This is a genomic window from Serratia rubidaea, assembly GCF_016026735.1.
Taxonomy (GTDB): Bacteria; Pseudomonadota; Gammaproteobacteria; order Enterobacterales; family Enterobacteriaceae; genus Serratia_B; species Serratia_B rubidaea.
The window spans coordinates 4,233,770-4,290,181 of record NZ_CP065640.1 but is presented as its reverse complement, the minus strand read 5'-3'; the positions used below and the strand labels follow the sequence as shown (position 1 = coordinate 4,290,181).

Annotated in this window: 56 protein-coding genes (2 of these 56 only partly in view); 39 read left to right on the top strand and 17 right to left on the bottom strand. The window is 59.2% G+C overall.

Going from position 1 to position 56,412, the window contains the following annotated elements:
• The 3 genes from ghrA to I6G83_RS20190 form a co-directional block, all read left to right on the top strand.
• Positions 1-303, top strand: the 3' portion of a protein-coding gene (gene ghrA, locus I6G83_RS20200) for a glyoxylate/hydroxypyruvate reductase GhrA (protein ID WP_054304812.1). 639 nt of this gene lie to the left of the window's left edge; only the last 303 of its 942 coding nucleotides appear in the window; its start codon lies beyond the left edge, outside the window; it ends in the stop codon at positions 301-303.
• 81 nt (positions 304-384) lie between these two features.
• On the top strand, positions 385-1,122 hold the full coding sequence (locus I6G83_RS20195; RefSeq protein ID WP_015672643.1) for a phosphatase: 738 nt from the start codon (positions 385-387) through the stop codon (positions 1,120-1,122).
• 41 nt (positions 1,123-1,163) lie between these two features.
• A complete protein-coding gene (locus I6G83_RS20190; protein ID WP_054304811.1) occupies positions 1,164-1,742 on the top strand; it encodes a TorD/DmsD family molecular chaperone in 579 nt (192 codons plus the stop codon).
• Positions 1,743-1,784: 42 nt separating this feature from the next.
• On the opposite strand, the gene I6G83_RS20185 is transcribed toward I6G83_RS20190, so the two are convergent.
• From I6G83_RS20185 to I6G83_RS20170, 4 genes are all read right to left on the bottom strand, one after another.
• On the bottom strand, positions 1,785-2,348 hold the full coding sequence (locus tag I6G83_RS20185; RefSeq protein ID WP_015672641.1) for a lipoprotein: 564 nt from the start codon (positions 2,346-2,348) through the stop codon (positions 1,785-1,787).
• 159 nt (positions 2,349-2,507) lie between these two features.
• Positions 2,508-4,151 carry an ABC1 kinase family protein gene (locus I6G83_RS20180; RefSeq protein ID WP_054304810.1) on the bottom strand — a complete coding sequence of 548 codons (1,644 nt, stop codon included), beginning with the start codon at positions 4,149-4,151 and terminating at the stop codon, positions 2,508-2,510.
• A 34-nt stretch (positions 4,152-4,185) separates the two neighbouring features.
• A complete protein-coding gene (gene grxB, locus I6G83_RS20175; RefSeq protein WP_054304809.1) occupies positions 4,186-4,833 on the bottom strand; it encodes a glutaredoxin 2 in 648 nt (215 codons plus the stop codon).
• A 133-nt stretch (positions 4,834-4,966) separates the two neighbouring features.
• A complete protein-coding gene (locus I6G83_RS20170) occupies positions 4,967-5,221 on the bottom strand; it encodes a hypothetical protein (protein ID WP_054304808.1) in 255 nt (84 codons plus the stop codon).
• A gap of 329 nt (positions 5,222-5,550) precedes the next feature.
• Here I6G83_RS20170 and rimJ point away from each other — a divergent pair, with 329 nt between their 5' ends.
• From rimJ to murJ, 4 genes are all read left to right on the top strand, one after another.
• Positions 5,551-6,135 carry a ribosomal protein S5-alanine N-acetyltransferase gene (rimJ, locus tag I6G83_RS20165; RefSeq protein ID WP_054304817.1) on the top strand — a complete coding sequence of 195 codons (585 nt, stop codon included), beginning with the start codon at positions 5,551-5,553 and terminating at the stop codon, positions 6,133-6,135.
• A 9-nt stretch (positions 6,136-6,144) separates the two neighbouring features.
• On the top strand, positions 6,145-6,792 hold the full coding sequence (locus tag I6G83_RS20160) for a DUF480 domain-containing protein (RefSeq protein WP_054304807.1): 648 nt from the start codon (positions 6,145-6,147) through the stop codon (positions 6,790-6,792).
• Positions 6,785-7,720, top strand: a complete 936-nt coding sequence (locus I6G83_RS20155; protein ID WP_054304806.1) for a Gfo/Idh/MocA family protein — start codon at positions 6,785-6,787, stop codon at positions 7,718-7,720. The genes I6G83_RS20160 and I6G83_RS20155 overlap by 8 nt, the downstream gene beginning before the upstream one ends.
• Before the next feature lie 111 nt (positions 7,721-7,831).
• The gene (gene murJ, locus I6G83_RS20150; RefSeq protein ID WP_054304805.1) at positions 7,832-9,367 is read left to right on the top strand and encodes a murein biosynthesis integral membrane protein MurJ; all 1,536 of its coding nucleotides are present in this window, start codon (positions 7,832-7,834) and stop codon (positions 9,365-9,367) included.
• Positions 9,368-9,437: 70 nt separating this feature from the next.
• Here murJ and argS read toward each other — a convergent pair whose 3' ends face one another.
• Entirely contained in the window at positions 9,438-11,168 is a 1,731-nt protein-coding gene (argS, locus tag I6G83_RS20145; RefSeq protein ID WP_054304804.1) for an arginine--tRNA ligase, read from the bottom strand.
• Between the two features lie 887 nt (positions 11,169-12,055).
• Here argS and I6G83_RS20140 point away from each other — a divergent pair.
• The gene (locus I6G83_RS20140) at positions 12,056-12,619 is read left to right on the top strand and encodes a VOC family protein (protein WP_054304803.1); all 564 of its coding nucleotides are present in this window, start codon (positions 12,056-12,058) and stop codon (positions 12,617-12,619) included.
• On the opposite strand, the gene I6G83_RS20135 is transcribed toward I6G83_RS20140, so the two are convergent.
• Positions 12,616-13,764: a MalY/PatB family protein gene (locus I6G83_RS20135; protein ID WP_054304802.1), complete on the bottom strand. Its 1,149-nt coding sequence runs from the start codon at positions 13,762-13,764 to the stop codon at positions 12,616-12,618. The genes I6G83_RS20140 and I6G83_RS20135 overlap by 4 nt on opposite strands.
• 101 nt (positions 13,765-13,865) lie before the next feature.
• On the opposite strand from I6G83_RS20135, the gene cutC reads away from it, so the two are divergent.
• The 12 genes from cutC to I6G83_RS20075 all read left to right on the top strand — a co-directional run bounded on the left by cutC (position 13,866) and on the right by I6G83_RS20075 (position 27,837).
• Entirely contained in the window at positions 13,866-14,624 is a 759-nt protein-coding gene (gene cutC, locus I6G83_RS20130) for a copper homeostasis protein CutC (protein WP_054304801.1), read from the top strand.
• A gap of 217 nt (positions 14,625-14,841) precedes the next feature.
• On the top strand, positions 14,842-16,065 hold the full coding sequence (locus tag I6G83_RS20125) for an SDR family oxidoreductase (RefSeq protein ID WP_232238928.1): 1,224 nt from the start codon (positions 14,842-14,844) through the stop codon (positions 16,063-16,065).
• Positions 16,066-16,115: 50 nt separating this feature from the next.
• Entirely contained in the window at positions 16,116-17,633 is a 1,518-nt protein-coding gene (locus I6G83_RS20120; protein WP_054304799.1) for a class I adenylate-forming enzyme family protein, read from the top strand.
• On the top strand, positions 17,623-18,237 hold the full coding sequence (locus I6G83_RS20115; RefSeq protein ID WP_054304798.1) for an HAD-IB family hydrolase: 615 nt from the start codon (positions 17,623-17,625) through the stop codon (positions 18,235-18,237). The genes I6G83_RS20120 and I6G83_RS20115 overlap by 11 nt, the downstream gene beginning before the upstream one ends.
• A gap of 2 nt (positions 18,238-18,239) precedes the next feature.
• Entirely contained in the window at positions 18,240-19,976 is a 1,737-nt protein-coding gene (locus I6G83_RS20110) for an FAD-dependent monooxygenase (protein ID WP_054304797.1), read from the top strand.
• 49 nt (positions 19,977-20,025) lie between these two features.
• Positions 20,026-21,060 carry an acyl carrier protein gene (locus tag I6G83_RS20105; protein WP_054304796.1) on the top strand — a complete coding sequence of 345 codons (1,035 nt, stop codon included), beginning with the start codon at positions 20,026-20,028 and terminating at the stop codon, positions 21,058-21,060.
• Between the two features lie 7 nt (positions 21,061-21,067).
• Entirely contained in the window at positions 21,068-24,391 is a 3,324-nt protein-coding gene (locus tag I6G83_RS20100) for a polyketide synthase family protein (protein ID WP_072186052.1), read from the top strand.
• 11 nt (positions 24,392-24,402) lie between these two features.
• Positions 24,403-24,870 (top strand): SRPBCC family protein, encoded by a 468-nt coding sequence (locus I6G83_RS20095; RefSeq protein ID WP_054304794.1) that lies wholly within the window; start codon positions 24,403-24,405, stop codon positions 24,868-24,870.
• A gap of 27 nt (positions 24,871-24,897) precedes the next feature.
• Positions 24,898-25,581: an outer membrane protein gene (locus I6G83_RS20090; protein ID WP_054304793.1), complete on the top strand. Its 684-nt coding sequence runs from the start codon at positions 24,898-24,900 to the stop codon at positions 25,579-25,581.
• Between the two features lie 201 nt (positions 25,582-25,782).
• Complete coding sequence (locus I6G83_RS20085; protein ID WP_071889315.1) at positions 25,783-26,385, top strand: TetR/AcrR family transcriptional regulator; 603 nt, start codon at positions 25,783-25,785, stop codon at positions 26,383-26,385.
• A gap of 134 nt (positions 26,386-26,519) precedes the next feature.
• A complete protein-coding gene (locus I6G83_RS20080) occupies positions 26,520-27,233 on the top strand; it encodes an HPP family protein (protein WP_054304791.1) in 714 nt (237 codons plus the stop codon).
• Positions 27,234-27,477: 244 nt separating this feature from the next.
• The gene (locus I6G83_RS20075) at positions 27,478-27,837 is read left to right on the top strand and encodes a hypothetical protein (RefSeq protein ID WP_054304789.1); all 360 of its coding nucleotides are present in this window, start codon (positions 27,478-27,480) and stop codon (positions 27,835-27,837) included.
• A 55-nt stretch (positions 27,838-27,892) separates the two neighbouring features.
• Here the strand turns inward: I6G83_RS20075 and cmoB are convergent, their stop codons facing one another.
• The 5 genes from cmoB to I6G83_RS20050 form a co-directional block, all read right to left on the bottom strand.
• Positions 27,893-28,864, bottom strand: a complete 972-nt coding sequence (cmoB, locus tag I6G83_RS20070; RefSeq protein ID WP_015672628.1) for a tRNA 5-methoxyuridine(34)/uridine 5-oxyacetic acid(34) synthase CmoB — start codon at positions 28,862-28,864, stop codon at positions 27,893-27,895.
• Positions 28,861-29,604 (bottom strand): carboxy-S-adenosyl-L-methionine synthase CmoA, encoded by a 744-nt coding sequence (gene cmoA, locus I6G83_RS20065; protein ID WP_054304788.1) that lies wholly within the window; start codon positions 29,602-29,604, stop codon positions 28,861-28,863. Before cmoA ends, cmoB begins: the two co-directional genes overlap by 4 nt.
• Positions 29,605-29,715: 111 nt before the next feature.
• Positions 29,716-30,111: an MAPEG family protein gene (locus I6G83_RS20060; RefSeq protein ID WP_015672626.1), complete on the bottom strand. Its 396-nt coding sequence runs from the start codon at positions 30,109-30,111 to the stop codon at positions 29,716-29,718.
• A 102-nt stretch (positions 30,112-30,213) separates the two neighbouring features.
• Positions 30,214-31,026, bottom strand: coding sequence for a DUF72 domain-containing protein (locus tag I6G83_RS20055; protein WP_054304787.1), 813 nt, complete (start codon positions 31,024-31,026; stop codon positions 30,214-30,216).
• 72 nt (positions 31,027-31,098) lie between these two features.
• Positions 31,099-31,671, bottom strand: a complete 573-nt coding sequence (locus I6G83_RS20050) for a hydrolase (RefSeq protein ID WP_054304786.1) — start codon at positions 31,669-31,671, stop codon at positions 31,099-31,101.
• A gap of 191 nt (positions 31,672-31,862) precedes the next feature.
• On the opposite strand from I6G83_RS20050, the gene I6G83_RS20045 reads away from it, so the two are divergent.
• The 7 genes from I6G83_RS20045 (at position 31,863) to ruvB (ending at position 37,535) form a co-directional block, all read left to right on the top strand.
• Positions 31,863-32,150, top strand: coding sequence for an FmdB family zinc ribbon protein (locus I6G83_RS20045; protein WP_225365585.1), 288 nt, complete (start codon positions 31,863-31,865; stop codon positions 32,148-32,150).
• A gap of 11 nt (positions 32,151-32,161) precedes the next feature.
• Complete coding sequence (gene aspS, locus I6G83_RS20040; RefSeq protein WP_054304785.1) at positions 32,162-33,955, top strand: aspartate--tRNA ligase; 1,794 nt, start codon at positions 32,162-32,164, stop codon at positions 33,953-33,955.
• Positions 33,955-34,401, top strand: a complete 447-nt coding sequence (gene nudB / locus I6G83_RS20035) for a dihydroneopterin triphosphate diphosphatase (RefSeq protein ID WP_015672621.1) — start codon at positions 33,955-33,957, stop codon at positions 34,399-34,401. The genes aspS and nudB overlap by 1 nt, the downstream gene beginning before the upstream one ends.
• Before the next feature lie 19 nt (positions 34,402-34,420).
• Positions 34,421-35,164: a YebC/PmpR family DNA-binding transcriptional regulator gene (locus I6G83_RS20030; protein WP_015672620.1), complete on the top strand. Its 744-nt coding sequence runs from the start codon at positions 34,421-34,423 to the stop codon at positions 35,162-35,164.
• A 73-nt stretch (positions 35,165-35,237) separates the two neighbouring features.
• The gene (ruvC, locus tag I6G83_RS20025; protein WP_015672619.1) at positions 35,238-35,759 is read left to right on the top strand and encodes a crossover junction endodeoxyribonuclease RuvC; all 522 of its coding nucleotides are present in this window, start codon (positions 35,238-35,240) and stop codon (positions 35,757-35,759) included.
• Between the two features lie 137 nt (positions 35,760-35,896).
• On the top strand, positions 35,897-36,511 hold the full coding sequence (gene ruvA, locus I6G83_RS20020) for a Holliday junction branch migration protein RuvA (RefSeq protein ID WP_015672618.1): 615 nt from the start codon (positions 35,897-35,899) through the stop codon (positions 36,509-36,511).
• 19 nt (positions 36,512-36,530) lie between these two features.
• On the top strand, positions 36,531-37,535 hold the full coding sequence (gene ruvB / locus I6G83_RS20015) for a Holliday junction branch migration DNA helicase RuvB (protein ID WP_015672617.1): 1,005 nt from the start codon (positions 36,531-36,533) through the stop codon (positions 37,533-37,535).
• Between the two features lie 79 nt (positions 37,536-37,614).
• Here ruvB and znuB read toward each other — a convergent pair whose 3' ends face one another.
• Both znuB and znuC read right to left on the bottom strand, forming a co-directional pair.
• Positions 37,615-38,400 carry a zinc ABC transporter permease subunit ZnuB gene (znuB, locus tag I6G83_RS20010; protein WP_015672616.1) on the bottom strand — a complete coding sequence of 262 codons (786 nt, stop codon included), beginning with the start codon at positions 38,398-38,400 and terminating at the stop codon, positions 37,615-37,617.
• The gene (znuC, locus tag I6G83_RS20005; RefSeq protein ID WP_054304784.1) at positions 38,397-39,155 is read right to left on the bottom strand and encodes a zinc ABC transporter ATP-binding protein ZnuC; all 759 of its coding nucleotides are present in this window, start codon (positions 39,153-39,155) and stop codon (positions 38,397-38,399) included. The genes znuB and znuC overlap by 4 nt, the downstream gene beginning before the upstream one ends.
• A gap of 77 nt (positions 39,156-39,232) precedes the next feature.
• Between znuC and znuA the strand changes: the two genes are divergently transcribed.
• The 3 genes from znuA (at position 39,233) to lpxM (ending at position 42,680) form a co-directional block, all read left to right on the top strand.
• Positions 39,233-40,168, top strand: coding sequence for a zinc ABC transporter substrate-binding protein ZnuA (gene znuA, locus I6G83_RS20000; RefSeq protein WP_054304783.1), 936 nt, complete (start codon positions 39,233-39,235; stop codon positions 40,166-40,168).
• 21 nt (positions 40,169-40,189) lie between these two features.
• Positions 40,190-41,512 (top strand): murein DD-endopeptidase MepM, encoded by a 1,323-nt coding sequence (gene mepM / locus I6G83_RS19995; protein ID WP_054304782.1) that lies wholly within the window; start codon positions 40,190-40,192, stop codon positions 41,510-41,512.
• Between the two features lie 199 nt (positions 41,513-41,711).
• Positions 41,712-42,680, top strand: coding sequence for a lauroyl-Kdo(2)-lipid IV(A) myristoyltransferase (lpxM, locus tag I6G83_RS19990; RefSeq protein ID WP_015672612.1), 969 nt, complete (start codon positions 41,712-41,714; stop codon positions 42,678-42,680).
• Between the two features lie 53 nt (positions 42,681-42,733).
• On the opposite strand, the gene I6G83_RS19985 is transcribed toward lpxM, so the two are convergent.
• From I6G83_RS19985 to I6G83_RS19975, 3 genes are all read right to left on the bottom strand, one after another.
• On the bottom strand, positions 42,734-42,994 hold the full coding sequence (locus I6G83_RS19985; protein WP_054304781.1) for a leucine-rich repeat domain-containing protein: 261 nt from the start codon (positions 42,992-42,994) through the stop codon (positions 42,734-42,736).
• Between the two features lie 97 nt (positions 42,995-43,091).
• The gene (gene pyk / locus I6G83_RS19980) at positions 43,092-44,534 is read right to left on the bottom strand and encodes a pyruvate kinase (RefSeq protein WP_015672611.1); all 1,443 of its coding nucleotides are present in this window, start codon (positions 44,532-44,534) and stop codon (positions 43,092-43,094) included.
• Positions 44,535-44,747: 213 nt separating this feature from the next.
• Positions 44,748-45,620 (bottom strand): MurR/RpiR family transcriptional regulator, encoded by an 873-nt coding sequence (locus I6G83_RS19975; RefSeq protein ID WP_054304816.1) that lies wholly within the window; start codon positions 45,618-45,620, stop codon positions 44,748-44,750.
• A 458-nt stretch (positions 45,621-46,078) separates the two neighbouring features.
• On the opposite strand from I6G83_RS19975, the gene zwf reads away from it, so the two are divergent.
• The 4 genes from zwf (at position 46,079) to mdtI (ending at position 49,588) form a co-directional block, all read left to right on the top strand.
• Positions 46,079-47,554: a glucose-6-phosphate dehydrogenase gene (gene zwf, locus I6G83_RS19970; RefSeq protein ID WP_015672609.1), complete on the top strand. Its 1,476-nt coding sequence runs from the start codon at positions 46,079-46,081 to the stop codon at positions 47,552-47,554.
• 142 nt (positions 47,555-47,696) lie between these two features.
• Complete coding sequence (locus tag I6G83_RS19965) at positions 47,697-48,338, top strand: bifunctional 4-hydroxy-2-oxoglutarate aldolase/2-dehydro-3-deoxy-phosphogluconate aldolase (protein ID WP_054304780.1); 642 nt, start codon at positions 47,697-47,699, stop codon at positions 48,336-48,338.
• 565 nt (positions 48,339-48,903) lie between these two features.
• Complete coding sequence (gene mdtJ / locus I6G83_RS19960; RefSeq protein ID WP_054304779.1) at positions 48,904-49,272, top strand: multidrug/spermidine efflux SMR transporter subunit MdtJ; 369 nt, start codon at positions 48,904-48,906, stop codon at positions 49,270-49,272.
• Entirely contained in the window at positions 49,259-49,588 is a 330-nt protein-coding gene (gene mdtI, locus I6G83_RS19955; protein WP_041412126.1) for a multidrug/spermidine efflux SMR transporter subunit MdtI, read from the top strand. Before mdtJ ends, mdtI begins: the two co-directional genes overlap by 14 nt.
• Before the next feature lie 60 nt (positions 49,589-49,648).
• Here the strand turns inward: mdtI and I6G83_RS19950 are convergent, their stop codons facing one another.
• A complete protein-coding gene (locus I6G83_RS19950; protein WP_015672605.1) occupies positions 49,649-49,993 on the bottom strand; it encodes a RidA family protein in 345 nt (114 codons plus the stop codon).
• Positions 49,994-50,114: 121 nt separating this feature from the next.
• Between I6G83_RS19950 and I6G83_RS19945 the strand changes: the two genes are divergently transcribed.
• The 5 genes from I6G83_RS19945 to rnd form a co-directional block, all read left to right on the top strand.
• Positions 50,115-52,016: an ATP-dependent DNA helicase gene (locus I6G83_RS19945; RefSeq protein WP_054304778.1), complete on the top strand. Its 1,902-nt coding sequence runs from the start codon at positions 50,115-50,117 to the stop codon at positions 52,014-52,016.
• 103 nt (positions 52,017-52,119) lie between these two features.
• Complete coding sequence (gene tsaB, locus I6G83_RS19940; protein ID WP_015672603.1) at positions 52,120-52,821, top strand: tRNA (adenosine(37)-N6)-threonylcarbamoyltransferase complex dimerization subunit type 1 TsaB; 702 nt, start codon at positions 52,120-52,122, stop codon at positions 52,819-52,821.
• Between the two features lie 105 nt (positions 52,822-52,926).
• Entirely contained in the window at positions 52,927-53,517 is a 591-nt protein-coding gene (locus I6G83_RS19935; protein WP_054304777.1) for a Slp family lipoprotein, read from the top strand.
• Positions 53,518-53,724: 207 nt separating this feature from the next.
• A complete protein-coding gene (fadD, locus tag I6G83_RS19930) occupies positions 53,725-55,413 on the top strand; it encodes a long-chain-fatty-acid--CoA ligase FadD (RefSeq protein WP_054304776.1) in 1,689 nt (562 codons plus the stop codon).
• A gap of 85 nt (positions 55,414-55,498) precedes the next feature.
• Positions 55,499-56,412, top strand: partial view of a ribonuclease D gene (gene rnd / locus I6G83_RS19925; RefSeq protein ID WP_054304775.1) — the 5' portion only. The gene runs 208 nt beyond the window's last position; the window shows 914 of its 1,122 coding nt (coding positions 1-914); it begins with the start codon at positions 55,499-55,501; the stop codon falls past the right edge of the window.

Here is a 56,412-nt window from a genome sequence, read left to right as displayed (position 1 = left end):
TTTGCCCATTTAGCGCCGCAGGCGTACCTGATCAACCTGGCGCGCGGCGCGCATCTGGTAGAGGACGATCTGCTGGCGGCGCTGGAACAGGGGCAGATAAAAGCGGCGACGCTGGATGTCTTTGTGCAGGAGCCGCTGCCGCCGGCGCACGCCTTCTGGCGTCACCCGGCGGTGACGATGACGCCGCACATCGCCGCGATTACCCTGCCTGAACAGGCGATGGACCGGGTGGCCCAGAATATTTTAGCGCTTGAGGCCGGAGAGGCGCCGACGGGGATTGTGGATATTCACAGAGGTTATTAATGAGCCGGTTAACTGCTATGCTAAAGCGAAACTGCGTCAGCCGTTTGCGCATGGCGGCTGACCCAAGAATAAGGAGAAGCAATGTACCCCGTTGATTTGCACATGCATACCGTTGCCAGCACCCACGCTTACAGCACGCTGCATGATTATGTCGCCGAAGCCAAGCAGAAGGGCATTCAGCTGTTTGCCATTACCGACCACGGCCCGGACATGGCCGATGCGCCGCACTACTGGCACTTTATGAACATGCGCGTCTGGCCGCGTCTGGTGGACGGCGTCGCCATTTTGCGCGGCATCGAGGCCAATATTAAGAACCTGAACGGTGATATTGACTGCACCGGCCCGATGCTGGACGCCATCGATGTGATTATTGCCGGTTTCCACGAGCCGGTGTTTGCGCCGCAGGATCGCGCCGCCCATACCGAGGCGATGATCGCCGCCATGGCGCAGGGCGACGTGCATATTATCAGTCACCCGGGTAACCCGCGTTATCCGATTGATATTCCGGCGGTTGCCGCCGCCGCCGCGCGTTACAACGTCGCGCTTGAGCTGAATAACTCGTCGTTTACCCATTCACGTAAGGGCAGCGAAGCCAACTGTCGGGCGATCGCCGCCGCGGTGCGTGACGCCGGTGGCTGGCTGGCGCTGGGGTCAGATTCGCATATTGCCTTCTCACTGGGCGGTTTTGAGCACTGTGAACGCATCCTGGCCGAAGTAGAGTTTCCGCAGGAGCGCATCCTCAACGTCAGCCCGCGTCGTTTGCTGAATTTTCTTGAGCAACGCGGTAAACCAGCGATTGCGGAACTGGCCGATCTGTGACATCGTCACGGCAAAATTTCGCCTTTGTATAGGATGTCATCATGAATGAGTTTTCCATCGTCTGCCGCGTGCTGGGGACGCTGTTTTACCGTCAACCGCAGGACCCGCTGCTGGTGCCGTTGTTTAGCCTGATTAAAGAGGGCAAACTGCAGCAGCACTGGCCGCTGGAGCAGGATGAGCTGCTGCAGCGTCTGCAGCAGGGCTGCGAGCCGCACCTGCTGGCAGCCGACTTCAACGCGCTGTTCGTCGGCAGCGAATGCAGCGTATCGCCGCTGCGTTCAAGCTATGTCGAGGGCGCGACGGAAAGCGAAGTGCGCAGCTTCCTGCAGCAGCGCGGCATGCCGCTTGGCGAGGCGTCGGCGGATCACTTCGGCTCGCTGTTGCTGGCGGCGTCCTGGTTGGAAGATCAGTCGCAGGAAGATGAAGCGCAGGCGCAAATCACGCTGTTTGACGATTATCTGCTGCCGTGGTGCGGACGCTTCCTCGGTAAGGTTGAAGCCCATGCGACCAGCGGTTTTTACCGCACGTTAGCGGCGATTACCCGCGACGCGCTGCAGGCGATGCGTGATGAACTGGCGGAGTATGAAGAGCAGGACGGTTCTGACGACGAACAGCCATAAACCATGTCGGGCGCAGCGGGCGCTGCGCCTTGATACGGTGAATTAATCGGTAAACGGAATCACCAGTTCACCCGGCTTCACTTCCAGCCCTTTGGCCAGTTTGCGCGCCATGGCTTCGGTTTTACTCTTGTCCGGGTTCAGCACGTAGGCCGGCTTCTGGTTGAAGTAGCTTTTCAGCGACTGGTCCAGATAAGGCGAAATCGCCTTCATCACGGTATTCATTTTTTCCGGCTGTACTTTATAGTCGGTCAGTTCCATATCCTTGAGGAAAATGGCCCCTTTTTCGCGGTCATAGGTCGGCTGCGCCTTCAGCGTCAGCTGCATGTCCGCCTGCTGCGGCCCCAGGATCGAGGTGATGTCCACTTTGGCGTTGCCGGAAAGGGTAACCTTGCCCGGTTCGCTGCGGCCGATCTGGCTCTGCAGCTGCGTCAGCACGATATGCGCATCCACCAATCCCGGCACGCCGATTTGTTTCTGGTAATCATTGTGTTTTTGCAGGTAGTCATTAACTTCCTGTTCGCTGAGCGTGTACTGGGTCAGCTTGTTGCAGCCGGCCAAAGCACCGACAAACATCAGGGCGGCTGCGCCCATAACCATCTTTTTCATACGTGCCTCATAACTACTGCTAATAAAAAATGCTGATAATGAATTGATTATCATTATAAACATGCGCATATCCGTAACCCAAGCGATAAACCCTGCGCGCGTTGATAGTGCGCGGGAATCGCCGGGACGCCTATCGGATAACGCCGAATCTCCCGCGGCTCAACGCCGCAGCCGCAGCGCCAGCAGGACGATGCCGCCAAGGCAGGCCAAACCGCCGAGCAGCGGAAACAGCGGCACGCCCCACAGCCGCGGCGAGGCCTGCATCAGGTAGGGCGCCAGGCCCAACGCAAAGGCGGCGGTGACAATGGCGATGGCCAGCGTCAATGCCGACCGTTCCAGCGCCTTGCTCAGTTGGGCGAGGTTGCTAACGTTGATGTCGGCGTTAAGCTGGCCGCGCGTCAGGCGCCGCAGCAGCAGTCGCAGGCTTTGCGGCAGTTCGTCGCCGGCATCCAGCGCGTCGGCGCCCAGCGTCAGCATGCGCTGACGCAGCGCCTCCGGCGCGTAACGCCGCAGCATCAGCTGTTGCAGCATTGGCTTTAAGGTGCGGATGATATCGAAGTTCGGATCCAGCCGATGCAGCACGCCATCGGCGGTGATCAGCGCTTTAAACAGCAGTGCCAGATCGGGCGGCAATGCCAGCCGGTGTTCGCGGGACATGGTCAATAGGTCGGTCAGCGCCTTGCCGAGCGTTAAGGTACCGAACCCCTGTTTATCCAGGAAATTTTGCGCTGCCAGTTCCAGATCCTGTACGTCGGGGTTATGGCTGTCGGACCAGACGAGCAGCGTGCTGACGATGCCTTCGCTTTGCCGTTCGGCAATCGCCTGCAGCACGCGCAGCAGCTGATTGCGCCGCGTTGCCGACAGTTGTCCAACCATGCCGAAGTCAATAAAGCCGACGCGGTTGCCCTCCAGCGCCATTACGTTGCCGGGGTGCGGGTCGGCGTGATACAGCCGGTGTTCCAGCACCATGCGCATAAACGCCTGCGCGCCGCGCTGCGCCAGCAGCGGGCCGTCAAAACCGGCCTCCGCCAGCTGCTGCGGGTTTTCCGGCGCGATGCCGGGTAAAAATTCCTGCACCAGCAGCCGCTTGCTCGACCACTGCCAGTAAATCTGCGGGATTTTCACCTCCGGCTGCTCGCTAAAGCGCCGGGCGACCTGTTCACAGTTGTGGCCTTCGTGGGTCAGATCCAGCTCGTGATTCAGCGCGGTGGCCAGCGCCTGCACCATCTGCACCGGGCGGTAGCGCGCCAGCGCCGGGCTTTGCTGCTCCACCGTTTCGGCCAGATAGCGCAGCAGGCGCACATCGGCCTGAATGGTTTTTTCCAGCCCGGGGCGCAGCACTTTGACGATTACCGCTTCGCCGCTGTGCAGCCGGGCGCGGTAAATTTGCGCCATGGAGGCCGCCGCCAGCGGTTGGCTGTCGAACTGTGCGAAGATCTGCTGCGGGTCGCCGCCGAGATCGGCATGCACCTGGGGGGCCAGCGTCTCCCAAGGCAGCGTGGCCGCCTGACTGTGCAGCTTGTCCAGCTCGCGGGTCCAGCCGGCGTCGAGCAGGTCGGAGCGGGTTGCCAGTATCTGGCCGAATTTGACAAAGGTCGGCCCCAGCGCCTCCAGTGCCGCGCGCAGACGCTCGGGCAGTGAGAGCGCGCCGTCGTCCGCCTGCTGAGCGCCTTTGCCGCCGGCCAGCAGCGGGCTTAATCCCAGCAGGCGCACCACATCCTGCAGGCCGTAGCGGATCAGCACCGTAGAAATCTCGGCCAGCCGCGCTCGATCGCGCGCGGTGACGAACACCATTTTCAACATCTGTGCGCTCCTCCTTTGACCGCAGCAGCGGCGCTTACTGTTCCATATCCAGCAGCAGCGGGATATCGCTGCGTTCGGCCATGCGGTTACGGTAGGCTTCAACCGGTTCCGGCAGCGTGACGCCGGCAACGATGGACAGCGAGCGCAGCAGTGGGAACAGGTGAATATCATCTTCCGACAGCGTGCCGTTGACCGCCTCCGGCGAGACGATCAGCGCCGCCAGCGCCGGCAGATCCTGTTCCAGCCGGGCGATAAGGTCGGCGCTGTTGGCCAGATGGCGGGAGAAGTCGCCGATTGCCGCCTGCTTCTTATTAATAAAGTACTGGCGGGCGTTGTCGGTGGCGAACTCTTCAAAGTCGGCCTGGGCGAAGCGCGGCAGCAGCAGCTGCGATGTATATTCCGCCGTCTGCGCCAGCCATTGGCTAAGGACCGGGTTGCTGGGGCCGGTCAGCAGCGGCTTACCGTCCAGCCGATCGATATAGTGCACGATGTCCATGCTCTCCGGCAGATAGCTGCCGTCGTCTTTTTGCAGAATCGGCGCCATCTTTTTACCGATCATGGTGGTCGGCGTGATTTCATCGTCGTTCAGCAGGGTGACCAGACGCACCGGTTTACCCTGCAGGCCGAAAATCATGCGCGCCTTAACGCAGAATGGGCAGTGATCGTAGATAAACAGTTTCATACTCGCTCCCGTTGTCAGGTGATTGCCGCAATAATTAGCACAGCTTACCGATGCTGTCGCACGCTATTCTTGCGGGAAGGTGCCTAATCCGGCACAGTCCACCGTACCACGGCAGATTGTGACCGGGGAGCGATTATTCCTCTTTGGCGGGAAGGGCATTGAACACGTCAATCAGATGCTGGCGCGCCTGTTCCAGGTCGACCTTATCGCGTTCTGTAGCGGCGTTAACCTGTTGCAGCTGTTCAATCACCTCGTGTTTCAGCGCGCTGTTATCCGCCAGAATGCGCGCCACGGCGGTTTCCATCAGCGTGGAGCGGGCATAGATCATGCGCAGGTTCAAAACCATATGTTCCAACAGCTGGGGCAGGTGATTATTTTCTTCGGACATGCTGACGACTCCTGAGGTGAATGTACTACCAGAATAGCAGCTGGTGTAAATATTGCTGATTTTCTGGTGACTTAGCGCGTTTTTACGCCTGATGGACAACACGATGACCGGCTGCCGCTGAAAGAAGAACGACGCAATAACGGGAGCATGCCGACAAAAGTGCGGGAAAAAAAGCTGACCGCTTATTTACTGAGCGTCTGGGGTTTTACCTGTGAGGCCGGCTACGGTTATATTCAATAACGGGGAAATTCGGCGTATGCCGTTTGATGCATAGGGCGCAGTCCCGGCACTCTCTTTTTATCGAACCGTTCCGAATTGCGGGGGAAATGATGTTCGGCTATCGCTCTGCATCACCAAAGGTACGTCTTACCACCGATCGTCTGGTCGTCCGTTTAGTGCATGAACGTGACGCCTACCGTCTGGCGGATTATTACGCGGAAAATCGCGCGTTTCTCAAGCCCTGGGAGCCGGTGCGCGACGAGAGTTACTGTTATCCTTCCGGCTGGCAGGCGCGGCTCGGCATGATCATGGACATGCAGAAACAGGGCAACGCCTACTACTTTATACTGCTGGATCCGGATGAGCATGAGGTGCGCGGCGTCGCCAACTTCAGCAATGTGCTGCGCGGCTCCTTCCACGCCTGCTTCCTGGGCTACTCCCTCGGTGAGAAGTGGCAGGGGCAGGGATTGATGTATGAAGCGCTGCAGTCGGCGAATCGCTATATGATGCGTCAGCAGCGCATGCACCGCATTATGGCAAACTATATGCCGCATAATCAGCGCAGCGGCGCGCTGTTGGCGCGTTTGGGCTTTGAGCGCGAAGGCTACGCCAAGGACTATCTGCTGATCGACGGTAAGTGGCAGGACCACGTGCTGACTGCGTTAACCAACAAAGAATGGCTGCCGCCACGGTGAAAAACGAGCATGAAATATCAATTAAGCGCGCAAGAAGCGCGGGTAATCGGCTGCCTGTTGGAAAAACAGGTGACGACGCCGGAGCAGTATCCGCTGTCGCTGAACGCCATCACGCTGGCCTGTAATCAGAAAACCAACCGTGAACCGGTGATGACGCTGAGCGAAAGCGAGGTTCAGGATGTGCTGGACGAACTGGTGAAAAAACACTTTCTGCGTACGCAAAGCGGCTTTGGCAACCGGGTGGTGAAATATGAACAGCGTTTCTGCAATTCCGAGTTCGGCCAGCTGAAACTGAGCGACGCGGAGCTGGCGCTGGTTGCCACCTTATTGCTGCGCGGCGCCCAGACGCCGGGCGAACTGCGCACGCGCGCCGCACGGCTGCATGATTTTAACGACGTCGCCGAGGTGGAGCAGCAGCTGCAGCAGTTGGCCGAGCGGGAAGACGGGCCGTTTGTCCGGCGTCTGGCGCGTGAACCCGGCAAGCGTGAAAGCCGCTTTGTGCATCTGTTCGGTGCCGAACAGGCCGCGCCGGAGGGCGTTGATGAGCCGCAAGAGCAGGAGGCGTCATTAAGCCGGCGCGTCAACGCATTGGAACAGCAGGTGGCGGCGTTGACGCAGCAACTGCAACAGCTGATGGCGGAGCGACAGCATGACTAAATTACGTATCGGCGTGGTTGGCCTGGGCGGCATTGCGCAGAAAGCGTATCTGCCGATCCTCAGCCACGCCGCCGACTGGCAGCTGGTGGGTGGTTTTTCGCCGAACCGGCAAAAGGCGCAGCCGCTGTGCGACAGTTACCGGATGGCCTGTTTCTCGCGGCTGGATGAGCTGGCGCAGCAGTGCGATGCGGTTTTCGTACACAGTAGCACCGCCAGCCACTTTAGCGTGGTGAAAAGCCTGCTGGAGCAGGGCGTGCATGTCTACGTCGATAAACCGCTGGCGGAGACGCTGGAGCAGGGGGAGCAACTGCTGGAGCTGGCGCAGGCGCGCGGCAGGGCGCTGATGGTGGGCTTCAACCGCCGCTTTGCGCCGCTGTACGGGCAGCTGCAGCAGCAGATGCGCCAGCCGGCGTCGCTCCGCATGGAGAAGCACCGCGCCGACAGCGTGGGGCCGAACCTGCTGCGCTTTACCCTGCTGGATGACTATCTGCACGTGGTAGATACCGCGCTGTGGCTGGCCGGCGGCGACGGCCGGCTGCTGGGCGGCCGGCTGAGCGCCAATGACGCCGGTGAAATGCTGTATGCCGAGCACCATTTCCGCTGCGGCGAGACGCTGGTGACCACCAGCATGCACCGCCAGGCGGGCAGCCAGCGGGAAAGCGTGCAGGCGGTGACCCGCGGCGCGCTGTATCAGCTGGACGATATGCGCCGCTGGCGGCGTGAAGACCGCGACGGCGTGCTGGAGCAGCCGGCGCCGGGCTGGCAGACCACGCTGGCCCAGCGCGGTTTTGAGGGGGCGGTGCGCCACTTTATTCAATCGGTGGCGAATCAGACGCCGCCGCAGACCGGCGGCGAACAGGCGATTTACGCCCAGCGGATGATTGAACAGATACTGCGCGACGCGGATTTGCCAGGTAACCCCATGTAACATATGGCGTTGGCTATTCTGCCGCGGATGCGTAAACTGAAGCCGTTTCTTGACTGACGCCTGCTGCTGCAGGCGTTGATATTTACACGTAGTACTCACCAGAAAAACCACATGAACCTACTAAAATCACTGGCGGCCGTCAGCTCGATGACGATGTTCTCCCGGGTGCTGGGCTTTGCGCGTGACGCTATCGTCGCCCGCGTTTTTGGCGCCGGCATGGCGACGGATGCCTTCTTCGTGGCGTTTAAACTGCCGAACCTGCTGCGCCGTATCTTTGCCGAAGGCGCGTTCTCACAGGCCTTTGTGCCGATCCTCGCCGAATATAAAAGCCAGCAGGGTGAAGAGGCGACGCGCACCTTTATCGCCTATGTCTCCGGCCTGCTGACGCTGGTGCTGGCGTTGGTGACGGTGGCCGGGATGCTGGCGGCGCCCTGGGTGATCTATATCACCGCGCCGGGCTTTACCGACACGCCGGACAAATTCGCGTTAACCTCGTCGCTGCTGCGCATTACGTTCCCTTATATTTTGCTGATCTCGCTGGCCTCGCTGGTGGGGGCGATTCTCAATACCTGGAACCGTTTCTCAATACCGGCGTTTGCGCCGACGCTGCTCAACGTCAGCATGATCGGTTTTGCCCTGTTCGCCGCGCCTTACTTCAATCCGCCGGTGCTGGCCTTGGCCTGGGCGGTGGTGGCCGGCGGCGTGTTGCAGCTGGGTTACCAGTTGCCGCACCTGCGCAAGATCGGCATGCTGGTGCTGCCGCGCATCAAGTGGCGTGATGCCGGCGTATGGCGGGTGATGCGTCAGATGGGGCCGGCGATCCTCGGGGTGTCGGTCAGCCAGATTTCACTGATTATCAACACCATCTTCGCCTCGTTTCTGGTTTCCGGCTCGGTGTCCTGGATGTACTACGCCGACCGCCTGATGGAGTTCCCTTCCGGGGTGCTGGGCGTGGCGCTGGGCACCATTCTGCTGCCGTCGCTGGCGAAGAGCTTCGCCAGCGGCAACCATGATGAATATTCCCGTCTGATGGACTGGGGGCTGCGCCTGTGCTTCCTGCTGGCGCTGCCGAGCGCGATTGCGCTGGGTATTTTGGCCAAGCCGCTGACCGTATCGCTGTTCCAGTACGGCAAGTTCAGCGCCTTTGATGCGGCGATGACGCAGCGCGCGCTGGTGGCTTACTCCGTTGGCCTGATGGGGCTGATCGTGGTGAAGGTGCTGGCGCCGGGCTTCTACTCGCGTCAGGACATCAAAACGCCGGTGAAAATCGCCATTGTCACGCTGATTATGACGCAGGTGATGAACCTGGCGTTTATCGGCCCGCTGAAGCACGCCGGGCTGTCGCTGTCTATCGGTCTGGCGGCCTGTCTGAACGCCTCGCTGCTGTACTGGCAGCTGCGCAAGCAGGATATTTTCCGTCCGCAGCCGGGCTGGGCGCTGTTCCTCACCAAGCTGGTGGCGGCGGTGCTGGTGATGTCGGCGGTGCTGGTCGGCATGCTGTGGCTGATGCCGGCCTGGGACAACGGCAATATGCTGGAGCGTCTGCTGCGTCTGGCGGCGGTGGTGGCGGCCGGCGTGGTGGCCTACTTCGGCGTGCTGGGCGTGCTGGGCTTCCGGCCGCGGGACTTTGCCCGCCGCGTTGCCTGACAGCGCCGCGTGCCAGAACAATAAAAAAGGGTCGCCTCTGGCGACCCTTTTGCTATGCGAGAACCGGCGATTACATCCGCTCGACGGTTTCGATCCCCAGCGTATCCAGACCGGTTTTCAGCGTCTTGGCGGTCAGCAGCGCCAGCTTCAGGCGGCTCTGACGCGCTTCTTCGCTGTCGGCGTTGAGGATTTGGCAGTGTTCATAGAAACCGGAGAACAGGCCGGCCAGGTCGTACAGGTAGCTGCACATCACGTGCGGGGTGCCTTCGCGCGCCACGACGGTGATGGTCTCTTCAAACTGCAGCAGACGGGTCGCCAGCGCAATCTCACGCTCTTCGGTCATCACCAGCGGCAGCGTCAGGTCGCTTTCGTCGATGCCGGCGCGTTTGAATACTGAAGCCACGCGGGTATAGGCGTATTGCATATAAGGCGCGGTGTTGCCTTCGAAGGACAGCATGTTGTCCCAGTCGAAGATATAGTCGGTGGTGCGGCTTTTCGACAGGTCGGCGTACTTGATCGCGCCGATACCGACGGCGTTGACCACGTTTTGCAGTTCATCGGCCGGCATATCCGGGTTTTTCTCGGCGATCAGCTTGCCGGCGCGCTCAATGGCTTCATCCAGCAGGTCAGACAGCTTGATGGTGCCGCCGGAACGGGTTTTGAACGGCTTGCCGTCCTTGCCCAGCATCATGCCGAACATATGGTGTTCAAGGGAGACCGACTCCGGCACGTAACCGGCTTTGCGCACGATGGTCCAGGCCTGCATCAGGTGCTGGTGCTGGCGGGAGTCGATGTAGTACAGCACGCGGTCGGCGCCCAGGGTTTCGTAGCGGTATTTGGCGCAGGCGATATCGGTGGTGGTGTACAGGTAGCCGCCGTCCTTTTTCTGGATGATGACGCCCATCGGATCGCCGTCTTTGTTTTTGTATTCGTCCAGGAATACCACGGTGGCGCCTTCGCTTTCCACCGCCAGCCCCTTGGCCTTAAGGTCGGCCACGATGCCCGGCAGCATGGCGTTGTACAGGCTTTCACCCATTACGTCGTCTTCGGTCAGCGTGACGTTGAGGCGTTGATAGGTCTTCTGGTTCTGCGCCATGGTGATATCCACCAGCTTGCGCCACATTTTCAGGCAGTAGTCATCGCCGCCCTGCAGCTTGACCACGTAAGCGCGCGCACGCTCAGCGAACTCGGCGTCTTCGTCGTAGTGGCGCTTGGCTTCACGATAAAATTGCTCCAGATCCGACAGCTCCATTTCGTCGGCGTGCTCGTTCTGCACTTTTTCCAGATAGGCGATCAGCATACCGAACTGCGTGCCCCAGTCGCCGACGTGGTTGGCGCGGATCACCTTATGGCCGAGGAAGCTCTGAGTACGGGCGGCAGCGTCGCCGATAATGGTGGAGCGCACGTGGCCGACGTGCATCTCTTTCGCCACGTTAGGGGCGGAGTAGTCGATAACGATGGTCTGCGGCGCTACCGGCGCAATGCCCAGTTTCGGCGCGCGCAGCACGGCGTCGGCCTGCTGGGCGACCCAGGCGGCGTCAAGGAAGATATTGATGAAACCCGGGCCGGCGATTTCGACCTTGCTGGCGATGCCGTCCAGTTGCAGCAGGGCAACCACTTTTTCTGCCAGCTGTCGTGGCGGCATGCCAAGCTTTTTGGCAACGGACATGACGCCGTTGGCCTGATAATCACCAAATTGCGCTTTAGCAGATTGGCGGACCTGTGCTTCGCAATCGGCAGGTGCGCCTGCGGCAATCAGCGCCTGGCTGACTTTATCTGAGAGAAGTGCCTGAATATTCACCGGGATACCTTAAATGACAGATGCAAAGACGCCTGTTGCGCCTTTACGGATTCAACGGTGGCTCTGGGGGGACGTTACGTCCGCAGCCAACCACAAAACAGCCTGTAATTGTAACCGATTGATGGCCTCGCGTCAGCAGTTGCGGCGGGGATGGAGGATAAAGTCTGAGAGGGAAGAGGCGCGACAAAAGGAGAACGTCACCCACTGCTTGCACAAGTGGGTGGCCGGATTCACAGGTGTTGTTATCGGGGTGATAAAAAGAGTACGGGAAAGTTTCCGTTACTTCTTGCGACGACGTCCATCGAACGCACTGCCACGGCGCGTTTTGAAATGGCGCAAAATTGCATAAACGGCAATAACGATGAGTACTACAGATATCGTTAAAAGAAACATAATCATTTTCTCAGCTATAACATGGTTTCAAGCTAACTTAATTACTATGCTGAATCAATTAATGATGGGCGATTTAAGATAAGTCTCAGGATTGCTGACTAAAAAATATCTTTTTAAACAGTGATGTGCGTTAGGTTTGTGTGCAAATAATAAGCAGTGGTGTTGCATTGGAATACTTTATGTAAATGCTATTGTAGAACAGGCTTTAAACGGGGAGAAGTTATTTTTATTATTTTAATTTGCATGCAAATTGTGAATATTGTGACCCTGTGGAATTATACTAATTTTCTTATGGGAAAAATCCTAAAAAATATATGAGGCACGAATGGTTAATGGATGGGGAAATAATTCATCCGGCGTGTTTTCTCTTGCCGGTCGCTGCCGTATTGCGCATTGGCGGCGGCGTGATGATTTCCGCGCCGGCAGATGTAGCTCTCGGCGCCCAGGCGCGGTAAATTACGCCCCTAAAAACAGCCTTAGCGGACAATAATGTTATGAACCCTTTATCGACCATTGCCGAGTTGCAGGACCTGGCGCTGGATTTACCCCGTTTTGAACAAACACTGACGCAGTTCGCCCAAACGCTGCAGCTTGATTTATCACAGTTTGCGGCTGACCATATTTCGGTACGCTGCCATCAAAACGCGACGGCGGAACGCTGGCTCAGCGGCTTTAAGCAGTGCGCCGAGGTGATGTCCGACGCGGTCATCAACGGACGGCCGATTTATCTGTTTGACCTGCATCAGCCGTTACAGCTGGGGCCGTGGCGGATTGACTGCATTGAACTGCCGTTTCCCGGCGACAAGCGTTACCCGCATGAAGGGTGGGAGCATGTTGAACTGGTGATCGCCGGCGATCCGCAAACGCTGTATGCGCGCGCACTGGCGCTGCTGCCGGACGCCGCGCTGCTGACGCCGGGCATCAAGCTGAAGCAAAGCGCGCCGCAGGGGGAAGGCGAACGCCTGCCGAACCCGACGCTGGCGATTACCGACGGCAGCGTCACCATCAAATTTCATCCGTACGCCATTCGCGATATCGTCGCCAGCGAACGCGGCTAAGCGGACAGGGCGCGCACCGCGCGCTCGATCCTCTCCAGTGCGCGTATCAGCAGCGCGCGCTGGCAGCCGAAATTCAGGCGTACGAAGCGGCGGTCGCCGAAGTCCAGTCCGGGGCTCAGGCCGACGCCGGCCTGCTCAAAGAAGGCATGCGGGTTATCGACCGGCAGCCCGCTGCAGTCAATCCATGCCAGATAGGTGGCTTCAATCGGCGCCAGACGCAGGCCCGGCAGGGCATTGATGCGCGTCATCACCAGATCGCGGTTGGCGCGCAGGTAATCAAGCTGCCGATCGAGCCACGGCTGTCCATCCTGATAGGCGGCCTGCGCGGCGACCAGCGCCAGCACGTCGACCTCCGGCACCAGGCCGCGACGCGTACGGCACAGCGTGCGTCGCAGCTGCTCATTGGGGACGATCGCCATTGACGCGCCAAGCCCGGCGATATTGAAGGTTTTTGACGGCGACATCAGCGTGATGCTGCGCTGGGCGGCGTCTTCGTTCAGGGCGGCGAAGGGAATATGCTGCAGGCCGGGTTCCAGCAGCAGATCGCAGTGGATCTCGTCGGAACAGACAATCCAATCATGCTGCCGGGCAAACTGCTGCAGCGCCAGCAGCTCATCACGGCGGTACACCGTGCCGCCCGGGTTGTGCGGATTGCACAGCAGCAGCAGTTTCTCCTGGCCCTGCAGTTGTGCGGCGAGCGCCGGCAGGTCGGGCAGCCAGCGTTGGTTCTGCAAACGCATCGGTATCGACAGCTGGCTGCGTTCGGCAAACTGTGCGGCCTTACGAAACGGCGGATAGATGGGCGACGGCGCAATGGTGCCCTGGTCCTCGCGGGTAAATGCGCGTACGCACAGATTCAGGCCGCAGACCAGCCCGGGCAGAAATACCAGCCATTCAGGGCGGATGCGCCACTGGTAACGTTCCGCCATGCGTTGCACAAACAGCGCAATGAGCGCCGGGGAAGGACGCCCGTAACCGAATACGCCGTGATCGACACGCCGATGCAACGCCTCGATCACCGCCGGCGGCGACTGGAAATCGGTATCGGCCACCCACAGCGGAATAATATCGCGATCGTGATATTTCTCCCATTTCACGCTGTCACTGTGACTGCGGTCTATCCATTGATCAAAATTGAATGCCATAGTTACTCCCTGAATGGTTTTTCGCTGATACTTGCAGCCTACGCGACAAGTAGGCGGATTAACAAGGCGGGTAGTAAGTTGGCCGTCATCTGGAGGTGACCATGATTAAACTGGAAGTTTGTTGCTATAGCGTCGATTGCGCGCTGACGGCTGAACGCGCAGGAGCGGATCGGATCGAGTTGTGCTCCAGCCAAAGCGAAGGGGGCCTGACCCCCAGTTACGGTTCATTAACGCTGGCGCGGGAGAGGCTGGCGATTCCGGTGCATCCCATCGTCCGGCCGCGCGCCGGAGATTTCTGCTACAGCGCCGTTGATTTCAGCGTGATGAAAAACGACGTGGCGCAGATGCGCGATCTGGGGTTCCCCGGCGTGGTGATCGGCATGCTGGACGAAGAGGGACATATCGATCTGCCGCGCATGCGTGAGGTGATGGCGCTGTGCGGCGATATGGCGGTGACCTTCCACCGGGCGTTTGATATGTGCCAAAACCCGATGCAGGCGCTGCAGCAGCTGACCGATTTGGGCGTGGCGCGTATTTTGACCTCCGGACAGCAGCAGAATGCCGAGCTGGGGTTGCCGCTGCTGCGAGATTTGCTGCAGGCCAGCCAGGGGCCGGTGATTATGGCCGGCGCCGGCGTGCGCTTAAGTAATCTGCATAAGTTTGTCGATATCGGCATTCGGGAGCTGCACAGCTCTTCCGGGCATACGGTACCGTCCACCATGCGCTACCGCAAAGCCGGCGTCACTATGTGCGCCGACAACGAGTTTGACGAGTTCAGCCACTATTGCGTTGACGGTGAAATGGTCGAGGCGATGAAAGGCGCCCTGGAGTTGGTCGATCCGCTGGCGCAGAGCGCGTAGTCCCATCGCAGGGCAAACTCGTAAGTATGTATGTCGCCCGGCCTTTGCCGGGTTTGTTATTTTTGCCGCCGGGCAAACAGCATGCTGAGTTTTTGCTGCCGCGCGCCTGCGGCGCGTCTCACCGGAAGGGCATGATCTCGCAGCGTCTAGCTCATTGTTTGTACAGCACTTAGACGCGAACCGTGGAAAGAGCGATCGCGCCTATGGCGTTCCTCCCATGCCGACGTACATCGCATTCCCGTCTTGTGTTGGTTACCTCTTTTTGGTGAATTATTTTGTAAGATCTTTCCCGCCAACCCACCTCGAATACCACTTGGTTTTCAGATTCCCATCGGTTATATTTAGCGGAAATTCCAGATACCTCCCGGTATTCGACTGGGCGTTATTTATTTTCTCTATCGAAAAACATGGCAAGGACAGTTTGATGAATCATGCATTTGTTACCGGTGCAACGGGATTGCTTGGCAATAATCTGGTGCGTGCGCTGCTCGCGAAAAACATTAAGGTAACCGCATTGGTGCGCAGTGCGGAAAAAGCAAAAAAACAGTTTACTGATTTACCCGTTACCTATGTGGAAGGGGATCTGTGCCGGCCGGAAAGTTATCAGAGCGCATTACAAGGGTGTGATGGCCTTTTCCATACCGCCGCTTATTTTCGCGATAGTTTTAAAGGCGGCAAGCATTGGCAGGAATTGTATGACACCAATGTGAAAGGCACGGCGGATTTACTGCAGGCGGCCTGGGATGCCGGTATTCGTCGTATGGTGCATACCTCATCAATCGCCGTACTGTGCGGTGAACAGAATCAGCTGATTGATGAAAGCATGTCGCGTAATAGTAAAGATAAAGATGATTATTATCGCAGCAAAATTTTAAGTGAAGAAGTAGTCCGCGACTTTCTGAAAGAACACCCGGATATGTTTGCCTGCTTTGTTCTCCCTGGCTGGATGTTTGGTCCCGGAGATATTGGGCCGACTTCGTCAGGGCAATTTATTATGGATTATATCGGTAACAAAATCCCGGGCGTATTGCCGGCCAGCTTCAGCGTTGTGGATGCACGCGACGTGGCCGAGCATGAAATCCTGGCTATGGAGCGCGGTCGCCGTGGCGAGCGTTATCTGGCGGCCGGGCGGCATATGACCATGGGGGGATTGATGGGCGAACTGGCACAGGTCAGCCGCGTCCCGGCGCCGACCAAGGCCGTTCCGCTGTTGATGCTGCGCGTGTTGGCGCAGGGGTATGAGATTTACCACCGTTTGACGAAAAAACCGGTGTTATTAAGCAAATCGAGCGTGGACCTGATGTCACGTGAATATCTGCGTACGAACTTTAGTCATGATAAAAGTCGACGAGAGTTAGGCTGTAAATTCCGGCCGCTGAATGAAACGTTGAGTGACGTATTGCAATGGTACCAGCAACATAATTTCCTACCTGCTAAATAATCAACGTTAGTTTTTGCTGGCTTACTTGAAATAATATCTAGGGATACGTGATGAACACTACAACTGATAGTGAAGGTTTTCTCCATCGTTTTTTGGAAATTACCAGGGAGTTTCCGGAAACGCCTGCAATTAACGACATTGATAATAACGTTACGCTCAGTTACCAGGAGCTTAAACATATTGCTGAAAAGCGAAAGCGGACTTTTAGTCTGTTAGGGGTTAAACCCGGTGATAACGTTGCGTTAATTCTGCCAAATGGCGTTGAGTTTATTGCCAGTTACCTCGCACTGGTCAGCCTGGAGGCACTCCCCATTATTATCAACAGTAAACTGACGTCATGGGAAATAAGTCAGCTGTTCGATAAGTGTCATCCTGATTTCATTATTACCTTCTCGGAATTTTATCAAAAACACGCTGCGCTGCTGACGCCGCCATCACCAACGTGGCAGATATTATTAAGCGATAAGACGCCGTCTTGCGCACCCCGCGAAGATGTACACCATTTGACGCAGCAGCCCGACGGTGATGCGGCGGCGCTGACGGCGCCGCACGGCAACCCGGTCGTGGCGCTGCAGTTTACCTGGCGTGGCTATGCGCGGCCTTTCCCCGTGGCTCACCGCTACCTGGAAATGACGCGCTCTACCGACGGACTGCACGAGCATTTCCATCCGCAGGGCGTTGGCAGCGTACATTTGGTCACGCTGCCGCTGTACGCCATTTTTGGTTTGTCGGTGATGCTGATTTTCCCCCTCAGCGTCGGGGCAACGCTGTTGGTGACCAACAGCCTGCTTAACCGCGATCTGGCTGAGGTGCTGGCGCAGCATCAGGTGACATTCGCCTGCCTGGTGCCCGACGTTATCCGTTATTTCAACGGCCGCCTGGCCAAGCGAAAATCGGCCCCGGCGGGTCTGCACCCGCAGCTGATGATTTATTCCGGCGGCGGACATTTACCGGCCGGGGAGGCGGAAAGGCTCAGCCAACTGTTGGGCTGCGGGCCGGTGCTGCAGGGGTATGGCTTGACCGAAAGCTTACCGATCGTGGTGCAAAACACCCGTGGCGAACAGCATCGCGGAGCCATGGGGCAGGCGATTCGCGCTGCGGAAATTCGTGTGCTCGGCCCCGGCGGGCAAGAGGTGCCGGCGGGACGCATCGGCGAACTGGTGGTGCGCGGCCCGATGATTGCCGAAGGATATTACCAGGATGAGGAAGCCACCGCGCTGTTCTTCAAGGATGGCTGGCTGCACACCGGCGATCTGGTGTGGCGTGATGCGCAGGGGCACCTGTTCTTTGTCTGCCAGCGGCTGCGCATTTCTAAAATCCGGGCGCAGATGATCGATCTGGCCGAGATAGAGCGGGTGGCCGTACGTCATCCGCAGGTGAAACGGGCGCGGGCCTGGGTTACGCGCGATAAACATGAGGCCAACGTGTTGTGCCTCAGCGTCGAGGTGTCCGATGCGCAGCTGGTCCAGCAGGAGCTGTTGACGTTTATGGGCAACTATCTTTCGGGGTTCAAGCTGCCGCGGAAAATCGACATGCTGCCTGCCCAGGGGGTGGAGCATGCCGCATGAGGAAACATCCCGTCGCGTGCTGGCCGTGTTCGATTTCGACGGCACTCTGACCCATCGCCATACGTTCTGGCGCTATATCCGTTTTATTCACGGTTCAGCCGCTTTCTGGGGCGGGATGGCGCTGATGCTGCCGCGCATCGTCGCGGTGTTGCTGAAAATCACGCCGTTGATGCAGGCGCGCCGCGCCTTTATTCACCACTTTTTTGCCGGGCTGAGCGTTCCCCGGGAAAGCGCACTGGCGCGCCGCTATGTGCATGAAAAACTGCCGGGCTATCTGCGGCCGCAGGCGTTAAGACGGCTGCGCTGGCACCAGCAGCAGGGGCATGTCACCGCCCTGGTCAGCAATTCGCCGGAAAACTACCTGCTGCAGTGGGGGCGCTCGCTCAATATCGACATTATCTGCGGCACCCGGCTCGGCAGCGACGGGCAGACATTGAGCGGTGAGGTGGACGGCGAGGATTGCGTCGGCAGTGAAAAGGTGCGCCGGCTGCGTGAAAAGATGACCGATCTGGATAACTACCAGATTTACGCCTACGGCGACTCTTCCGGGGATGCTGAATTATTGGCCATCGCCGATGCGCCTTTCTACAGGAATTGGTACTAAACATGGAAAAACAGCCTTTACCACATGCTGAACACCCGCAGGTGTTGATCGTCGGCGCCGGGCCGGTTGGCCTGACGTTGGCGATTTTACTCAAGCAGTACGGCGTCCCGTTGCGGATTATCGAAAAGAACGCGGGGCCGTCTACGTCGACCAAAGCCATGGCGATCCACTCCCGCACGCTGGAAGTGTTTCGGGAACTGGGCATTGCGGATCGGGCCGTTGCTCAGGGTTTTGCCATCAAGGCATTTTCGATTCAGGCGAACCAGCGCCGCATTATCAACTACAACTTTTCGCTGTTGGAAGCCGCATGGCCCATGCTGCTGAGTCTGCCGCAGCCGGATGCGGAAAAGCTGATGCTGCAACGGCTGGAAGCGCTCGGGGTCAACGTGGAATGGAACACCACCCTGAACGATATCCGGCAGGAGGCCGACGGCGCCAGCGCGCTGCTTCAGCAGGGGGATGGTGAAGAGCAGTGGGTGTCCTGCCGCTGGCTGTGCGCCTGCGACGGCGCGCGCAGCACGGTGCGGAAAAAGCTTAACCTCAGCTTCGACGGTTCAGCCTATGACTCCTATTTTATGTTGGCCGATGCCGATATTGAATGGGATCAGCGTCGCGATGAAGGGGCCTTCTTCCTGGGCGCTGCGGAAGGGTATGTCGCCATTGCGCCGATTGACGGCAAGGGACGCTACCGGCTGTTCTTTGAAATGCCTCATGCGCTGCCGCCGGAGGGCGAGCGTCCGCAGCTGGATTTGGCAACGTTCCAGTCATTGTGTGACGGTCGCGGCCAGCAGATGACGCTGTCTAACCTGTCATCCACCACGCTGGCGGCCTTTCAGCACCGTCAGGTAACCCAGCTGCGTCACGGCGCCATTTTCTTGCTTGGCGATGCCGCCCATATCGGCAGCCCGATAGGGGGACAATGGATGAACCTCGGGCTGTCAGAGGCTTACAACCTCGGCTGGAAACTGGCCTGGGTGGCGCGCGGCTATGCCGGGCCGCAACTACTGGACAGCTACCACGAAGAGCGTTATCCGGTCGCGCAGGAAGCCGAAAAAACCGCGCATCGACTGACAAAACTGATCACCACCCGCAAACGTCCCCTGGTCTGGCTGCGCAATAACCTGCTGCCGCTGATCTCCGGCCGCAGCAAGGTGCAACGCAAACTACCGTCGCTGATCTCGGGCCATCATTACCACTACTGCGGCAGCCGGTGGGTGCTGAATGAGTTGAAGAAAGGGGAGCGCAACAGCTGGCGTAAAAAGGCGGCGCAACGGGCGCTGCCGGTTGCCGCGCCGCGCGCCGGACAGCTGGCGCCGGACGTGATGCTCTGGGCTGCGCCCGGAACGCAGGCTCAGCCGCTGAGTGAACTGTTCCGTCAGCGCTATCTGCTGCTGATATTCACCGCCGCAGAGGGTGATTCGGCGCTGGTCGCCGGTTGGCAGGCGATGGCGCAGGCGTTGGTCGCCGGCTATCAGGGTATTGCGGCGCGCTGCGTCTCTGACGCGCTGAGCGCGGATGAGCACGATGGCGAACCGCGGCTGATTGCCGATCCGGACTGGCGGCTGCATCGCCGCTATCACGCGGATGCGGGCTGCCTGGTGCTGATTCGCCCGGATGGGTATATCGCCTTCTTGGGCAAGGATGCCGACGCCCTCAGCGACTTCCTGCAGACCACCGCCGCGCTGCGTCAGCAGCATGATGCCGCCGTGACCGACCTATTGGACGATGTGGCGGCGTGAACCGGCCTGAGATGAATCATTTCTTCCGAAACCCGTTGGAAAAGCGCTTATGAAAATGGATATGAACCCGGCAGTTCAGGAGTTTATTGCTGCCAACAGCAGAATTACTCAAAGCTATTTTGCCTTTACCGAAAAAGTGCTGGCTCTGGTGAGCAACAGCCCGAATCAGCAGCAGGTTTTACTGCAGCTGCTGGCGCAGACGGAGAGCGTGACCCAGACGTTTTTAGCCGCGCATCAACAGCTGCTGACGGGAGAGGCGCCGCAGCTACCGGCCGTCACGCCGCCGCTGAACTTCGGCGCAGCGGAAACCCCGGCCGTTTTGCCGGTTCCTGCGCAGCCGGCCGTCGCTCAGGCAGCGGCGGAGGAGAGCCATGAAGCCTGGCTGCGCCGACAGCTGGCGGAGATGACCGGTTTTCCTGCGGCTGACATCGATCTTACCCAGGAATTTGAACAGCTGGGGCTGGATTCGCTCGGTCGGCAGGACGTGCAGGAAGCGCTGCTGCAGCGCTATCCCCGTGCGGGCAAGGCGGCTCTGTTTGACGCGGCGACCCCGGCGGCGTTACTCGCCGGTCTGGGCGAACCGGCTTCGGAGCAACGGGAAACCCCAGCGCCGGCGTTTTGCGCCGAGCAGGTTATGCGGCGCATCGTGGCGGATCTGACCGGCTTTGCGCCCTCTGATATCGATCTTACTTTAACCTTCGATGAGCTGGGGCTGGACTCTCTCGGCCGTCTGGATGTGCTGGAGGCGCTGCAGTCGGAGCGTCCCGAACTGAAGGCTCATGCGCCGCAGTTTACCAATCTGCAAACCCCCGGCGCGATGATCGCATTGCTGGAAGAAAAATTGTCGGCAGAACCTCCGCTGGAGGCTGCGCTGTTGCAGCTGCTGAAAAAGCTCGGCACGGCCAACGACGGCGATATCAATCTCGAAACGCCGTTTGACCGCTATCTGACGGACGGGTTTACGCAATCCTCGGTGTGGGAAAATTTATCGCCGCAGCATGATATTTGCCACTTCGCCGGCGAGGCGCTGATGTCCCGACGCAACGCCGGCGAGGCGTTGGCGCTGTTAAATAGACTGGGGTAAGCCGCACATGAGCCATGACTTTACGGCATCCGGCACCGCGTCTCCCGCTTATTGTTTCAGCGCGATGGCGGGTGAGTTTCCGGGCGCGGCCTCGGTTGAGGATTTATGGACGCTGCTGACGCAGGGGGAAAGCGCGCCGTTACGTTCGCTGCTGCCGCACTGGCAGGTTGATGCCGACGCGGTGTTGGCCGAACGGCCCGGCACGCGTAACCGGGTCTATCTGGATCAGGCCTTTACCCTGGATGAACCGGCCGGCGCCGCGTCGCGTCAGGCGGGGATTGGCCTGCGCGTGTTGCAGCGGTTGCTGCAAGAGCCGGGGCTGATGCCGGAGCGGTTGGCGCGGGGCCGTACCGGGCTGATTCTGGCCACCTCCTGGAGCGATGAGAGCTATTTTCTGACGGAAAACGGCCTGGCGCCCGGCGAGCAGGTGCGCCTGATGGCCGATCGGCTGCAGCTCGGCGGGCCGGCTTTCACGGTTGATACCGCCTGCAGCTCATTCCCTTATGCGCTGGAAATGGCGCAGGGCGTGATCAACAGCGGGCAGGCCGACAGCGTGGTGGTGATGGCGATCAATACCGTCCTGCCGCTGGCGCTCTATTTAGGCTTTTCACAGCTGACGGCGTTTTCCGGCGATGCGCGCCTGCGCGCCTTTGGCGCGGAGGCCAACGGCATTGTTCCGGCGGAGTGCGCCTGCGCGTTTCTGTTGGAGCCGCTGGGCCAGGCGCAGGCGGCCGGGCGCGATCCCCTCGGGCTGCTGACGGCGGTCGGGCTGTCGTCTGACGGTGCGGAAGGCTCGGTCTTTTCACCCGGTCAGCAGGCGCAGCTTACGGCCTACCGGCGCGCATGGCAGGGGTTGGATCCCGCCAGCGTGGATTATCTGGAGACGCACGGCACCGCGACGCCGCTGGGGGACGCCACCGAGCTGGCGTCGCTCGGGCAGTTCTTCACCGCGGATAACCCACGCCAGACGCCGCTGACGATCGGCTCGATCAAGGCCGCCGTGGGGCATACGCTGGCTGCCGCCGGCGGGCCTTCGCTGGCGAAAGCATTGTTGATGCTGCGCCATCAGCAGATCCCTCCGCAGCCCGGCTATACGCCGGATCCGCGCGTAACCTCCGGCTTGTTGCGTCTGGCAACGGCCGACGCCAGCGGCCCGGCAAACTTACGGCGGCTGGCGGTTTCCAGCTTTGGCTTCGGCGGCGCCAACGCCCATATGATTATCGACCGCGTCGGCGCGGAACACGCCGTGCGGCGCCAGGCGGCGCGGCAGGTTGGTTATATTACGCTGAACCTGTCCGTTCTGGATGCTGATGCGGCATTGGGCGGTGCATTCAGTCTGGCGGAGTTCCAGCAGAAACTGCAGCAGCCGGCAGTCTGCCGGCCTTTCCCCGCCGGACGTCTGGCGGCCAATGCTGCGCAGCCGCTGGCCGAGGGGCACTATCTGGCGACGGACTGCGTGATTGATACCCATGGCTATGCCATGGGGCCGAAGGCGTTGGACCACGTTGATCCTTTTAAACTGTTGGTGACGGCATTAACCGGCCGCATCGTTGCCCGTCACCCGACGCTGGCAAACAGTGCCGATACTGCAATGATGATGTGCTGCAACCTGGGGGGCGAGAGTTTTGCCAATGCCTATGCGCGCAGCGAATTCTTCCGCTCGCAGCAGGGGGAGGCGCCCGATGTGACGGTCGCAGATGTGGCGACCATGCTGCCTTCCATGCTGTCAGGCTATGCGGCAAAAATTTTTGATTTGCGCGGTTGCCATCAAACCCTGGCCGGCGAGGCGGGGCTGCTGTGGCAGACGCTGCTGACCCTGCCGCATTGGTTTGAGCGCGGCCTGCAACAGGTGCTGTTGGGGGCCGGGCGCTATATCAGCAGCCACAGCGAGCTGCGTCACTGTCAGCAGGCTCAGCCGCGGCAGGGGGAAGCGGCCGCCATCATGCTGCTGAAACCGTGGCGGCAGGGGGATGATGCCCTGGTGGTGCTACGCGGCGCCGTGCTGGCGACGCATGCTGATGACTTGTCGGCGGCGTGCCGGATGGCGGGGATGGAGCCGCAGCAAATTTCTCAGACCACGGTATGCGAGCTGGATGCCGCCGGCCAGACGCAAACGCAGCCTCTGCACCAGCATTGCGGCTGGCTGGCGGAAGCCAGCGGTATCGAATATCTGTTACAGCAGATCGTAACGCTGGATAAATACGGCGTGATTGAAGTGCGTCGCCAGGGCAAACCGTGGCTATGGCTGTTCAGTGAACGCATGCGGGCCTGGTCAGCGCCGCAGGAGCAAGGGCGGCAGCGGCTGCCTTATACCCTGCGTTTCGCCCACCCGACGGCGGCAGCCGTTGAACCATTGCCAGCCGCCGCGCCGGTGCCGGCGCCGACGGCCGAGTCGCTCAGCGGGCTGGCGTTGCTCAATAAACAGGTGACCGATACGCTGCTGGCAGGGCTGCACGCGCGGCGTACCATCATGCAGACGTTGCTCAACACGCGCAGGCGCGGCGTTTCCCGCCACCATGTTATCAGCGATGCGGGTCAGAACGCGGACGGCTGGCAGGCGACGCTGCGGGTGAATGAACAACACCCTTATTTCTTTGATCATCCGCTGGATCACGTGCCGGGCATTTTACTGATCGCCGGCGGCCTGCAGCTGGTGGAGCTGGCCGGCATCGTCAATGCGGGGCAGTTTATTAATGACATGCACGTGCGCTTTCTGCGCTATGTCGATAAAACCGCCCCCGTCAGCCTGTCGGTGAACGGGCAGCAAGGCGGGGAGTGGACCATCGTCATCAGACAACGGGCGCACATCGCCTGCCGTATTACGTTTACGCTGAAGACGGCCGCCTGCCCGCCGCCGATGGGGGCTATCCGGGCGGTAGCGCCTTGTCGGCGGGCCGACCTGCTGCATAAGCACCGGCCGGAAAACGTGCTGGTGGGCGAGCTGTTCAAAGAACAGGAGCACTATTCAGTGCTGACGACCGCGCTGCCCGACGGGCATTTCTTTACCTATGGCGATGAGAAAAACCTGTCGATGGTCTATTTTCTGGAGATTGCCCGCCAGTGCTACATGCAAATTGCCCACGATGTGATGCGGGTCCCGCTGGGGGTACCGATGAACCTGGTGACGCTGCATTTTTCCCTGAATAACGCGATACCGCGCCAGCGCACGCTGTGCGTGGCGGCGGAGCATGCGCAATTGCCGGCGGGCGGTTATGGCCGCACTAACCTTATCAACCTGTCGCTGCGGATGGGAACGCAGCGATTAGGGGAAGCCCGGATCGTCGCGCAGGCGTTGGAAAAGCATGACGTGGCCGATCCGGCATCGACCTGAGGACAACACCAATGAATACCTTAACGTTTAGCGTCGACGTCGCGGCTCCGGCCGACGTTATTTGGGCGATTTGGGCCGATCTGGAAGCATCGCCGCAGTGGGACACGGATGTGGTGAGCTGCCGTCTGGAAGGGGCGTTTGCCCCGGGCACCCGCGGGCTGTGCAAATTAAAGAACGGGCTGCGCATGTCGATTGTGTTGGAGGAGATAGACGTGGGGCGCCGCTGGCGTAACGCCGCCCGGCTGCTGGGCGCCACGCTGCGTTTTGATCATCAGGTAGAGGCGCTCACGCCTGCCACCTGCCGCGTGACCCACCGGGGCGATGTCAGCCAGGTTAATCCCTGGCTGTGGCGCAAAGTGATGCAGGCGCTGTTACGCCCGGCGTTGAACAACGCATTGCGTAATCTGGCTCACCTGGCCGAGCAACGCGCACAAGAGGCGCCATCGATATTGCCGGCATCCGCCGTGCGAGAGCAGTAATAATGTTAACAACGGAAGAGTGAGAAAATGAAAATACGGAGCCTGTTGTGGTTGAGTATGTTGGGCGTCTGGAATGCGGCGCAGGCGGCTGAAACCGGCCCCTATATTGGGCTGGAAGGCGGGGTTAACTGGGCATCCTCGCAATACCTTCGCCAGCAGCAACTCGATTTTGTCCAAATGAACTTTAAAAAGCCGCTGGACAGCGGCTATGTCTATGGCGGCCTTGTGGGATGGCGTTTTCTGTCGGGCGTGCGTACGGAACTGGAGCTTAACTACCGCAAAAATACCCTGAGCAGTTTCAGTCAACGCTATTATGAGGGGAACAGCAGCGCTGCCGGGCGCGGCAGCGAAGCCTTTACCGGCGCGTTTGCCAACGTTTGGTATGATATTCCCTGGCGTCTGCACATTACCGACAACGCCGTCCTGCGGCCTTACGTTGGCGGCGGGATGGGGTACGGACGCCTGACTATTAAAGGGCTGGCCGCGGAGGGCGTGCACTTCGGGCAAACGCATAATGATGACGTGGCCGCCTGGCAGCTCGGGGGCGGCCTTATCGCCCAGATTGGCGACGATTACAGCGTTTCACTGGATTATCGCTATCTGCGAACCGCATCGGCGAATTACGGTCTGATTGAGGGGCTGCCGCCGCAGGATGTTATTACCCACTACCGGGCCGAGTCGCTGATGCTGGGGCTGCACTACAACTTCTGATATCGTTCGGAATATTCGCAGCCCATTAAAAAGCCATCGTAAAGATGGCTTTATTATTTTGTGTAATCAAATTGTTAGAGCCGTATCTTCCGGGCATTTATGGCGGATTCCTTACGTCCTTTGGTTAAATTCCTATATAATCGGTCGCAGATTGCGTGAATGCAGTGAAGTATTTTTATTTGCCAGGAGTCCATCAGCATCATGAAAAAACGCCTCAACCGTGAAGAAAGCCAACAGGCGACCCGGGAAAAACTGCTGACGACCGCCACCGAGCTGATTGTGGCCCGCGGGGTGCATGCCAACAGTATTAATACCATTGCGGAAGAAGCGGGCTTTTCCAAAGGGGCGTTTTTTTCTAATTTCGCCAGCAAAAATGCGCTGCTGCTGGAAGTAATGCAGCGCTTTAAGCAGCGCGAGATCGCACAATTACAGCAGGTGCTGACGGCCGATCTGGATGATGATGCGCTCGATCGGGCGCTGGCGCAGTATATCGCCGAGCTGAAAAACAACCGCGACTGCGCCGTGATGGACGTAGAGCTACAGCTGCTGGCCCTGCGCGACCGGGAGTTTGCCGAGGCGTATCTGGCGCTGCACCATGAAAATGCGCATATTTTTGGTGAGCTGATCGCTTTTATTTTCCGTCATGCGGGCAAAGCGCCGCCTCAACCGGCCGAACAGATGGCGACCCTGTTTATCGCTATGATTGAAGGCCTGATCCTGCAGCAGCATGCCGATCCGGGCAGCCAGGTGGCGCTGGTGCTGGAGGCGCTGATTCAGACGGCGCCGCCGCTGGCCTCGCCCTAGACCATTGGCTTATCTTGCATGGCTTAAAAACCCGGCTTTTAGCCGGGTTTTTTTATGCTGTATAAACACTTAACTAAGATTTTTCCTGTGATATATTCCTGCCGCAACGTTAATTTTTTACATTATTAGGCAATATGATTAACCCGATAGTCACGCAGTTGAAAATAGGGTGCGCGCGTTTGTGGCCGCATCCGTTAGCCGCAGGGAATAAAGAGATCGCACTCGCCAGCCTTGGCGCCGGCCTGGGGCTGATGGTCGCCGGCTGGGTCAGCCACTGGATGCTGGGCAGCGTCAATTTATGGTTTGTCGCGCCGATGGGCGCCTCGGCGGTGCTGCTGTTTGCCGTGCCGGCCAGCCCGCTGGCGCAGCCGTGGTCGATTGTCGGCGGCAACCTGGTGGCGGCGCTGATTGGCGTCAGCTGCGGCAAGCTGATCGGCGATCCGGGCCTGGCCTGCGGCGTGGCGGCCTGTCTGGCGATCGGCGTGATGTTTAAGCTGCGCTGCCTGCATCCGCCGAGCGGGGCGGTGGCGCTGACGGCGATCCTCGGCGGCGAGGGGGTGAAACAGCTGGGCTATGCGTTTGTCTGGTCGCCGGTGCTGCTCAATTCCGTGCTGATGGCGCTGCTGGCGATAGTGTTTAATAACCTGCTGGGCCGACGCTACCCGCATGCGTTAGCGCCCGCCGAGGTTAAGCCGCAGCCGGCGCCGCTTGAGGTGCCGATTAGCCGCGCCGATCTGCACCAGGCGCTGCTGGACGGCGAGTTTCTGGATATTGACGAAGACGACCTGCAGGCGCTGCTGCAGCGTGCGGAACAGCTGGCGCAGCAGCGTCATCGCACCGGCGCTTGATGCCCCCTAAAATGCCCGGCGACCGCCGGGCATTGATTGACCTTCCTGCCGCGTGCGCGGCGATATGTTTCCCCGCCTTTAAATCGCGTTTTTTTCACCGTTATTACCGGCCGGTAGGGTATTTTTCGCCGGCGTCGTCGGCTGGTGCGCCACACAACGGCAATGAGTTTATAACCATTAAATTTTTGTGGATATTGGTGGTGCAGCAAGTGCTGCGAACAATTAATCACAAGGAGTTTTAGTTATGAAATTTATTCCGGGTTCAGTTCTCCATGGCCTGATTGCCGCTAAAATTGGCGAAACCGTTGCGGGCAACTATGTAAAGCTGCAGGAGGGATGGAGTGTCGACGGTGTGCAAAATCAAGCCGATGGCTCTGTTAAGATGGCTGTGTTCTATTCCATATTATTTTTAGATTTGGCAGAGCAGAAGTATTATTCCATCATGCAGGTAGGTACGGTGTTGTCAAAGGACCAGTATGGACACACTTTGGTTGTTCAGCAGCCTTTTAAATCTTTACGACCGGACTCTACCATGGATGTCCTCGACTCATGGCCGGTTAATGTTCCCTATCCAACGTTCCAGGCGGAAAGGGCTCATGGCTGATTTTTGTCGGTAATCAACCCTGCATGGCCGGGCCATGCAGGGTTTTCCGACGGCGTTACGGCTTTCTCGCCACCAGCACGGCGCGGCGCGGCGCCGGGTAGCCTTCCCGGGTTTTCGTCGGATCGTCGGGGTCGAGGAAGTCGGCCAGCGATTCGCTGGTCATCCAGCCGGTGCGGCGCTGCTCCTCTAGGCTGGTGACGCAGACGTCGGCCACCTTCACATCGACAAAGCCGCATTTTTCCAGCCAGCCCTTCAGCGCTTCGGTGGACGGGATAAAGTAAACGTTACGCATCTGCGCGTAGCGGTCGCCCGGCACCAGCACCTGATGGCGATCGCCTTCCACCACCAGCGTTTCCAGCACCAGTTCGCCTTCGCGCACCAGCTGATTTTTCAGCTGATACAGGTGATCCAGCGGCGAGCGGCGGTGGTACAGCACGCCCATCGAGAACACGGTGTCGAAGGCCGCCAGCTCCGGCAGCTGTTCAATACCGAGCGGCAGCAGATGCGCGCGCTGGTCGCCGCCCAGCAGCTTGCGTACCGCCTCAAACTGGCACAGGAACAGCTGCATCGGGTCGATGCCCACCACAAACTGCGCGCCGGCGCCGACCATCCGCCACATGTGGTAGCCGCTGCCGCAGCCGACGTCGAGCACGGTACGGCCCGCCAGCGGCGAGATATGCGGCAGCACGCGGTCCCACTTCCAGTCGGAGTGCCATTCGGTGTCGATATCAATGCCGTACAGGGAAAACGGCCCTTTACGCCACGGCATCAGCGTGCGCAGCATGGTTTCAATGCCTTCCAGCCGGCCGGCGGACAGCGGCTGCTGCATGTCGGCCTGCACGCCGTGCAGCAGGTCAAGCCGATCCGGCGTCAGCAGCGGCAGGTGTTCCACCGCGTTAAACCACTGCTTGAATTTGCCGTGCAGCGATTCGCGCTGCCAGGCGCTGAGCTGCGCGGGCAGGGTGTCCAGCCAGTGGCTGAGCGGACTTTTGGCTATCTGCTGATAAAAATCGCCGAACTCGATCATGCGCTTTCTCCCGCTTTCAGGGCGATCAGCGAGCCGAAGTTAAAGCACTGGAACCACACTTCCGCGTGTTCAAAGCCGGCCTGCTGCAGGCGCGCCTTATGGGCTTCAACCGAGTCGGTCAGCATCACATGCTCCAGCATGCTGCGCTTCTGGCTGATCTCCAGTTCGCTGTAGCCGTTGGCGCGCTTGAAGTCGTGATGCATATTGAACAGCAGTTCGCCGACCGGCGCGTCCTCAAAGCTGAATTTCTCCGACAGCACCAGCGCGCCGCCCGGGCGCAGGCCGCGGTAAACCTGCTGCAGCAGGCGCAGGCGATCGGCCGGCTCGAGAAATTGCAGGGTGAAGTTCAGCACCACCATGGAGGCGTTTTCGATATTGATATCGAGGATATCGGCCTCAATCACCTCGACCGGCGTATCGGCGCGGAAGGCGTCGATATGGCGCCGGCAGCGCTCGACCATCGCCGGCGAGTTGTCCACCGCAATGATTTTGCAGTCCGCCACGCTGATATTCCGCCGCATCGACAGCGTGGCCGCGCCCAGCGAGCACCCCAGATCGTAGACCTGGCTGTTTGGCTGCACAAAGCGCTCCGCCAGCATGCCGATCATGGAAATAATATTGGAGTAACCGGGCACGGAGCGCTGGATCATGTCGGGGAACACTTCGGCAACGCGTTCATCAAAGGTCCAGTCGCCCAGTTTGTCGATGGGGGCGGAAAACAGAGTATCGCGGTTTGGCATAGCGGCAAAAAATCAGGTCAGAATTCGAAGGGGCGTATTCTAACAGATATCGCCGGCAGAGATCACATTATCGATGTGGAAACAGGCGGCGTCGCCGCCTGGAAAGGGGGATCAGTGCAGCGTGAAGATCAGCTCCCAGGGCAGATAGTAGGTATTCGCCAGCACCATCAACACCAGAGAGATATAGGTAGCGATCATGCCTGAGGCGCGCCAGCGGGCTTCGCGGTTGCGCAGGCCATAGAAATGCACCAGACGTCCGGCGATCAGCAGCAGGCCGCTGAGGTGGATCAGCCATACTTCCGCGCCGTTCATTTCCATCAGCACCAGCAGCACGGCGGCGATAGGAATATATTCCACGGCGTTGCCGTGCACGCGGATGGCGGTCTGCAGTTCGTAAAAGCCGCCGTCGCCGTAGGCGACGCGGTACTGCATCCTGAGTTTGACTACGTCGTAAGAGAGTTTAATTAACAACAATGCGCCGAGCACCACATAGAGCGCGCTTACCATTTTGAACTCCATTCCCTAACCAAAAACTGGCCCCTGCATAATAGCCGCCATTTGTACGGCTGTCGCGGAGAAAAATCTGATGTAATTCGCCAGATTAATTGGTTAAAACAGTGAGTCTTGCTCGGGCCAGTCGGGCGCGGCCGGTAGCGACGGGAGCTTTTCCCGCAGACGCTGCCAGATTTTTTGCGCCTGCTGCGGAGAGTCGCCGTTATCCGGAGTATGAATAAACAGATAGGGCGTATGCTGCTGCCAGTCCGCCAGTTTATGTTGCCAGGCGTTGAACCAGCGCAGGTTGTCGTCCAGCACGTCGCCGCCGATAAAGCGCACCAGCGGATTGGCGGCGGTCACCAGAGCGTGCACCGGCAGCTTCGGCTTTTTTTGCTGGGCGTCGCGCACCGCCGCGCTGTGCGGTGCGGCGTGGTGCACCGGCCGGCTGTCGAGGATCACCCGGTTAATGCCGCGCTGGTGCAGCCCTTGATTCAGCAGACGCTCTTCCTCCCCTTTGGCGAAAAAGGCGGGGTGGCGCACTTCGACGCCGTAGGTGAATGCGCCGGGCAGGGCGTCGAAAAACGTCCACAGCGCCGGCAGCTCCGCCGGGCCAAACGCCGCCGGCAGCTGCAGCCACAGCTGGCCGATACGCTGCTCCAGCGGCGCCAGACACTGGAAAAACGTCTGTACGTCGGCGTCGCAGTGGCGCAGCGCCGCCTTGTGGCTGATCTCAGCGGGAAATTTAAAGCAGAAGCGGAAATCGTCGTGGGTCATCGCGCGCCAGCGCTGTACGATCTCCGCTTTCGGCAGGGCATAAAAGGTGGTGTTGCCCTCGACGCAGTTAAAATAGCGGCTGTAGTCCGCCAGGTCCCGCAGTCCGATGCGGTTCCAGGCGGGGTGGTGCCATTGCGGTAATCCGATATACATCCGTTCCTTCGCCAGTTACCGGCTGCCCGGCGGGCAGCGCAAAAATAGAAAGCGTCTACGTTAACCCGTCGCTTACAGCGCGGCAAGAATTTCGCTGGTGCTGCGTACGCGCGCCAGGCGCGGGAAGATATACTTGAAGGCGAACTGGTGCATGTCCGCGTTCGGCGCGCTGCACATATCTTCGGCGACCACCAGTTCGAAGCCGCGCTCCCAGGCGTCGCGCGCGGTGGATTCCACGCCGATATTGGTGGCGATGCCGCCGAGCACGATGCTTTTGATGCCGCGGCGGCGCAGCTGCAGCTCCAGATCGGTGCCGTAAAACGCGCCCCATTGGCGTTTGGTGACCAGAATATCGTTGTCGCTGACCGCCAGCGTTTCCGGGAAGGTCCACCAGTTAGCGGGCAGGCCGCCGACCGGCGGCGGAGACGGTTGATCAACCGGCTGCTTCAGCGCTTCGTCGAAGCCAGCCGACCAGCCGACGCGCACCAGAATCACCGGCGCGCCAAGGGCGCGGAAGCGTCCCGCCAGATGGGCGGCGTGGGTGACCACCTGTTCAGCGCTGTGCGGGCCGCCGGCAAACGGCAAAATGCCCTGTTGCAGGTCAATCAGCACCAGCGCGGTGGTTGAGGTATCAAGTTTCAGCATGGCGTTGCCTCATTAGGAAAGGGGATGGGAGCGGCGTTGCCGCATTCACACGTAAACTTAGGCTACGTGAACATTTGCGCCGCTGTTAACGGGAAATTTGTTAATCAATGTGTGGTTCGGACAAAAAGGCATCATTTAGTCGCAGAACAATACGCGCTTCGCACTTATCGGGCGGATGAATTTCCTTTATAATGGCCGCCTTTTTTCAACTCTCTTTAATCCAACGACCTATGCCGATTTACGAATATGCATGTGGTGCTTGCAATCATCGATTAGAGAAATTGCAGAAATTTTCCGATGCGCCGTTGACCGACTGTCCGGCGTGTGGGCAGCCTGCGTTGACAAAATTGATCTCCGCGGCCGGATTCCAGCTGAAAGGCACCGGCTGGTACGCGACTGATTTTAAACCGGGCAACAAGAGTTCATCAGATAACAGCGGCGCCCAGGGCAACACGTCCGGCGCGGCATCGGCTGAGTAAAAGGATAGCGTATGCGTACTGAATATTGCGGGCAGTTGAATCTGTCCCACGTGGGCCAGGAAGTGACTTTGTGCGGCTGGGTAAACCGTCGCCGCGATTTGGGTGGCCTGATCTTTATCGATATGCGCGATCGCGAAGGCATCGTGCAGGTGTTCTTCGATCCGGATAAAAAAGCGGCGTTCGACAAGGCGTTCGAACTGCGCAACGAATTCTGTATCCAGATCGTCGGCACCGTACGTGCGCGTCCAGACAGCCAGATCAATAAAGATATGGCCACCGGCGAAGTAGAAGTGTTCGCCCATGCGCTCGAGATTATCAACCGTTCCGAGCCGCTGCCGCTGGACGCCAACCAGACCAACAGCGAAGAAGCGCGTCTGAAGTACCGCTACCTGGATCTGCGTCGTCCGGAGATGGCCGACCGCCTGAAAACCCGCGCCAAGATCACCAGCTTTGTCCGCCGCTTTATGGACGACCACGGCTTCCTGGATATTGAAACGCCGATGCTGACCAAAGCGACGCCGGAAGGCGCGCGTGACTATCTGGTGCCGAGCCGCGTGCATAAAGGCAAGTTTTACGCGCTGCCGCAGTCGCCGCAGCTGTTCAAACAGCTGCTGATGATGTCCGGCTTTGACCGTTACTACCAGATCGTCAAATGCTTCCGCGACGAAGACCTGCGCGCCGACCGTCAGCCTGAATTTACCCAGATCGACGTCGAAACCTCCTTTATGAGCGCCGAGCAAGTGCGCGCCGTGATGGAGCAGCTGGTGCGCGAGCTGTGGCAGGATGTGAAGGGCGTGGATCTGGGCGATTTCCCAATCATGACCTTTGCCGAAGCGATGCGTCGCTACGGTTCCGATAAGCCGGACCTGCGTAACCCGCTGGAGCTGACGGACGTGGCCGATCTGGTGAAAGACGTCGAGTTTAAAGTGTTCTCCGGCCCGGCCAACGACGCCAAAGGGCGCGTGGCGGCCATCCGCGTACCGGGCGGCGCGCAGCTGACCCGTAAGCAGATCGACGAATACGGCGCATTTGTTAACATCTACGGCGCCAAAGGGCTGGCGTGGCTGAAAGTGAATGACCGCGCCGCGGGGATGGATGGGGTACAAAGCCCGATCGCCAAATTCCTCAGCGCCGAGGTGCTGGAAGCGATGCTGGCGCGCACCGACGCGCAAAGCGGCGATATTCTGTTCTTCGGCGCCGACAGCGGCAAAATCGTCACCGATGCGATGGGCGCGCTGCGTCTGAAGCTGGGCCGCGATCTGCAGCTGACCAAGCTGGACGCCTGGGCGCCGCTGTGGGTGGTTGACTTCCCGATGTTCGAAGAAGACGGCGAAGGCGGCCTGGCGGCGATGCACCATCCGTTCACCGCGCCGCGCGACACCTCGCCGGAAGCGCTGGCGCAGGCGCCGACCGATGCTATCGCCAACGCCTACGACATGGTGCTGAACGGCTACGAAGTGGGCGGCGGCTCGGTGCGTATTCACCGCAGCGAAATGCAGCAGACGGTGTTCGGCATTCTGGGCATCGACGAACACGAACAGCGTGAGAAATTCGGCTTCCTGCTGGATGCGCTGAAGTACGGTACGCCGCCGCACGCCGGTCTGGCCTTCGGCCTGGACCGCCTGGTGATGCTGCTGACCGGCACGGAAAATATCCGCGACGTGATCGCCTTCCCGAAAACCACCGCGGCCGCCTGTCTGATGACCGACGCCCCGAGCTTCGCCAACCCGGCGGCGCTGCAGGAGCTGTCCATCAGCGTGGTGAAAAAGGGCGCGGCGGACGACGCCAACTCAGAGAACGCGTGATGAACTATAAACGCCCCGAGTCGGTTCTGGTGGTGATTTATGCGCGTTCCAGCGGCCGGGTGCTAATGTTACAGCGGCGGGACGATACCGAATTCTGGCAGTCGGTGACCGGCAGCCTGGAGGCGGATGAATCGCCGCTGCATGCCGCGCAGCGTGAGATCAAAGAAGAAGTCGGCATCGACGTGTTGGCGGAGAATCTGCCGCTGTTCGATTGCCAGCGCTGCGTGGAGTTTGAACTCTTTGTCCACTTGCGACATCGCTATGCGCCGGGAACCACGCGCAATAAAGAGCACTGGTTCTGTCTGGCGTTGCCCGCAGAGCGCGATCCGGTGATTACCGAGCATCACGCTTACCAATGGCTTGAGGCGGCGGACGCCGTCAAACTGACCAAGTCGTGGAGCAACCAGCAGGCGATTGAAGAGTTTGTGATTAATTCAGTCCAGTAGTTTTTTTTGGAGATTTTTTATGGCAGGTCATAGTAAGTGGGCCAACACAAAACACCGTAAAGCGGCGCAAGACGCCAAACGCGGTAAGATTTTCACCAAAATTATTCGTGAACTGGTCACGGCGGCCAAGCTGGGCGGCGGCGATCCTGATTCCAACCCGCGCCTGCGCGCGGCGATGGACAAAGCGCTGTCCAACAACATGACGCGCGACACCATGAACCGCGCCATTGCCCGCGGCGTCGGCGGTGAAGACGACAGCAACATGGAAACCATCATCTATGAAGGTTATGGTCCGGGCGGCACCGCCATCATGATCGACTGTCTGAGCGACAACCGTAACCGCACCGTGGCGGAAGTGCGCCACGCCTTCACCAAGTGCGGCGGCAACCTCGGCACCGACGGTTCCGTCGCCTACCTGTTCACCAAAAAAGGCGTGATCACCTTTGCGCCGGGTCTGGATGAAGACAGCGTGATGGAAGCGGCGCTGGAAGCCGGCGCGGAAGATATCGTGACCTACGACGACGGCGCCATCGACGTGTTCACCGCGTGGGAAAACCTGGGTGAAGTCAAAGACGCGCTGGCGAGCGCCGGCTTTACCGCCGAGGCGGCGGAAGTGTCGATGATCCCGTCGACCAAGGCCGATATGGATGCGGAAACCGCGCCGAAGCTGCTGCGTCTGATCGATATGCTGGAAGACTGCGACGACGTGCAGGAGGTTTACCACAACGGTGAGATCTCCGACGAGGTGGCGGCTACGCTGTAATGCGTGGTCAATCTGGCGCTGTGGCAACGCAGCGCCTGACGCCGTGGACGGGCAAGACGGAGCGGACGATATAATGGCGATTATCCTTGGTATCGACCCCGGCTCGCGCATTACCGGCTACGGCCTGATTCGCCAGCAGGGGCGCCAGCTGTCGTATATCGCCAGCGGCTGCATCCGTACCGTGGTGGACGATATGCCGACGCGGCTGAAACTGATTTACGCCGGCGTCAGCGAGATCATTACGCAGTTCCAGCCGGATTTCTTCGCCATCGAACAGGTGTTTATGGCCAAGAACCCGGACTCGGCGCTCAAGCTGGGGCAGGCGCGCGGCGTGGCGATCGTCGCTGCGGTCAACCAGAATCTCGAAGTGTTTGAGTACGCCGCCCGTCAGGTTAAGCAGACGGTGGTCGGCACCGGCGCGGCGGAGAAGGCGCAGGTGCAGCACATGGTGCGTTCACTGCTCAAGCTTTCCGCCAGCCCGCAGGCGGACGCCGCCGATGCGCTGGCGATTGCCATCACCCACTGCCATCTCAGCCAGAACGTGCTGCGGATGAGCGAAGGGCGCTTAAGCATGGCGCGCGGGCGTTTAAAATAAGCGTTATCAGGCTGCGGAGGGATAACGGGCGGATAACGACGGGCTGGATATTCATCCAGCCTTTTTTATGTTATAAGCTTAGCAGCATGGCATGGCATGGCCGCGGGCCGTGAACAAGAATTGAAGCTGGAGGGTAAATGATAGGTCGTCTCAGAGGGAATATCCTGGAAAAACAGCCGCCGCTGGTGTTGCTGGAAGCGAACGGCGTCGGTTATGAAGTGCATATGCCGATGACCTGCTTCTACGAACTGCCGGAGCTGGGGCAGGAAGCGATCGTATTTACCCATTTTGTGGTGCGTGAAGACGCGCAGCTGCTGTATGGTTTTAACGATAAGCAGGAGCGCGCGCTGTTCCGCGAGCTGATCAAGGTTAACGGCGTGGGGCCGAAGCTGGCGCTGGCGATCCTGTCCGGCATGTCGGCGCAGCAGTTTGTCACCACGGTAGAGCGTGAGGAAATCACCGCGCTGGTGAAATTGCCGGGCGTGGGTAAAAAGACCGCCGAGCGTCTGGTGGTGGAAATGAAAGATCGCTTTAAAGGGCTGAACGGCGACCTGTTCGCCAACAGCAGCGAAATCAACCTGCCGGCCCGCGCCGGCAAGGCGTCCGAAGCGGATATCGAAGCCGAGGCCGCTGCGGCGCTGGTGGCGCTGGGGTACAAGCCGCAGGAGGCCAGCCGCATGGTCAGCAAGGTCGCCAAGCCGGGCGCCGATTGCGAAACCCTGATCCGCGACGCGCTGCGTGCGGCCCTGTAACTGCCGGTAAGGATAAAACATGATTGAAGCCGACCGCCTGATCTCAGCCGAGCCGATCACGGAAGAAGAGGTGATCGACCGCGCCATCCGTCCCAAAATGCTGGCGGAGTACGTGGGGCAACCGCACGTGCGCGAGCAGATGGAAATCTTTATTCAGGCGGCCAGGCTGCGGGGCGACGCGCTCGATCACCTGCTGATTTTCGGGCCGCCGGGGCTGGGTAAAACCACGCTGGCTAACATCGTCGCCAACGAGATGGGCGTCAACCTGCGCACCACCTCCGGCCCCGTGTTGGAGAAGGCCGGTGACCTGGCGGCGATGCTCACCAACCTTGAACCGCACGACGTGCTGTTTATCGATGAGATTCACCGTCTGTCGCCGGCGGTGGAAGAGGTGCTGTATCCGGCAATGGAAGACTATCAGCTGGATATCATGATCGGCGAAGGGCCGGCGGCGCGCTCGATTAAAATCGATCTGCCGCCGTTCACCCTGGTGGGCGCCACTACCCGCGCCGGCTCGCTGACCTCGCCGCTGCGCGACCGCTTCGGCATTGTCCAGCGGCTGGAGTTTTACCAGGTTGCCGATCTGGAGCATATCGTGTCGCGCAGCGCCAGCTGCCTGGGGCTGACGCTGTCGCCCGACGGCGCGCATGAGGTGGCGCGCCGTGCGCGCGGCACCCCGCGTATCGCCAACCGCCTGTTGCGCCGGGTGCGCGACTTTGCCGAGGTGCGCGCCGACGGCCAGATGACCGGCGAGGTGGCGGCGCAGGCGCTGAATATGCTGAATGTGGATGCGGAAGGGTTCGACTATATGGACCGTAAGCTGTTGCTGGCGATTATCGATAAGTTCACCGGCGGGCCGGTGGGGCTGGATAACCTGGCGGCGGCGATTGGCGAAGAGCGTGAAACGATCGAAGACGTGATTGAGCCGTTCCTGATCCAGCAGGGCTTTATCCAACGCACGCCGCGCGGACGCATGGCGACCAACCACGCCTATAAGCATTTTGGTATTGAGCGCGAAGAGTAAGCCTGCGGACGAACCGGCGGAAAACAGAAAACAAAAGGGTCGCATTAAGCGACCCTTTTTACTGATTGCGCGGCGGTGATTACGCCTGTTGCTTTTTAGCCAGGCTGAAAACAAACAGCATGGCGGCGCACAGCACCACCGACGGGCCGGCCGGCGTATCGTAAAACGCCGAGAAGGTCAGGCCGCCGGTTACCGCCAGCATGCCGATCAGCACGGCGATGCCCGCCATCTGCTCCGGCGTGCGGGCAAAGCGGCGCGCGGTGGCGGCCGGAATAATCAACAGCGAAGTGATAATCAGCGCGCCGACAAATTTCATCGCCAGACCGATGGTCAGCGCGGTCACCATCATCAGCACGATGCGCGTGCGCGCCAGATTCACGCCGTCAACGTGCGCCATCTCCGGGCTGATGGTCATCGACAGCAGATTACGCCACTGCCAGTAGAGCACCAGCAGCACGATCGCCACGCCGACGGCAATCATCATGATGTCATCCGTGGTGACCGACAGCAGATCGCCAAACAGGTAGGCCATCAGGTCGACGCGTACATCGGACATCAGCGCCACCACCACCAGGCCGAGCGACAGCGCGCTGTGCGCCATAATGCCCAGCAGGGTATCAAGCGAGAGCTGCGGACGCCGCTCCAGCCACACCAGCAGCAGCGCCAGCAACAGGGTCACGGCGATAACCGCATAGAACGGATTAATATCCAGCAGCAGGCCGAAGGCGACGCCCAGCAGGGAGGCGTGTGCCAGCGTATCGCCGAAATAGGACATACGGCGCCAGACGACAAATGAGCCCAGCGGCCCGGCGGCGGCGGCCAGCAGAATACCGGCCAGCCAGCCCGGTAATAACAGTTCGATCATGCGTCACGACTCCCGGTTTTCTTCAATACGATACGTCCCTTTAAATCGTGACGGTGGTTATGGTGGTGGCGGTAAATGGCCAGCTGCTCTGCGCCGCGGTTGCCGAACATGGCGATAAACTCAGGGTGCGTCGACACCACTTCCGGCGTGCCGGAACAGCAGATATGCTGGTTCAGGCACAGCACCTCATCGGTTTTCGCCATCACCAGATGCAGATCGTGGGAAACCATCAGCACGGCGCAGTCCAGCTCATGACGCAGTTGATCGATCAGATCGTACAGCGCCAGCTGGCCGTTGACGTCGACGCCCTGCGTCGGCTCATCCAGCACCAGCAGCTGCGGGCGGTTTAACAGCGCCCGGGCCAGCAGTACGCGCTGGGTTTCGCCGCCGGACAGCTTTTGCATCGGCTGCTCCAGCAGGTGCGCCGCCTGTACCCGTTTGAGCGCCGGCAGAATATCCGCCTTTTTGACCTCGGGCTTGAGGCGCATAAACCGGCTGACCGTCAGGGGCAGGGTGGCGTCCAGGTGCAGCTTTTGCGGCACATAGCCGATGCGCAGGCCCGGCTGACGCTCAATGTCGCCTTTGGTCGGCGCAATCAGCCCCAGCACCACCCGCACCAGCGTAGACTTACCCGCACCGTTCGGCCCCAGCAGCGTCAGGATGCGGCCGGGTTGCAGGCTGAGAGACACGTTCGACAGCACGTTGCGGTTGCCGAACGAGACGGAGATATTTTTTAACGTTGTCAGTGTAGACATTTCCGATTACATCTTGCAGAACTTACCGAATGTTATAATATCACGCTTCGCTGACAAACACGACGGGATAACACACGATGATACAGAAAAAAAAATGGCTGCAGCGCGCGCTGCTGGCAAGCACCCTGATGATGGCCGGCAGTGCGACGGCGGCGGTGGTAACATCGATCCGGCCGCTGGGGTTTATTGCCTCCGCCATCGCCGATGGCGTAACGGAAACCGAAGTTTTACTGCCGAACGGCGCGTCGCCGCATGATTTCGCGCTGCGTCCTTCTGACCTGCGGCGCCTGCGCTCGGCCGACCTGGTGGTGTGGGTCGGCCCGGATTTAGAGGCGTTTCTCAGCAAGCCGCTGCAGCCGATTGACGCGCAAAAGCAGCTGTCCGTCGCCGCGCTGCCGGCGGTGAAGCCGCTGCTGCAAAAAGATGCCGAAGGGGGGCACGACCATGAAGGCCACGGCGACGAGCATCAGCACGAGCACGATCATGGGCACCATCACGGCGAATATAATATGCACCTCTGGCTGTCGCCGGAAATGGCAAAAGTGACTGCGATCGCGATTCATGACAGATTGTTGGAACTTATGCCGCAAAATAAAGACAAACTAGACGCGAACCTGCGTCAATTCGAGAATCTGCTGACGCAAACTGACAAAAATGTTGGTAAGATGCTTACGCCTGTGCAAGGTAAGGGATATTTTGTTTTTCATGACGCTTACGGCTATTTCGAAAAACACTACGGTTTGAGCCCACTGGGCCATTTTACCGTTAACCCTGAGATCCAGCCTGGAGCACAGCGCTTACACCAAATTCGAACACAGTTGGTTGAGCAGAAAGCAGTATGCGTTTTTGCTGAGCCACAATTCAGGCCGGCCGTAATCAATGCCGTTGCCAAGGGTACCAAGGTGCGTTCCGGAACGCTGGACCCGTTGGGTAGCGGCATCGCATTGGGGAAGGACAGCTACGGGAACTTCCTGACAGCGCTGTCAAACCAATACGTGAGCTGCCTGAAGTAAAGCTTATGAGGATATCCAAGAGTGCAGCAGATAGTCCGAACTATCGCTCTGGCGTATAACAACCTGCCACGGCCCCACCGCGTCATGCTGGGGTCGCTGACAGTCGTCACACTGGCCGTCGCCGTCTGGCGGCCTTTTGTTTATCACCCAGACCATAATCCCATCGTTAAAAACGTCGAGTTAGAATCCAGCCAGTTACATTCGCTGCTGCCTGAGGCCAGCGAACCCATCGATATCGATCAACCCACCCCGGATGATGACATCCCGCAGGATGAGCTGGACCAAAAGGTCGCCGGCGAGGAAGGGGTGCATGAATACGTGGTCTCTACCGGCGATACTCTGAGCAGCATTCTGACGCAGTACGGCATCGACATGTCGGACGTCACGCTGCTGGCCTCGCAAAACCGCGACCTGCGTAATTTGAAGATTGGTCAGCAGCTTTCCTGGACGGTGAACGATACCGGCGATCTGCAAACGCTGACCTGGGAAGTTTCCCGCCGCGAAACCCGCACCTATGAGCGCGTTGGCAATAATTTCAAATCCAGCGAGGAAACTCAGGAAGGCGAGTGGAGCAACAAGGTCATCAGCGGCCGGTTGAACGGCAGCTTTGTCGCCAGCGCTTCCGCCGCCGGGCTGAGCCGCTCTGAAATCAGCGCGGTGACCAAGGCGCTGCAGTGGCAGCTGGACTTCCGCAAGCTGCGCAAAGGCGACCAGTTTGCGGTGCTGATGTCGCGCGAGCACTTTGAGGGCAAGCGTGAGCAGAGCCAACTGCTGGGCGTACGTATGCGCACCGGCGGTAAAAACTACTATGCGATTCGCGCCGAGGACGGCAAGTTCTACGATCGTCAGGGTTCCGGCCTGGCGCGCGGCTTTATGCGTTTCCCGACCATCAAGCAGTTCCGCATCTCCTCCAACTTTAACCCGCGCCGCGTTAACCCGGTCACCGGGCGAATTGCGCCGCATAAAGGCGTCGATTTTGCCATGCCGGTCGGCACGCCGGTGCTGGCGGTGGGCGATGGCGAAGTGGTTATCGCCAAGCGCAGCGGCGCGGCGGGCAACTATGTGGCGATCCGCCACGGTCGCCAATACACCACGCGCTATATGCACCTGAAGAAACTGCTGGTGAAGCCGGGACAGAAAGTGAAACGCGGCGATCGCATCGCGCTTTCCGGCAACACCGGACGTTCCACCGGGCCGCACCTGCATTATGAATTCTGGGTTGGCCAGCAGGCGGTTAACCCGCTGACGGCGAAACTGCCGCGTTCCGAAGGCCTGAGCGGTAAAGATCGCCGCGAATATCTGGCGCAGGTAAAAGAAGTGGTGCCGCAGTTGCAGCTGGACTAAGCCTGTCGTCACGCGTTATTTATTGGCCCGATCCGCGATCGGGCCTTTCCCGTATCTGGCGTTTCGCCGTGGCGAATTGCAAATTCATCATCTGCAATTATTATACCCAATAGCCTTTGAACGGCGCGCACGCGGGGAAACCGCAGCGCAGCGCGCATGTCTGGGATAATAGCCGGGCCGCTAAGTTAAGAGTTGGTGCATGCAAAACGAAAAAAAATCGAACGTAGAATTTATCCCGCAGTTTCAAAAAGCCTTCCTTCATCCGCGCTACTGGGGCGTCTGGTTGGGAACGGGGCTGATGGCCGGCGTATCGCTGGTACCTGCGCGAGTGCGCGATCCGCTGCTGGGCGGTTTGGGGCGGGTCGCCGGCAAGCTGGCGAAGGGCGCCCGTCGTCGCGCCCGCATTAATCTGCTGTACTGCCTGCCGGAGGTGCCGGAAAGCGATCGCGAGCACATCATTGATGAAATGTTCGCTACCGCGCCGCAGTCGATGGTGCTGATGGCGGAGCTGGCCTGCACCAACCCGCAGCGGGTGCTCAAGCGCGTGCGCTGGCATGGCGAAGAGGTGCTGGATAAAATCCGCGAGGAAGGGCGTAACGTGATTTTCCTGGTGCCGCACGGTTGGGCGGTGGATGTGCCGGCGATGCTGATGGCGGCGCGCGGTCAGCCGATGGCGGCGATGTTCCATAATCAGCGCAATCAACTGGTGGACTACCTGTGGAATGCGGTAAGGCGCAAATTTGGCGGCCGCATGCATGCGCGCAACGACGGCATCAAACCGTTTATCAGCTCGGTGCGGCAAGGGTACTGGGGCTATTACCTGCCGGACCAGGACCATGGCGCAGAGCACAGCGAGTTTGTGGATTTCTTCGCCACCTATAAGGCGACGCTGCCGGCGGTCGGGCGCCTGATGAAAGTGTGTCGCGCGGCGATCGTCCCTCTGTTCCCGGTGTATGACGGTAAAACCAGCATGTTGGATATCTATATTCGCGAGCCGATGGATGACCTGGCGCAGGCTGATGACCATCGCATCGCGCGGCGGATGAATGAAGAGGTGGAGAATCTGGTGGGGCCGAATCCCGAGCAGTACACCTGGATCCTCAAACTGTTGAAGACGCGCAAGGAAGGGGAGATCGAACCCTATTCGCGCGATGACCTATACCGCTGATGTTTACCTGAACCCGGATGTAAAAAGGCGCCATAACGGCGCCTTTGGTTTGTTTACGCATGTACCATGCATCCGCGTGCGATCAGCCGATCGATAACCGCGGGGTAACGGGTAAAGTTATTCCAACGTAAATCCAGCCGGCGTAAATTTTTCATCTCACACAGCTGAGTGAGCTGGCAGAATGTATCCGGCAGTTGGGTGATGGCATTGTTGGCGAGGCTCAGCACGTTGAGGGCGCTTAGCATACCAAAGCCGTCCCGTTCCAGGCTAGCGGTGCGTTCGGCGTCGGAATGCGGGGTATGTTGATGCAGCACGCCGTACTTTCCTTATGGTTGGGACAACGTTGAAGGGTTACCGAAGCGGTAGAAATATGCCGGCCTGCGAGAACAGGCCGGCAGATAGCGGATGAGGTTACTCGATACGCAGGATACGGCTGGTATTGGTGGTGCCGACGGTGCCCATCACGTCGCCCTGGGTGACCAGCACCAGATCGCCGGACAGCAGGTAGCCTTTGTCACGCAGACGGTTGATAGCGTCATTGGCGGCGGCAACGCCGTCGGTGTGGCTGTCGAAATAGACCGGCGTGACGCCGCGGTACAGGGCCGCCAGGTTTAACGTATGCTCATGGCGCGACATGGCGAAAATCGGCAGGCCGGAGCTGATACGGGACATCATCAGCGCGGTGCGGCCGGATTCGGTCATGGCGATAATTGCGGTTACCCCTTTCAGGTGGTTGGCCGCATACATCGAAGACATGGCGATCGCCTCTTCGATATTGTCGAACTGCACGTCCAGCCGGTGTTTGGAAACGTTGATGCTGGGGATTTTTTCCGCCCCGAGACAAACGCGCGCCATGGCGGCGACGGTTTCCGCCGGGTATTGGCCGGCCGCAGTTTCCGCCGACAGCATCACCGCATCGGTGCCATCGAGGACGGCGTTGGCTACGTCCATCACTTCCGCACGGGTTGGCATCGGGTTGGTAATCATCGACTCCATCATCTGGGTGGCGGTGATCACCGCGCGGTTCAGCGTACGGGCGCGGCGGATCAGCGTTTTCTGAATGCCGACCAGCTCCGGATCGCCGATTTCGACCCCGAGGTCGCCGCGCGCCACCATCACCACGTCGGACGCCAGGATGATATCGTCCATCGCTTCTTCATCACAGACGGCTTCCGCCCGTTCAACCTTGGCGACGATTTTGGCATTACAGCCGGCATCGCGCGCCAGGCGGCGTGCATAGTGCAGGTCTTCGCCGGTGCGCGGGAAGGAAACGGCCAGATAGTCCACGCCAATCTTGGCGGCGGTGACGATGTCGGCCTTGTCTTTTTCGGTCAGCGCAGCGGCTGACAGGCCGCCGCCCAGTTTGTTGATGCCTTTGTTGTTGGACAGCGGGCCGCCGACGGTCACTTCGGTAAACACCTTCATGCCCTGAACTTCCAGCACCTTCAGCTGCACGCGCCCGTCGTCGAGCAGCAGCACATCGCCCGGCACCACGTCGGCAGGCAGGCCTTTATAGTCGATGCCGACTTTTTCTTTATCGCCTTCGCCTTTCGCCATTTCGGCATCAAGCAGGAATTTATCACCGACATTCAGGAAGACCTTGCCTTCCTTGAAGGTGGATACACGAATTTTTGGCCCCTGAAGATCGCCGAGAATAGCCACGTGCCGACCCAGTTTGGCGGCGATTTCGCGGACTTTATCCGCGCGCGCCAGGTGGTCTTCTGCACTGCCATGGGAAAAATTAAGCCGAACTACGTTGGCGCCGGCAGCAATGATCTTTTCCAGATTATTGTCGCGGTCGGTAGCCGGACCCAGTGTAGTAACGATTTTGGTTCTTCTGAGCCGTCTGGACATGTATTACTCCGTTGACTGGTGAAGCAAATAAAAAAGTGTTGCGATAAGCATCGGATAACGCGAACCGGCGCGAAACGTCATCATAGCCACGCTTCATGACGCTGGTGTCACACCCGGGTTATCCGCAGGAACGTGTTACACGGTACAACCTATAGTGCCGCCGATCAAATCGCCTCGCAGAGGCTGTCCGGCGGCGAATGAGGGCCGTTTCGATTATGACTCGAAACTGTTGGGAATCTCTACGTCTTTATCAAAGCGCGATTCTTTCAACGCTTCCTTGACGCGCTTCAAGTTATCTCTGAATTTATCCCCGCGGCGCAGGGTAAAACCGGTCGCCAGCACGTCAATCAGCGTTAACTGGGCGATGCGCGACACCATTGGCATATAGACGTCGGTATCCTCCGGCACGTCGAGCAGCAGCGCCAGGGTGGCTTCCCGCGCCAATGGTGAATCGTGCGAGGTCACGGCGATCACCGCAGCGTCGTTGTCGCGTGCAAGACGCGCCATTTCCACCAGGTTCTTGGTGCGGCCGGTGTGTGAAATCAGCACCACCACGTCGCCTTCACCGGAGTTCATGCAGCTCATGCGCTGCATCACGATATCGTCGAAGTAGGCGACCGGGATATTGAAGCGGAAGAATTTGTTCATGGCGTCGTGAGCGACCGCCGCGGAGGCGCCGAGGCCGAAGAAGGAGATTTTTTTCGCCTGGGTCAGCAGGTCAACCGCACGATTTATGGCGGCGATATCCAGATTTGCCTTTACTGTATCCAGGCTGGCCATCACCGATTCAAAAATTTTGCTGGTGTAGGCCTCAACGCTGTCGTCTTCCTCGACGTTGCGGTTGACGTAGGGCGTGCCATTCGCCAGGCTCTGCGCCAGATGCAGTTTAAAATCGGGAAAACCCTTGGTATCAAGACGGCGGCAAAAGCGGTTTACCGTCGGCTCGCTGACGTCGGCCATACGCGCCAGCGTGGCGATGCTGGAGTGGATCGCCGTTTGCGGCGATGCGAGGATCACCTCGGCGACTTTTCTTTCGGATTTGCTCAGTTGCTCTAAATGGCTCTGAATTTTTTCCAGCGTATTCATATAACGGGTGTCACTCATGGGTTTTTACCCTGCAAATTTCCGGTTGCCGATACGCAAAAAACGCGTCTGATGTGCGGTGAGCGGCGTGAAGTGCCGGCCGGCGTCAGGTTGCAACGAGAAATCAATTGGGTATATCGATTTCAATCAAAGGAGAAATCAATGCCGGTTTAATGAAAATATACTACGTGCTGGTAACCGTTGGCAGTCTCGACAGAGCGTTTGCTGGGATTTTTCACCAGAATATGAGCTGTGTCTAACTTTCATAATGGTAAAAGAGTAACAAAAAAGACAGAAAATTACAGTTGGTGGCAACGCGGGCGGCATCGACCGACGTTCAGCGTATAGCCATATGGTTTCTGGCGTTTTTCTGCTTTTAATCCGGGTTTACTGGCCGTAGGTAAAGAGAGTACATTAGTAATGTAAGAAAATTACAAATATCCTGCAACGAGGAGATGAACATGGCGGTAACCTCTACAGCCCAGGCGTGCGACCTGGTTATTTTCGGCGCGAAGGGGGATTTGGCGCGCCGTAAGCTGCTGCCTTCCCTGTACCAATTAGAAAAAGCCGGACATATCCACCCGGACACCCGCATTATCGGGGTGGGCCGTGCAGAGTGGGATAAAGACGCTTATACCAAGGTCGTCAAAGAAGCGCTTGAAACCTTTATGAAGGAAAAGCTGGATGACGAACTGTGGGCTACGCTCAGCGCGCGATTAGATTTCTGTAATCTTGATGTCAACGACAGCAAGAATTTTACCAAACTGGGCAAAATGCTGGATCAGGAAAGCCGCACCACCATCAACTACTTCGCGATGCCGCCAAGCACCTTCGGCGCGATCTGCAAAGGGTTGGGGCAGGCCAAGCTGAACAAAGAGCCGGCGCGCGTGGTGATGGAGAAGCCGCTGGGCACCGATCTGGCTTCCTCACGGCTGATCAACGATCAGGTTGCCGAGTTCTTCAATGAGAGTCAGGTGTACCGCATTGACCACTATCTGGGCAAAGAGACGGTATTGAACCTGCTGGCGCTGCGTTTTGCCAACTCGCTGTTCGCTTCCAACTGGGATAACCGCACCATCGACTCGGTGCAGATTACCGTTGCGGAAGAGGTGGGCATCGAAGGGCGCTGGGGTTACTTCGACCAGGCCGGCCAGATGCGCGATATGATTCAGAACCACCTGCTACAGGTGCTGACCATGATCGCTATGTCGCCGCCGGCGGATCTGACCACCGACCGCATCCGCGACGAGAAGGTCAAAGTGCTGCGTTCGCTGCGCCGTATCGACCAGCGCAACGTGCGTGAAACCACGGTGCGCGGCCAGTATACCTCCGGCTTTGTGCAGGGGCGTAAAGTACCCGGCTATCTGGAGGAAGAGGGCGCCAACAAGAGCAGCAACACGGAGACCTTTGTCTCTATCCGCGTGGATATCGACAACTGGCAGTGGGCCGGCGTGCCGTTCTATCTGCGTACCGGCAAACGCCTGCCGGCCAAATGCTCCGAAGTGGTGGTGTACTTCAAGAACCCGCCGCTTAACCTGTTCAGCGACTCGTATCAGCAGCTGCCGCAGAACAAACTGACCATTCGCCTGCAGCCGGATGAAGGGATTGAGATCCAGGTGCTGAATAAAGTGCCGGGTCTTGATCATAAGCACCATCTGCAAACCACCAAACTGGATCTGAGTTTCTCGGAAACCTTTAACCAGGAGCACGTTGCCGACGCCTACGAGCGTCTGCTGCTGGAGAGCATGCGCGGCATTCAGGCGCTGTTCGTCCGCCGTGACGAGGTGGAAGAGGCCTGGAAGTGGGTCGATTCCATTATGGACGCGTGGAAAGCCGACAACGAAGCGCCTAAGCCTTATCAGGCCGGCACCTGGGGGCCGGTGGCGTCGGTGGCGATGATCACCCGCGACGGCCGTTCCTGGAACGAGTTCGAATAAGTCGTGATGCCGGCAGCGAGTCTGCCGGCTTTTTTTTGCCTGTCGTTCGGGCTGAGGGTACGGCCGGACTTTTCAGACCCTGGTCTGAAAGCCCTGTGGCAGGGGCGTGCCATACACTAACCTCAATGTGGAGAAGAAAACGATGAATCACTGGAAAACCAGCGCGCAGCAGATCCTGAGCGCGGGCCCGGTTGTGCCGGTTATTGTGATTAATAAGCTGGAGCACGCGGTGCCGCTGGCGAAGGCGTTGGTCGCCGGCGGCGTGCGGGTGCTGGAAGTGACGTTGCGCACCGAGTGCGGGCTGGATGCCATCCGCGCCATTGCCAAAGAGGTGCCTGAGGCGATTATCGGCGCCGGTACGGTGATCAACCCGCAGCAGCTGCAGGCGGTGACCGAAGCGGGCGCGCAGTTTGCCATCAGCCCGGGGCTGACGGCCGATCTGCTGCAGGCGGCGACCGCCGGCACGATCCCGTTGATTCCGGGCATCAGCACCGTCTCGGAACTGATGCTGGGGATGGATTACGGTCTGCGCGAGTTCAAATTTTTCCCGGCGGAAGCCAACGGCGGCGTGAAGGCGCTGCAGGCGATCGCCGGTCCGTTCCCGCAGGTGCGTTTCTGTCCGACCGGCGGGATCTCACCGGGTAATTATCGCGATTATCTGGCGCTGAAAAGCGTGCTGTGCATCGGCGGTTCCTGGCTGGTGCCCGGCGATGCGCTGGAGCAGGGCGACTATGCGCGCATCACCGAACTGGCGCGCGAGGCGGTGAACGGCGCGCGCGGCTAAGCCTTGCCGCACCTGGCTTTGCCGCATTCTTGCACAATGCCGTTCCGTCAAAGGCTCAACCATTTGTTGAGCCTTTGTTTGTTTTTATTTGATATAAGTTTCTTATTTTTAACTTATTTTTCCTTGGTTTTTAATGGAAATGGCGGTTTGCTTTATTATTTGGCCTGTGGTACAACTATATTCGTTAAACTTTTCCATAATGAGGATATTGAGCAAACCGTACGGGTTTTGTGATAGGTACGGCTGAAGATAGCGAGATAACTATGATGACAACAAATAAAAACCCCCTTAGAACCTCTACCTGTCAGCTTTTTCTGTCTGCCATCCTTGCCAGTGAGCATCACTGGTGCAGTGAGCTATAGCGTCTTTCTCCCTTAACCGGTCGCGGTAAGGCTGGATTTTCCTGGCTTTATCTTCGCATCACCGGGCACTCTTTTTTTATAACGTTTGGGTCAGTTTATCCCCAGGGATCTCTGCGTCCTAATGCGGCCAAATGCCGTGCGGACGAGATAAATCGGGATAAATATGCCTTTGCGTGCGTTATTCGCCGTTTGGGAGAAAAATCATGATTTATTGGCTTTTTTTAGGGTTGGCTATTGCCACCGAGATTATCGGCACCTTGTCGATGAAATACGCCAGCGTCAGCGGGGGCGTAATGGGTCACATGGTGATGTATGTGATGATCACCGCTTCGTATATTCTGCTGTCCGTCGCCATCAAGCGCGTCGCGCTGGGCGTGGCCTACGCCTTATGGGAAGGTATCGGCATTCTGTTTATTACCCTGTTCAGCGTGCTGTGGTTCGATGAGCCGGTTTCCATGCTGAAGCTGCTGGGGCTGGCAACGTTGATCGCGGGCATTATGCTGGTGAAGTCCGGCACCCGTAAGACGCCGTCGGCCGGTGACGCGCGAGGTGAACATCATGCAACAGCTTGAGTGGGTTCATATCGGTTTTCTGGTGCTGGCGACCGCGCTGGAGATTGTCGCCAACATTTTTCTGAAAATGTCGGACGGCTTCCGCAAAGTGTGGCTGGGCCTGCTGTCGTTGCTGTCGGTACTGGCCGCCTTTAGCGCATTGGCGCAGGCGGTGAAGGGGATCGACCTGTCGGTCGCGTATGCGCTGTGGGGCGGTTTTGGTATCGTCGCCACCGTGGCTGCCGGCTGGATCCTGTTCGGTCAGCGTCTCAATGGCAAAGGCTGGCTGGGAATTATGCTGCTGCTGACGGGGATGGTGCTGATCAAACTGGCATAAAGGCGCCGCAGCGGCGCCATGGCCATCGTGCCGCGGTCTGAAAGGCCCGCGGCATAAGCATTACTGGGCGGCGATGATTTTGATTTCAACCTTGTATTTCGGGTTCATCAGCTTCGCCTGCACGGTGCAGCGCACCGGCGCGCTGCCGGGCACTACCCAGGCGTCCCAGGCGGCGTTCATGGCGGCAAAGTCCGCCGCGTCGGCGAGAAATACGGTGGCGTCCAGTACGCGGCTTTTGTCTGAGCCGACGCGCGCCAACAGGACGTCAATCGCCGCCAGGGCGTTGGCGGTCTGTGCCGTCGCATCCTCATCCAGGTTTTCCGGCACGCTGGTGTAATAGACGGTTTCGTTATGCACTACGGCTTCCGACCAGCGCTGTTCAGGATCAATGCGTTCGATATTCATTCAGTTATCTCCATATTGTTGGCCCGCTTAGGGTAGCACAGCATGACGCCCGTTGCTGCCTCTGCACGGCGCGGCGGAATGTGTATATAATCACAGCTGAATTTTTTGGCGGTGAGGCAGCGTGGCAGACGATTTCGCAACAGACGGCGCATTGGCGCAGGCAATTACAGGGTTTAAACCGCGTGAAGCGCAGCGGCTGATGGCCGAAGCGGTCGCCGAAGCCATCAACTTTAAGCAGGAGCTGGTGGTGGAAGCGGGCACCGGCACCGGGAAAACCTTTGCCTATCTGGCGCCGGCGCTGCGTTCGAATAAAAAAGTGATTATCTCCACCGGCTCCAAGGCGCTGCAGGATCAGCTGTACGCGCGCGATCTGCCGACCATCGCCAAAGCGTTGCAATTTAAAGGTAAGCTGGCGCTGCTGAAAGGGCGCTCCAACTATCTGTGTCTGGAGCGTCTGGAGCAGCAGTCGCTGGCCGGCGGCGAACTGGCGGGCCAGACGCTGATCGATCTGGTGCAGCTGCGCGGCTGGTCGTCGCAGACCGTGGAAGGCGATATCAGCAGCTGCAGCGACGTGGCCGAAGACAGCTTTGTCTGGCCGCTGGTGACCAGCACCAATGACAACTGTCTGGGCAGCGACTGTCCGCAATATCAGGACTGCTTCGTGGTCAAGGCCCGCCGCAAGGCGATGGACGCCGACGTGGTGGTGGTTAACCATCACCTGTTTCTGGCGGATATGGTGGTGAAGGAAAGCGGTTTTGCCGAGCTGATCCCCGAAGCGGACGTGATGATTTTCGATGAGGCGCATCAGATCCCGGATATCGCCAGCCAGTACTTTGGCAAGCAGCTGACCAGCCGTCAGCTGATGGATCTGGCCAAGGATATCACTATTGCCTACCGCACCGAGGTGCGCGACGTAGCCCAACTGCAAAAAAGCGCCGACCGCTTGAACATGAGTACCCAGGATTTCCGGCTGGCGTTGGGGGAGCCGGGGTTCCGCGGCAACCTGCGCGACGTGCTGAACCAGCCCAACGTGCAGCGCGCCTTACTGCTGCTCGATGATGCGCTGGAGCTGTGCTACGACGTGATGAAACTGTCGCTCGGGCGTTCGGCCTTGTTAGACGCCGCGTTTGAACGCGCCAGCCAGTACCGCACCCGTCTGAAGCGTTTGAAGTCGGTGAACGAGCCTGGATTTAGCTACTGGTATGAGTGTAACGCGCGTAACTTCGTGCTGGCGTTAACGCCGCTGACGGTGGCGGAGCGTTTTCGTGAGCTGCTGGATGATAAGCCGGGCAGCTGGATTTTCACCTCGGCAACGCTGTCGGTGAATGAACAGATGGGGCACTTTACCGAGCGGCTGGGGCTGAACAAGGCGAAGACGCTGCTGCTGCCCAGCCCGTTTGACTATGCCAACCAGGCGCTGCTGTGCGTACCGCGTTTTCTGCCGTCGCCGAATCAGCCGGGCGGCGCGCGCCAGCTGGCGCGGATGCTGCGCCCGATGATTGAGGCCAACCAGGGGCGCTGTTTCTTCCTGTGCACCTCGCATCAGATGATGCGTGAGCTGGCGGAAGAGTTTCGTGCGTCGATGACGCTGCCGGTGCTGGTGCAGGGCGAAACCAGCAAGGGGCAACTGCTGGCGCAGTTCGTCGAGGCGGGCAACGCGCTGCTGGTGGCGACCAGCAGCTTCTGGGAAGGGGTGGACGTACGCGGCGATGCGCTGTCGTGCGTGATTATCGATAAACTGCCGTTTACCTCGCCGGACGATCCGTTGCTCAAGGCGCGTATTGAAGACTGCCGCCTGCGCGGCGGCGATCCGTTTAACGAGGTACAGCTGCCGGACGCGGTGATCACCCTCAAGCAGGGCGTCGGCCGCCTGATTCGCGATACGGACGACCGCGGGGTGCTGGTGATTTGCGACAACCGACTGGTGATGCGCCCCTACGGTGAAGTCTTTCTCAACAGCCTGCCGCCTACGCCGCGCACGCGCGATCTGGGTAAGGCGATCGCCTTTTTGCAGCAGGAATAACCGGCCTGCCGCGCCAGTGCGGCTGCGGCTATGCCGGTAATCCGGGCTGTGCTACAATGCGCGCCCTGTAAAAAATACTGATATTTCCCGCCTGAGGTTTGGCATGTCCACGCGAATTTTAGCGATCGATACCGCAACGGAAGCTTGTTCCGTTGCCCTCTGGAATCAAGGCGAAACCCACGCCCTGTTTGAACTGTGCCCGCGTGAACACACGCAGCGTATTCTGCCGCTGGTGCAGCAGGTGCTGGCCGAGTCCGGCGTAACGCTTGGCGAACTTGATGCGCTGGCCTTCGGGCGCGGCCCCGGCAGCTTTACCGGCGTGCGTATCGGCATCGGCATTGCGCAGGGGCTGGCGTTAGGCGCGGATTTGCCGATGCTGGGCATTTCCACCTTGCAGACCATGGCGCAGGGCGCGTGGCGAATGACCGGCGCGCAGCGCGTGCTGGCGGCGATCGACGCTCGCATGGGCGAGGTGTACTGGGGCCAGTTTGAGCGTCAGCCTGATGGTCAGTGGCTGGAAAGTGAAGGCGAGGCGGTACTGTCGCCGGAGCAGGCGCTGGCGCGCGCGCAACGCCTGCAGGGCGACTGGGCGCAGGCGGGCACCGGCTGGCAAACCTACCCGGAGCTGGTCGCCGGCGCGCCGATTACGCTGCATGACGGCCAGATGCTGCTGCCGCAGGCGGAAGATATGCTGCCGCTGGCGCTGCACGCCTGGCGGCAGGGAAAGGCCTGCCGCGTTGAGCAGGCGGAACCGACCTACCTGCGTAATGAAGTCACCTGGAAAAAACTGCCGGGGCGTGAATAGTCCGGTATACGTTATGTGCGCTTTATTCGGCACAGGGAAGTAAGATTCTGCAACTTGCGGCGTAAATAACGGTCGAAGTGACAGAAATTTCAGGAGATTGCGATCATGTTAATCCGTACTGTCATTCAACGATGCACGCTGCCGGCGCTGGCCGGCGGCGTTTTGATGCTTTCCGGCTGCGTCACCGTTCCCGATGCGATTAAAGGCTCTTCGCCGACGCCGGTCACGGAACTGGCGTCGGTGCAAAATGCGCCGAGCCTGTTTAACGGCGCGGAGGCCCGCTTTGGCGGCAAAGTGGTGAACGTGGCGAATGAGCAGGGCAAAACGCTGCTTGAAATCGCCGCGGTGCCGCTGGATGACGGCGCCCGGCCGATCCTCGGTGAGCCGTCGCGCGGGCGGGTGCTGGCGACGGTCAACGGCTTCCTTGAGCCGACGGATTTCAAAGGGCACCTGGTCACGGTAGTTGGGCCGATCACCGGCGTGAAGCCCGGCAAAATCGGCGCGACGCCGTATAAATTCGTCACCATGAACGTCAGCGGTTTTAAACGCTGGCGGCTGACGCAGCAGGTGGTGATGCCGCCGGCGCCGATGGGGCCATGGGGCTGGCGCAGCGGCCCGTGGGGACCGGACTGGGGGCCAGGCTATGGTTGGTACAGCCCCGGACCGGCGCAGGTGCAAACGATCGTTACCGAGTAAGTTACGCAAAAATTCAATAGATTCTGAAGGCGGCTTATTAGCCGCCTTTTCTTTTGGCGCAGGGAATCGCCGGTAATTAGTGACACGCATCGCAACCTGAAAATTGTTTAAAACCCAAACTGGTCTGCTGAGTTAAGATATTGTTATAACCTAGCTGGGCGTTTAGGGGATGCGATGATAATGAGAAATGATTTCGGGAGTAATACCTTGGAAAAGGTCTGGTTAAAACGTTATCCGGCAGATGTGCCAGCAGAGATTGACGCCGATCGCTATCCGTCATTGGTGGAAGTATTTGAAAATGCCGTGCGGCATTATGCGGATCAGCCCGCGTTTATCAATATGGGCGAGGTGATGACCTACCGCAAGCTGGAAGAGCGCAGCCGGGCATTCGCCGCCTATTTGCAAAATGAGCTGGGGCTGAAGAAGGGCGATCGCGTCGCGTTGATGATGCCGAACCTGCTGCAGTATCCCATTGCGCTGTTTGGCATTCTGCGCGCCGGCATGGTGGTGGTTAACGTGAACCCGCTCTATACGCCGCGCGAACTGGAGCATCAGCTCAACGACAGCGGCGCCAGCGCCATTGTTATCGTCTCCAACTTTGCCCATACGCTGGAAAAAGTGGTCTTCAAGACCCAGGTCAAGCACGTGATCCTGACGCGGATGGGCGATCAGCTCTCGGCGGCCAAAGGCACGCTGGTCAACTTTGTGGTGAAATATATTAAACGTCTGGTGCCCAAGTACGATTTGCCGGACGCCATCTCTTTCCGCACGGCGCTGCAGCGCGGCCGCCGCCTGCAATATGTCAAACCGGACATCATTAACAGCGATCTGGCCTTTTTACAGTACACCGGCGGCACCACCGGGGTGGCGAAGGGCGCGATGCTGACCCATCGCAATATGCAGGCCAATCTGGAGCAGGCCAAGGCGGCCTATGCGCCGCTGTTCCGCGCCGGACAAGAGCTGGTGGTGACCGCGCTGCCGCTGTACCACATCTTTGCGCTGACGGTGAACTGCCTGCTGTTTATCGACCTGGGCGGCCGCAATCTGCTGATTACCAACCCGCGCGATATTCCCGGCCTGGTGAAAGAGCTGGCCAAATACCCGTTTACCGCCCTGAGCGGCGTCAATACCTTGTTCAATGCGTTGCTCAATAACGAAGAGTTCCTCAAGCTGGACTTCTCGACGCTGCGCTTCTCGGTCGGCGGCGGCATGGCGGTGCAAAAGGCGGTGGCGGACAAATGGGAGCAGACCACCGGCAAACATCTGCTGGAAGGCTATGGCCTGACCGAGTGCGCTCCGCTGGTGGCCGGCAACCCATACGACCTGCAGCATTACAGCGGCAGCATCGGTTTGCCGGTGCCGTCGACCGACGTACGTCTGGTGAATGACCAGGGGCAGGATGCCGCCCCGGGCGAGCCGGGCGAACTGTGGGTCAAAGGACCGCAAGTTATGTTAGGCTATTGGCAACGTCCTGATGCCACGGATGAAGTGCTGAAAGACGGCTGGCTGGCGACCGGTGATATCGTTACGGTGGATGAGCAGGGCTTTATTCGCATCGTCGATCGTAAAAAAGATATGATTTTGGTGTCGGGTTTTAACGTTTATCCGAATGAAATTGAGGATGTCGTCAGCCAACATGCTAAAGTGCTGGAGTGCGCGGCGATTGGCGTGCCGAGCGAAGCCTCCGGTGAAACCGTGAAAATTTGCGTGGTGAAGAAGGATCCTTCGCTGACCAAGGAAGAGTTGCTGACCCATTGCCGTCGGCACCTGACCGGGTATAAAGTGCCTAAAATTGTTGAGTTCCGCGACGAGTTGCCGAAGTCGAACGTCGGCAAAATTCTGCGGCGAGAACTGCGTGACGAACAGGCGAAACCCAAGGCGGCTGATGCCGCCTGACGTTGTCTGGTCACACTTACTTATCAACAACGCCGGTGAATGCCGGCGTTGTTGTGTTTGGCTCATGAAATAAGAGAATGAAGTTTTGAATTATACGTTGATCACTACCGATGCCGGATTGCAGCAGGTCTGCGAACAGGCCAGAACACATGCTCAGATCGCGCTTGATACCGAATTTGTCAGAACGCGCACCTATTACCCGCAGCTTGGCCTTATCCAGTTATACGATGGTGAACAACTCTCCCTGATTGACCCCCTGCCGATTACCCAGTGGCAGCCGTTTATTGATCTGCTGAGCGACAAAGCGGTGGTGAAATACCTGCATGCCGGCAGTGAAGATCTTGAAGTGTTCCTGAATGCGTTCCAAACCTTGCCGACGCCGCTGGTGGATACCCAGATCCTGGCGGCGTTTACCGGCCGGCCGCTGTCGTGCGGGTTCGCCACGCTGGTTGCCGCGTATATGCAGGTTGAGTTGGACAAAAGCGAGTCGCGCACCGACTGGCTGGCCAGACCGTTGACCGAACGCCAGTGCCAGTATGCCGCGGCCGATGTGTTCTATCTGCTGCCGATGGCCGGGCAACTGGTGCAGGAAGTGGAGCAGGCCGGCTGGACCGAAGCGGCGAGCAACGAATGCCTGCTGCTGTGCCAGCGTCGCAGCGAAACGCTGGCGCCGGAGCTGGCCTACCGCGAAATCAATAACGCCTGGCAGCTGCGCCCGCGTCAGCTGGGCTGTTTGCAAAAGCTGGCCGCATGGCGGCTGCAGCAGGCGCGCCAGCGCGATCTGGCGGTTAATTTCGTCGTGCGGGAAGAGAACCTGTGGGCGGTGGCGCGTCATATGCCGGCCTCCATGGGAGAGCTGGACGCATTGGGCCTGAGCGGCCCGGAGATCCGTTTCCACGGGAAAACGCTGCTGGCACTGGTTGCCGAGGCCAACGCGCTGGATGAGGCTGCGCTGCCGCCTCCGGTCGCCAACCTGGTTGAGCATCCGGGTTACAAGAA

Bases quoted from the DNA above. Each gene is read 5' to 3' on its own strand.
- I6G83_RS20195 (WP_015672643.1), top strand. From the start codon at position 385: ATGTACCCCGTTGATTTGCACATGCATACCGTTGCCAGCACCCACGCT.
- I6G83_RS20190 (WP_054304811.1), top strand. From the start codon at position 1,164: ATGAATGAGTTTTCCATCGTCTGCCGCGTGCTGGGGACGCTGTTTTAC.
- I6G83_RS20185 (WP_015672641.1), bottom strand. From the start codon at position 2,348: ATGAAAAAGATGGTTATGGGCGCAGCCGCCCTGATGTTTGTCGGTGCT.
- I6G83_RS20180 (WP_054304810.1), bottom strand. From the start codon at position 4,151: ATGTTGAAAATGGTGTTCGTCACCGCGCGCGATCGAGCGCGGCTGGCC.
- grxB (WP_054304809.1), bottom strand. From the start codon at position 4,833: ATGAAACTGTTTATCTACGATCACTGCCCATTCTGCGTTAAGGCGCGC.
- I6G83_RS20170 (WP_054304808.1), bottom strand. From the start codon at position 5,221: ATGTCCGAAGAAAATAATCACCTGCCCCAGCTGTTGGAACATATGGTT.
- rimJ (WP_054304817.1), top strand. From the start codon at position 5,551: ATGTTCGGCTATCGCTCTGCATCACCAAAGGTACGTCTTACCACCGAT.
- I6G83_RS20160 (WP_054304807.1), top strand. From the start codon at position 6,145: ATGAAATATCAATTAAGCGCGCAAGAAGCGCGGGTAATCGGCTGCCTG.
- I6G83_RS20155 (WP_054304806.1), top strand. From the start codon at position 6,785: ATGACTAAATTACGTATCGGCGTGGTTGGCCTGGGCGGCATTGCGCAG.
- murJ (WP_054304805.1), top strand. From the start codon at position 7,832: ATGAACCTACTAAAATCACTGGCGGCCGTCAGCTCGATGACGATGTTC.
- I6G83_RS20140 (WP_054304803.1), top strand. From the start codon at position 12,056: ATGAACCCTTTATCGACCATTGCCGAGTTGCAGGACCTGGCGCTGGAT.
- I6G83_RS20135 (WP_054304802.1), bottom strand. From the start codon at position 13,764: ATGGCATTCAATTTTGATCAATGGATAGACCGCAGTCACAGTGACAGC.
- cutC (WP_054304801.1), top strand. From the start codon at position 13,866: ATGATTAAACTGGAAGTTTGTTGCTATAGCGTCGATTGCGCGCTGACG.
- I6G83_RS20125 (WP_232238928.1), top strand. From the start codon at position 14,842: ATGCCGACGTACATCGCATTCCCGTCTTGTGTTGGTTACCTCTTTTTG.
- I6G83_RS20120 (WP_054304799.1), top strand. From the start codon at position 16,116: ATGAACACTACAACTGATAGTGAAGGTTTTCTCCATCGTTTTTTGGAA.
- I6G83_RS20115 (WP_054304798.1), top strand. From the start codon at position 17,623: ATGCCGCATGAGGAAACATCCCGTCGCGTGCTGGCCGTGTTCGATTTC.
- I6G83_RS20110 (WP_054304797.1), top strand. From the start codon at position 18,240: ATGGAAAAACAGCCTTTACCACATGCTGAACACCCGCAGGTGTTGATC.
- I6G83_RS20105 (WP_054304796.1), top strand. From the start codon at position 20,026: ATGAAAATGGATATGAACCCGGCAGTTCAGGAGTTTATTGCTGCCAAC.
- I6G83_RS20100 (WP_072186052.1), top strand. From the start codon at position 21,068: ATGAGCCATGACTTTACGGCATCCGGCACCGCGTCTCCCGCTTATTGT.
- I6G83_RS20095 (WP_054304794.1), top strand. From the start codon at position 24,403: ATGAATACCTTAACGTTTAGCGTCGACGTCGCGGCTCCGGCCGACGTT.
- I6G83_RS20090 (WP_054304793.1), top strand. From the start codon at position 24,898: ATGAAAATACGGAGCCTGTTGTGGTTGAGTATGTTGGGCGTCTGGAAT.
- I6G83_RS20085 (WP_071889315.1), top strand. From the start codon at position 25,783: ATGAAAAAACGCCTCAACCGTGAAGAAAGCCAACAGGCGACCCGGGAA.
- I6G83_RS20080 (WP_054304791.1), top strand. From the start codon at position 26,520: ATGATTAACCCGATAGTCACGCAGTTGAAAATAGGGTGCGCGCGTTTG.
- I6G83_RS20075 (WP_054304789.1), top strand. From the start codon at position 27,478: ATGAAATTTATTCCGGGTTCAGTTCTCCATGGCCTGATTGCCGCTAAA.
- cmoB (WP_015672628.1), bottom strand. From the start codon at position 28,864: ATGATCGAGTTCGGCGATTTTTATCAGCAGATAGCCAAAAGTCCGCTC.
- cmoA (WP_054304788.1), bottom strand. From the start codon at position 29,604: ATGCCAAACCGCGATACTCTGTTTTCCGCCCCCATCGACAAACTGGGC.
- I6G83_RS20060 (WP_015672626.1), bottom strand. From the start codon at position 30,111: ATGGTAAGCGCGCTCTATGTGGTGCTCGGCGCATTGTTGTTAATTAAA.
- I6G83_RS20055 (WP_054304787.1), bottom strand. From the start codon at position 31,026: ATGTATATCGGATTACCGCAATGGCACCACCCCGCCTGGAACCGCATC.
- I6G83_RS20050 (WP_054304786.1), bottom strand. From the start codon at position 31,671: ATGCTGAAACTTGATACCTCAACCACCGCGCTGGTGCTGATTGACCTG.
- I6G83_RS20045 (WP_225365585.1), top strand. From the start codon at position 31,863: ATGGCCGCCTTTTTTCAACTCTCTTTAATCCAACGACCTATGCCGATT.
- aspS (WP_054304785.1), top strand. From the start codon at position 32,162: ATGCGTACTGAATATTGCGGGCAGTTGAATCTGTCCCACGTGGGCCAG.
- nudB (WP_015672621.1), top strand. From the start codon at position 33,955: ATGAACTATAAACGCCCCGAGTCGGTTCTGGTGGTGATTTATGCGCGT.
- I6G83_RS20030 (WP_015672620.1), top strand. From the start codon at position 34,421: ATGGCAGGTCATAGTAAGTGGGCCAACACAAAACACCGTAAAGCGGCG.
- ruvC (WP_015672619.1), top strand. From the start codon at position 35,238: ATGGCGATTATCCTTGGTATCGACCCCGGCTCGCGCATTACCGGCTAC.
- ruvA (WP_015672618.1), top strand. From the start codon at position 35,897: ATGATAGGTCGTCTCAGAGGGAATATCCTGGAAAAACAGCCGCCGCTG.
- ruvB (WP_015672617.1), top strand. From the start codon at position 36,531: ATGATTGAAGCCGACCGCCTGATCTCAGCCGAGCCGATCACGGAAGAA.
- znuB (WP_015672616.1), bottom strand. From the start codon at position 38,400: ATGATCGAACTGTTATTACCGGGCTGGCTGGCCGGTATTCTGCTGGCC.
- znuC (WP_054304784.1), bottom strand. From the start codon at position 39,155: ATGTCTACACTGACAACGTTAAAAAATATCTCCGTCTCGTTCGGCAAC.
- znuA (WP_054304783.1), top strand. From the start codon at position 39,233: ATGATACAGAAAAAAAAATGGCTGCAGCGCGCGCTGCTGGCAAGCACC.
- lpxM (WP_015672612.1), top strand. From the start codon at position 41,712: ATGCAAAACGAAAAAAAATCGAACGTAGAATTTATCCCGCAGTTTCAA.
- pyk (WP_015672611.1), bottom strand. From the start codon at position 44,534: ATGTCCAGACGGCTCAGAAGAACCAAAATCGTTACTACACTGGGTCCG.
- I6G83_RS19975 (WP_054304816.1), bottom strand. From the start codon at position 45,620: ATGAATACGCTGGAAAAAATTCAGAGCCATTTAGAGCAACTGAGCAAA.
- zwf (WP_015672609.1), top strand. From the start codon at position 46,079: ATGGCGGTAACCTCTACAGCCCAGGCGTGCGACCTGGTTATTTTCGGC.
- I6G83_RS19965 (WP_054304780.1), top strand. From the start codon at position 47,697: ATGAATCACTGGAAAACCAGCGCGCAGCAGATCCTGAGCGCGGGCCCG.
- mdtJ (WP_054304779.1), top strand. From the start codon at position 48,904: ATGATTTATTGGCTTTTTTTAGGGTTGGCTATTGCCACCGAGATTATC.
- mdtI (WP_041412126.1), top strand. From the start codon at position 49,259: ATGCAACAGCTTGAGTGGGTTCATATCGGTTTTCTGGTGCTGGCGACC.
- I6G83_RS19950 (WP_015672605.1), bottom strand. From the start codon at position 49,993: ATGAATATCGAACGCATTGATCCTGAACAGCGCTGGTCGGAAGCCGTA.
- tsaB (WP_015672603.1), top strand. From the start codon at position 52,120: ATGTCCACGCGAATTTTAGCGATCGATACCGCAACGGAAGCTTGTTCC.
- I6G83_RS19935 (WP_054304777.1), top strand. From the start codon at position 52,927: ATGTTAATCCGTACTGTCATTCAACGATGCACGCTGCCGGCGCTGGCC.